Source organism: Streptomyces sp. NPDC059255, from assembly GCF_042752355.1.
GTDB lineage: Bacteria > Actinomycetota > Actinomycetes > Streptomycetales > Streptomycetaceae > Streptomyces.
The window spans coordinates 56,677-113,938 of the sequence record NZ_JBHYZP010000005.1; the positions used below are offsets into that span (position 1 = coordinate 56,677).

The 57,262-nt window shown below is 71.4% G+C and carries 50 protein-coding genes and 2 pseudogenes (2 of these 52 running past the window's edge); 31 read left to right on the plus strand and 21 right to left on the minus strand.

Annotated elements, in window-relative coordinates; translation table 11 throughout:
- On the minus strand, positions 1-1,322 hold the 5' portion of the coding sequence (locus tag ACFXKG_RS09080) for a protein kinase (RefSeq protein WP_384834680.1). Its footprint begins 676 nt before the window's first position; the window shows 1,322 of its 1,998 coding nt (coding positions 1-1,322); it begins with the start codon at positions 1,320-1,322; the stop codon falls past the left edge of the window.
- A gap of 324 nt (positions 1,323-1,646) precedes the next feature.
- On the opposite strand from ACFXKG_RS09080, the gene ACFXKG_RS09085 reads away from it, so the two are divergent.
- The 5 genes from ACFXKG_RS09085 (at position 1,647) to ACFXKG_RS09105 (ending at position 8,409) form a co-directional block, all read left to right on the plus strand.
- Positions 1,647-3,038, plus strand: a complete 1,392-nt coding sequence (locus ACFXKG_RS09085) for an aspartate aminotransferase family protein (RefSeq protein ID WP_384834682.1) — start codon at positions 1,647-1,649, stop codon at positions 3,036-3,038.
- Positions 3,039-3,204: 166 nt separating this feature from the next.
- A complete protein-coding gene (locus ACFXKG_RS09090; protein WP_384834685.1) occupies positions 3,205-3,906 on the plus strand; it encodes a GntR family transcriptional regulator in 702 nt (233 codons plus the stop codon).
- Positions 3,903-6,830, plus strand: a complete 2,928-nt coding sequence (locus tag ACFXKG_RS09095; RefSeq protein ID WP_384834688.1) for a glycosyltransferase — start codon at positions 3,903-3,905, stop codon at positions 6,828-6,830. Before ACFXKG_RS09090 ends, ACFXKG_RS09095 begins: the two co-directional genes overlap by 4 nt.
- 329 nt (positions 6,831-7,159) lie before the next feature.
- Positions 7,160-7,810 carry a hypothetical protein gene (locus tag ACFXKG_RS09100; RefSeq protein ID WP_382894268.1) on the plus strand — a complete coding sequence of 217 codons (651 nt, stop codon included), beginning with the start codon at positions 7,160-7,162 and terminating at the stop codon, positions 7,808-7,810.
- A gap of 188 nt (positions 7,811-7,998) precedes the next feature.
- On the plus strand, positions 7,999-8,409 hold the full coding sequence (locus ACFXKG_RS09105; RefSeq protein ID WP_384834690.1) for a DUF488 domain-containing protein: 411 nt from the start codon (positions 7,999-8,001) through the stop codon (positions 8,407-8,409).
- A gap of 18 nt (positions 8,410-8,427) precedes the next feature.
- Here the strand turns inward: ACFXKG_RS09105 and ACFXKG_RS09110 are convergent, their stop codons facing one another.
- Positions 8,428-9,219, minus strand: a complete 792-nt coding sequence (locus tag ACFXKG_RS09110; protein ID WP_384834693.1) for an SLATT domain-containing protein — start codon at positions 9,217-9,219, stop codon at positions 8,428-8,430.
- 360 nt (positions 9,220-9,579) lie between these two features.
- Here ACFXKG_RS09110 and ACFXKG_RS09115 point away from each other — a divergent pair, with 360 nt between their 5' ends.
- From ACFXKG_RS09115 to ACFXKG_RS09155, 9 genes are all read left to right on the plus strand, one after another.
- Positions 9,580-9,915 (plus strand): YbaB/EbfC family nucleoid-associated protein, encoded by a 336-nt coding sequence (locus ACFXKG_RS09115; protein WP_382894365.1) that lies wholly within the window; start codon positions 9,580-9,582, stop codon positions 9,913-9,915.
- A 64-nt stretch (positions 9,916-9,979) separates the two neighbouring features.
- Positions 9,980-10,579 carry a recombination mediator RecR gene (recR, locus tag ACFXKG_RS09120; RefSeq protein WP_384834696.1) on the plus strand — a complete coding sequence of 200 codons (600 nt, stop codon included), beginning with the start codon at positions 9,980-9,982 and terminating at the stop codon, positions 10,577-10,579.
- Positions 10,572-11,249, plus strand: a complete 678-nt coding sequence (locus ACFXKG_RS09125; RefSeq protein ID WP_384834698.1) for a DUF5063 domain-containing protein — start codon at positions 10,572-10,574, stop codon at positions 11,247-11,249. Before recR ends, ACFXKG_RS09125 begins: the two co-directional genes overlap by 8 nt.
- A gap of 366 nt (positions 11,250-11,615) precedes the next feature.
- The gene (locus ACFXKG_RS09130; protein ID WP_384834701.1) at positions 11,616-12,782 is read left to right on the plus strand and encodes a hypothetical protein; all 1,167 of its coding nucleotides are present in this window, start codon (positions 11,616-11,618) and stop codon (positions 12,780-12,782) included.
- A 50-nt stretch (positions 12,783-12,832) separates the two neighbouring features.
- Entirely contained in the window at positions 12,833-13,417 is a 585-nt protein-coding gene (locus ACFXKG_RS09135) for a Uma2 family endonuclease (RefSeq protein WP_384834704.1), read from the plus strand.
- A gap of 240 nt (positions 13,418-13,657) precedes the next feature.
- Positions 13,658-14,929: an aspartate kinase gene (locus tag ACFXKG_RS09140; protein WP_382894276.1), complete on the plus strand. Its 1,272-nt coding sequence runs from the start codon at positions 13,658-13,660 to the stop codon at positions 14,927-14,929.
- Entirely contained in the window at positions 14,926-15,990 is a 1,065-nt protein-coding gene (locus ACFXKG_RS09145; protein WP_384834708.1) for an aspartate-semialdehyde dehydrogenase, read from the plus strand. Before ACFXKG_RS09140 ends, ACFXKG_RS09145 begins: the two co-directional genes overlap by 4 nt.
- 488 nt (positions 15,991-16,478) lie before the next feature.
- Positions 16,479-17,054, plus strand: coding sequence for a SigE family RNA polymerase sigma factor (locus tag ACFXKG_RS09150; RefSeq protein ID WP_365806497.1), 576 nt, complete (start codon positions 16,479-16,481; stop codon positions 17,052-17,054).
- 149 nt (positions 17,055-17,203) lie between these two features.
- Positions 17,204-18,634 (plus strand): hypothetical protein, encoded by a 1,431-nt coding sequence (locus ACFXKG_RS09155; protein WP_384834710.1) that lies wholly within the window; start codon positions 17,204-17,206, stop codon positions 18,632-18,634.
- Positions 18,635-18,735: 101 nt separating this feature from the next.
- On the opposite strand, the gene ACFXKG_RS09160 is transcribed toward ACFXKG_RS09155, so the two are convergent.
- Both ACFXKG_RS09160 and ACFXKG_RS09165 read right to left on the minus strand, forming a co-directional pair.
- A complete protein-coding gene (locus ACFXKG_RS09160; protein ID WP_384834713.1) occupies positions 18,736-19,488 on the minus strand; it encodes an SURF1 family protein in 753 nt (250 codons plus the stop codon).
- Between the two features lie 71 nt (positions 19,489-19,559).
- A complete protein-coding gene (locus ACFXKG_RS09165) occupies positions 19,560-21,416 on the minus strand; it encodes a prolyl oligopeptidase family serine peptidase (RefSeq protein ID WP_384834716.1) in 1,857 nt (618 codons plus the stop codon).
- 354 nt (positions 21,417-21,770) lie between these two features.
- On the opposite strand from ACFXKG_RS09165, the gene ACFXKG_RS09170 reads away from it, so the two are divergent.
- From ACFXKG_RS09170 to mgtA, 4 genes are all read left to right on the plus strand, one after another.
- The gene (locus tag ACFXKG_RS09170) at positions 21,771-22,475 is read left to right on the plus strand and encodes a hemerythrin domain-containing protein (protein ID WP_384834719.1); all 705 of its coding nucleotides are present in this window, start codon (positions 21,771-21,773) and stop codon (positions 22,473-22,475) included.
- Between the two features lie 166 nt (positions 22,476-22,641).
- Positions 22,642-22,962, plus strand: a complete 321-nt coding sequence (locus tag ACFXKG_RS09175; protein ID WP_384834722.1) for a twin-arginine translocase TatA/TatE family subunit — start codon at positions 22,642-22,644, stop codon at positions 22,960-22,962.
- Positions 22,963-23,266: 304 nt separating this feature from the next.
- Entirely contained in the window at positions 23,267-23,626 is a 360-nt protein-coding gene (locus ACFXKG_RS09180) for a metalloregulator ArsR/SmtB family transcription factor (RefSeq protein WP_329824143.1), read from the plus strand.
- An 18-nt stretch (positions 23,627-23,644) separates the two neighbouring features.
- On the plus strand, positions 23,645-26,389 hold the full coding sequence (gene mgtA, locus ACFXKG_RS09185) for a magnesium-translocating P-type ATPase (protein ID WP_384834726.1): 2,745 nt from the start codon (positions 23,645-23,647) through the stop codon (positions 26,387-26,389).
- Here the strand turns inward: mgtA and ACFXKG_RS09190 are convergent.
- On the minus strand, positions 26,380-27,978 hold the full coding sequence (locus ACFXKG_RS09190; RefSeq protein ID WP_384834729.1) for an LCP family protein: 1,599 nt from the start codon (positions 27,976-27,978) through the stop codon (positions 26,380-26,382). The genes mgtA and ACFXKG_RS09190 overlap by 10 nt on opposite strands.
- Before the next feature lie 146 nt (positions 27,979-28,124).
- Between ACFXKG_RS09190 and tatA the strand changes: the two genes are divergently transcribed.
- Positions 28,125-28,421 (plus strand): Sec-independent protein translocase subunit TatA, encoded by a 297-nt coding sequence (tatA, locus tag ACFXKG_RS09195; protein WP_384834732.1) that lies wholly within the window; start codon positions 28,125-28,127, stop codon positions 28,419-28,421.
- Between the two features lie 42 nt (positions 28,422-28,463).
- Here the strand turns inward: tatA and ACFXKG_RS09200 are convergent, their stop codons facing one another.
- Positions 28,464-28,694 (minus strand): hypothetical protein, encoded by a 231-nt coding sequence (locus ACFXKG_RS09200; protein WP_382894294.1) that lies wholly within the window; start codon positions 28,692-28,694, stop codon positions 28,464-28,466.
- Between the two features lie 177 nt (positions 28,695-28,871).
- Entirely contained in the window at positions 28,872-30,881 is a 2,010-nt protein-coding gene (htpG, locus tag ACFXKG_RS09205) for a molecular chaperone HtpG (protein ID WP_384834735.1), read from the minus strand.
- A gap of 195 nt (positions 30,882-31,076) precedes the next feature.
- Here htpG and ACFXKG_RS09210 point away from each other — a divergent pair, with 195 nt between their 5' ends.
- The 6 genes from ACFXKG_RS09210 (at position 31,077) to ACFXKG_RS09235 (ending at position 36,204) form a co-directional block, all read left to right on the plus strand.
- Positions 31,077-31,232 (plus strand): hypothetical protein, encoded by a 156-nt coding sequence (locus tag ACFXKG_RS09210; RefSeq protein WP_384834738.1) that lies wholly within the window; start codon positions 31,077-31,079, stop codon positions 31,230-31,232.
- A complete protein-coding gene (kdpF, locus tag ACFXKG_RS09215; RefSeq protein WP_037817630.1) occupies positions 31,229-31,318 on the plus strand; it encodes a K(+)-transporting ATPase subunit F in 90 nt (29 codons plus the stop codon). Before ACFXKG_RS09210 ends, kdpF begins: the two co-directional genes overlap by 4 nt.
- Before the next feature lie 8 nt (positions 31,319-31,326).
- Positions 31,327-33,015: a potassium-transporting ATPase subunit KdpA gene (kdpA, locus tag ACFXKG_RS09220; protein ID WP_384834742.1), complete on the plus strand. Its 1,689-nt coding sequence runs from the start codon at positions 31,327-31,329 to the stop codon at positions 33,013-33,015.
- A gap of 2 nt (positions 33,016-33,017) precedes the next feature.
- Complete coding sequence (gene kdpB, locus ACFXKG_RS09225; protein ID WP_384835268.1) at positions 33,018-35,186, plus strand: potassium-transporting ATPase subunit KdpB; 2,169 nt, start codon at positions 33,018-33,020, stop codon at positions 35,184-35,186.
- A 5-nt stretch (positions 35,187-35,191) separates the two neighbouring features.
- A complete protein-coding gene (locus tag ACFXKG_RS09230; protein ID WP_384834745.1) occupies positions 35,192-35,872 on the plus strand; it encodes a potassium-transporting ATPase subunit C in 681 nt (226 codons plus the stop codon).
- 62 nt (positions 35,873-35,934) lie between these two features.
- Complete coding sequence (locus ACFXKG_RS09235) at positions 35,935-36,204, plus strand: type II toxin-antitoxin system Phd/YefM family antitoxin (protein ID WP_384834748.1); 270 nt, start codon at positions 35,935-35,937, stop codon at positions 36,202-36,204.
- A gap of 87 nt (positions 36,205-36,291) precedes the next feature.
- Here ACFXKG_RS09235 and ACFXKG_RS09240 read toward each other — a convergent pair whose 3' ends face one another.
- The 4 genes and pseudogenes from ACFXKG_RS09240 to ACFXKG_RS09255 form a co-directional block, all read right to left on the minus strand.
- On the minus strand, positions 36,292-38,220 hold the full coding sequence (locus tag ACFXKG_RS09240; RefSeq protein ID WP_384834751.1) for a LamG-like jellyroll fold domain-containing protein: 1,929 nt from the start codon (positions 38,218-38,220) through the stop codon (positions 36,292-36,294).
- Positions 38,221-38,368: 148 nt separating this feature from the next.
- Positions 38,369-38,563 (minus strand): annotated as a pseudogene (locus ACFXKG_RS09245) (LysR family transcriptional regulator); the annotation flags it as partial.
- A gap of 52 nt (positions 38,564-38,615) precedes the next feature.
- Positions 38,616-39,017, minus strand: a complete 402-nt coding sequence (locus tag ACFXKG_RS09250; protein ID WP_384834754.1) for an aminotransferase class I/II-fold pyridoxal phosphate-dependent enzyme — start codon at positions 39,015-39,017, stop codon at positions 38,616-38,618.
- A 164-nt stretch (positions 39,018-39,181) separates the two neighbouring features.
- Complete coding sequence (locus tag ACFXKG_RS09255) at positions 39,182-39,787, minus strand: TetR/AcrR family transcriptional regulator (protein WP_384835270.1); 606 nt, start codon at positions 39,785-39,787, stop codon at positions 39,182-39,184.
- Positions 39,788-40,107: 320 nt separating this feature from the next.
- Here ACFXKG_RS09255 and ACFXKG_RS09260 point away from each other — a divergent pair, with 320 nt between their 5' ends.
- Positions 40,108-40,962, plus strand: coding sequence for an alpha/beta hydrolase (locus ACFXKG_RS09260; RefSeq protein WP_384834757.1), 855 nt, complete (start codon positions 40,108-40,110; stop codon positions 40,960-40,962).
- A 357-nt stretch (positions 40,963-41,319) separates the two neighbouring features.
- On the opposite strand, the gene ACFXKG_RS09265 is transcribed toward ACFXKG_RS09260, so the two are convergent.
- Complete coding sequence (locus ACFXKG_RS09265; protein ID WP_384834760.1) at positions 41,320-42,303, minus strand: LLM class flavin-dependent oxidoreductase; 984 nt, start codon at positions 42,301-42,303, stop codon at positions 41,320-41,322.
- Between the two features lie 156 nt (positions 42,304-42,459).
- On the opposite strand from ACFXKG_RS09265, the gene ACFXKG_RS09270 reads away from it, so the two are divergent.
- Positions 42,460-43,266: an SDR family NAD(P)-dependent oxidoreductase gene (locus ACFXKG_RS09270; RefSeq protein WP_384834762.1), complete on the plus strand. Its 807-nt coding sequence runs from the start codon at positions 42,460-42,462 to the stop codon at positions 43,264-43,266.
- Between the two features lie 74 nt (positions 43,267-43,340).
- On the opposite strand, the gene ACFXKG_RS09275 is transcribed toward ACFXKG_RS09270, so the two are convergent.
- A complete protein-coding gene (locus ACFXKG_RS09275) occupies positions 43,341-44,963 on the minus strand; it encodes a CocE/NonD family hydrolase (protein ID WP_384834765.1) in 1,623 nt (540 codons plus the stop codon).
- Positions 44,964-45,061: 98 nt separating this feature from the next.
- Complete coding sequence (locus tag ACFXKG_RS09280; protein WP_384834767.1) at positions 45,062-46,489, minus strand: CitMHS family transporter; 1,428 nt, start codon at positions 46,487-46,489, stop codon at positions 45,062-45,064.
- Positions 46,490-46,670: 181 nt separating this feature from the next.
- Here ACFXKG_RS09280 and ACFXKG_RS09285 point away from each other — a divergent pair, with 181 nt between their 5' ends.
- The 4 genes from ACFXKG_RS09285 (at position 46,671) to ACFXKG_RS09300 (ending at position 51,556) form a co-directional block, all read left to right on the plus strand.
- Entirely contained in the window at positions 46,671-47,591 is a 921-nt protein-coding gene (locus ACFXKG_RS09285) for a LysR family transcriptional regulator (protein WP_384834769.1), read from the plus strand.
- A 160-nt stretch (positions 47,592-47,751) separates the two neighbouring features.
- Complete coding sequence (locus ACFXKG_RS09290; RefSeq protein ID WP_384834772.1) at positions 47,752-48,972, plus strand: CaiB/BaiF CoA transferase family protein; 1,221 nt, start codon at positions 47,752-47,754, stop codon at positions 48,970-48,972.
- The gene (locus ACFXKG_RS09295) at positions 48,962-50,062 is read left to right on the plus strand and encodes an HpcH/HpaI aldolase/citrate lyase family protein (protein ID WP_384834774.1); all 1,101 of its coding nucleotides are present in this window, start codon (positions 48,962-48,964) and stop codon (positions 50,060-50,062) included. The genes ACFXKG_RS09290 and ACFXKG_RS09295 overlap by 11 nt, the downstream gene beginning before the upstream one ends.
- 102 nt (positions 50,063-50,164) lie before the next feature.
- Positions 50,165-51,556, plus strand: a complete 1,392-nt coding sequence (locus ACFXKG_RS09300) for a methyltransferase domain-containing protein (protein WP_384834777.1) — start codon at positions 50,165-50,167, stop codon at positions 51,554-51,556.
- A 36-nt stretch (positions 51,557-51,592) separates the two neighbouring features.
- Here the strand turns inward: ACFXKG_RS09300 and ACFXKG_RS09305 are convergent, their stop codons facing one another.
- From ACFXKG_RS09305 to ACFXKG_RS09335, 7 genes and pseudogenes are all read right to left on the minus strand, one after another.
- Positions 51,593-53,248 carry an MFS transporter gene (locus ACFXKG_RS09305; RefSeq protein ID WP_384834780.1) on the minus strand — a complete coding sequence of 552 codons (1,656 nt, stop codon included), beginning with the start codon at positions 53,246-53,248 and terminating at the stop codon, positions 51,593-51,595.
- The gene (locus ACFXKG_RS09310) at positions 53,245-54,588 is read right to left on the minus strand and encodes a hypothetical protein (RefSeq protein WP_384834783.1); all 1,344 of its coding nucleotides are present in this window, start codon (positions 54,586-54,588) and stop codon (positions 53,245-53,247) included. The genes ACFXKG_RS09305 and ACFXKG_RS09310 overlap by 4 nt, the downstream gene beginning before the upstream one ends.
- 75 nt (positions 54,589-54,663) lie before the next feature.
- Positions 54,664-55,002, minus strand: coding sequence for a type II toxin-antitoxin system PemK/MazF family toxin (locus tag ACFXKG_RS09315; RefSeq protein WP_384834786.1), 339 nt, complete (start codon positions 55,000-55,002; stop codon positions 54,664-54,666).
- A complete protein-coding gene (locus ACFXKG_RS09320; RefSeq protein WP_384834789.1) occupies positions 54,996-55,346 on the minus strand; it encodes a hypothetical protein in 351 nt (116 codons plus the stop codon). Before ACFXKG_RS09320 ends, ACFXKG_RS09315 begins: the two co-directional genes overlap by 7 nt.
- 90 nt (positions 55,347-55,436) lie before the next feature.
- On the minus strand, positions 55,437-56,351 hold the full coding sequence (locus tag ACFXKG_RS09325; protein WP_384834792.1) for a hypothetical protein: 915 nt from the start codon (positions 56,349-56,351) through the stop codon (positions 55,437-55,439).
- A 283-nt stretch (positions 56,352-56,634) separates the two neighbouring features.
- Complete coding sequence (locus ACFXKG_RS09330) at positions 56,635-56,775, minus strand: DUF397 domain-containing protein (RefSeq protein WP_384834794.1); 141 nt, start codon at positions 56,773-56,775, stop codon at positions 56,635-56,637.
- Positions 56,729-57,262 (minus strand): annotated as a pseudogene (locus ACFXKG_RS09335) (helix-turn-helix domain-containing protein) (it continues 382 nt past the right edge of the window). Before ACFXKG_RS09335 ends, ACFXKG_RS09330 begins: the two are co-directional and overlap by 47 nt.

Below are 57,262 nucleotides of genomic sequence, written 5' to 3' on the forward strand. Positions count from 1 at the left end.
GCCGGCGGATAGCCGTAGCCGGCCGGTGGGTTCCGGTGCGGGTAACCGTACGAGGCGTACGGCTGAGGCTCGGGCGTGGGGGCGCCGAACCCCTGCATCGGTGAGAGCGGCGGTCGCGGTGACGTCGGGGTCGGGGGAGGTGGAGCGGTGGGTGAGGGGGCGGTGGGTGAGGGGGCGGATTCGGCGCCGGCGCCCGTCTTCGGCCCTGCGTCCGGCTCGGCACCGGCGCCCGTCTTCGGCCCTGCGCCCGGCTCGGCACCGGCGCCTGCCTTCACCCTGGTGCCCGCCTCGGCGCGGGCTCCCGCACCCGCGCCGGCCTGCGCACCCGCGTCGGCTCCCGCACCCGAGGCCGAAACCGCGCCCGCACCCGCGCCGGTCGCGTCCGGCGGGCGTACCGTTCCCGTCGGGTCCTCGTGGTCCAGCAGGCTCACCGCGTGCTGCCCCAGTTGCGCCAGCAGCCCGCCCGGCAGCCACGGCTCGCCGCCGGGGCCCGCCCCCGGGTCCGCCGTCCCGCCCACCCGGGCCAGCACCTCCCGCGTGGTCGGCCGCTCCGCCGGGTTCTTGCGCAGGCAGTCGCGTACCAGCTCCAAGAGGCCCTCGGGCAGCCCCGACAGGTCCGGTTCCTCCTGCGCGATGCGGAACATCAGGGCGTGCATCCCGGTGTCCGCGCCGCCGAACGGCAGCCGCCCCGTCATCGCGTACGCCAGGATCGAGCCGAGGCAGAAGACGTCGCACGCCGCCGTCACCCGGTCCCCGCGGACCTGCTCGGGCGCCATGAAGCCGGGCGAACCCACCAGCGAGCCCGTACGGGTCAGCCCCTCGTCCCCGGCCGTCTCCAGCGCGCGGGCTATCCCGAAGTCGATGACGCGCGGACCCTCGATCGTCACCAGCACATTGGACGGCTTGAGATCCCGGTGGATCAGCCCCGCCGCGTGGATGTCCTGGAGCGCGTGCGCGAGGCCGGACGCGAGGATACGGACGGAACGCTCCGGCAGCGGCCCGTGCCGCCCCGACACCACCGTCTGGAGCGAGGGCCCCGCGACATAGCCGGTGGCCAGCCACGGCACGTCCGCCTCCGTGTCGGCGTCGAGCACCGGCGCCGTCCACGTCCCGCCGACGCGCCGCGCCGCCGCCACCTCCTGCCGGAACCGGCCGCGGAACTGCTCCTGTTCGGCCAGCTCACGCCGGATCAGCTTGACCGCGACCGTACGGCCCCGGTCGGAGCGGGCCAGATAGACCTGACCCATCCCGCCCGCGCCGAGGCGGGCCAGCAGCCGGTAGGCGCCGATGTGCGCGGGATCTCCCGCTACCAGTCTTTCCATGGCCGCGCGGCCCTCCCCGTAACCCGTACCCGTGCCCCTGCCCGGCTGACACCCGGCGACACCATTGTCGACGGGACGCCCGGATCATCTCGCACCGAGGCGACGGAGGGGATGGAGGGGATGGAGGGGAACGGAGGGGAACGGAGGGGAACGGAGGGGACAGTACGGGCGAAGGGGGTGTAGGGGACAGTGGGGGCGCGATGACGACCCCGTGGTGGAACGGATCCGCCAGATCGATGAACCCGACACAGTGCCGATCGGCGTGGCCCAGTCCATACATCCTGGCCATACCGGTCCTTCCCCGCGCCTCCTTACGCTGTCCCCATGACCGCACACGCCGCCCCGCACAGCACACCGCGCCACCTCCCGCACGCGGACCCGGGCGCCGGCGCCGCCGTGAAGGCCGCCGACCGCGCCCACGTGTTCCACTCCTGGTCCGCGCAGGAACTGATCGACCCGCTCGCCGTCGCCGGTGCCGAGGGTTCCTACTTCTGGGACTACGACGGCAACCGCTACCTCGACTTCACCAGCGGCCTCGTCTTCACCAACATCGGCTACCAGCACCCCACCGTCGTCGCCGCCATCCAGGAGCAGGCCGGCCGCCTCGCCACCTTCGCGCCCGCCTTCGCCGTGGACGTACGCTCCGAGGCCGCGCGCCTCATCGCCGAGCGCACACCCGGCGACCTCGACAAGATCTTCTTCACGAACGGCGGCGCCGAGGCCGTCGAGAACGCAGTCCGGATGGCCCGCCTCCACACCGGCCGCCCCAAGGTGCTCTCCGCGTACCGCTCGTACCACGGCGGCACCTCCACCGCGATCAACCTGACCGGCGACCCGCGCCGCTGGGCCTCCGACACCGGGACCTCCGGCGTCGTCCACTTCCACGGCCCGTTCCTCTACCGCTCCGCCTTCTACTCCTCCGACGAGGCCGAGGAGTGCGCCCGCGCGCTGGCCCACCTGGAGGCGACCATCGCCTTCGAGGGCCCGGCGACCATCGCCGCGATCATCCTGGAGACCGTCCCGGGCACGGCCGGCATCATGACCCCGCCGCCCGGCTACCTCGCGGGCGTACGCGAACTCTGCGACCGGCACGGCATCGTGTTCGTGCTGGACGAGGTGATGGCCGGATTCGGCCGTACGGGCAAGTGGTTCGCCGCCGAGCACTACGACGTCGTCCCCGATCTGCTGACCTTCGCCAAGGGCGTCAACTCGGGGTATGTGCCGCTGGGCGGTGTCGCCATCTCCGCGGCGATCGCGGAGACCTTCGCCACCCGCCCCTACCCCGGCGGACTCACCTACTCGGGCCACCCGCTGGCCTGCGCCGCCGCGGTCGCGACGCTCCAGGTCATGGCGGAGGAGAAGGTCGTCGAGCACGCGGCGCACATCGGCGCGACGGTCCTCGGCCCCGGCCTGCGCGAGCTGGCGGACCGGCACCCGTCGGTGGGCGAGGTGCGGGGCACGGGCGTCTTCTGGGCGCTCGACCTCGTACGGAACCGGGAGACGCGCGAGCCGCTGGTGCCGTACAACGCCTCGGGCGAGGCGAACGCGCCGATGGCCGCCTTCGCCGCCGCCTGCAAGAAGGGCGGGCTGTGGCCCTTCGTGAACATGAACCGCACGCACGCGGTGCCGGCCTGCAACGTCTCCGAGGCGGAGGCGAAGGAGGGGCTCGCGATCCTGGACGCGGCCCTGACGGTCGCGGACGGGTACACGGTGTAGCGCCATAGCACGGAGTACGGGCCTGGTCAGAGGCCGAATTCGGCCTCCGACCGGCCTCCGACCAGGTCGGACGGGCGGCCCCGGCCCGCCCCGGTCCGCGGTCGGCCCGATCTTCCCCACCCCGCTGGCTTAAGGTGTCCGAAGCCGGACGAGGGGACGGAAAACCATGCCCGCCAGCGGAGCTGTGACCCGCAGCACCTTGCGGCAGCAGATCGCGGACGCGCTGCGTGACGAGGTGCTCGCGGGGCGTTTACTGCCGGGACAGGAATTCACCGTCAAGCAGATCGCCGAGCAGTACGGGGTCTCCGCGACCCCCGTGCGGGAGGCGCTGGTCGACCTCTCCGCGCAGGACCTGCTCGACTCCGACCAGCACCGGGGCTTCCGGGTCCATCAGTTCTCCGTGGCGGACTTCCGCGGCATGGTCGAGGCGCGCGCGCTCGTCGTCGACGCCGTCTTCCGCGAACTGGGCGGCGGGCAGCTGGCGGCGCGGGCGCAGGGCACGGTCCTCGTCTCCGTACGCCGCCGGGCCGAGGAGGCCGCGCGTGCCGCCAGGGCCGGGGAGCTGAACATCCTCATCGGCTACGACCTGCGGTTCTGGCGCGAGCTGTGCGCCCTGGTCGCCAACCGTTACGTCGCGGAGTTCCTGCACCGGCTGCGCGTGCAGGCCTGGGTGTTCTCCGTACCGTTCCTGCGGGCGGAGTCCGAGAACGGGGCGGGCGGCACGTGCGCCACCTGGCTCTGGAACGGCTACGAACCGCTGGTCGACGCCCTGACCCTCGGTGACGCGACGGCGGCGCGGACCGTCATCGGTGACTACGACGACCACTCACTGAGGTGGGCGGACCGGCTGGAGCGCCCGCAGATATGACGGAGAAGGAAATCCCGGACGCCGACACGGACTCGCGCGCCCCCGCCCCTGCGGACCGCGATGCCGGTACGGGCGCGGTCGCCCCCAAGGACGCCGACACGCCTACCGGTTCCGACGCGCCCGCGGGTGCCGACGCCGGTTCCGACGCGCCTGCCGGTGCCGACGCCGGTACAGGTGCCGCTGCCCCTGCGGACGCCGACACCGGTACGGATGCCGACACCGGTACGGATGCCGACACCGGTACGGATGCCGACACCGGTACGGACGCCGACACCGGTACGGACGACGGCGCTCCGGCGGACGCCGACACCGACACCGACGCCGCCGAAGCCGGTGCGGGTGCCCCGAGCCCCGGCGGTCTCGTCGACCTCACCGTCGTCGTACCCGCGTACAACGAGGAGCGCCGGCTGCGCCCCACCCTCGACGCCATCCGCGAGCACCTGCGCGCGGACCCCGGCCGCTGGGGCGAGTGGGAGCTGATCGTCGTCGACGACGGCTCGACGGACCGTACGGCCGAGGTCGCGGCCGAGGCCGCCGCCGACGAGCCGCGCATCCACGTCGTCAGGAGCGACGGCAACCACGGCAAGGGCCACGCCCTGCGGCAGGGCGTGCTCGCCTCGTACGGCCGTCGCGTGCTCGTGACCGACGCTGACCTCGCCACCCCGATCGACGAACTCGACCGGCTCGACAAGCAGCTCACCGCGGACGGTGGCGGCGGCGCGGCGATCGGCTCGCGCGCCCATCCCGACGCCCGTATAGAGGTACGGCAGCTCGCGGTGCGCGAGTGGCTGGGGAGGCTCGGCAACCGGCTGATACGGCTCGTCGCGGTCGACGGCATCAGCGACACCCAGTGCGGCTTCAAGCTCTTCGACGGCGAGCGGGCGCGGGCCGCCTTCGCCGATTCGCGGCTGGACGGCTGGGGCATCGACGTCGAGATACTGCGCTTCTTCCGCCGTTCCGGCTGGCCGGTGACGGAGGTGCCGGTGCGCTGGTCGCACCAGCCGGGCTCGAAGGTACGGCCGCTGGACTACGGCCGGGTGCTGCTGGAGCTGGCGCGGCTGCGGGGCGCACGCGGCCCCGCGGACCGTGTGCGCGACTGGACCCGCCGGCACCGTACGGACCTGGCGGTCGCCGGACTCTACGTCCTCGCCTCCTTCTTCCTCTACAAGGGGCTGTGGGCGGATCTCGACCGCGCCTACCTCGCCGACGCGGGCTCGGACCAGAACCAGTGGGAGTGGTTCTTCGCGGTCACCGCCGACAACGTCACGCATCTGCGCAATCCGCTCTTCACGACGGTCCAGAACTTCCCCGACGGCGTGAACCTGATGGCGAACACCGTCATGCTCGGGCTCTCGGTCCCCCTCGCCCCCGTCACCCTCGCCCTCGGCCCCGCCGTCACCTGGGCGCTCGTGCTGACGCTCGGGCTGGCCGCCACCGCGGGCGCCTGGTACTGGCTGTTCGTACGCCGGCTGACCGCGCACCGCTGGGCGGCGGCGCTCGGCGCGGCGCTGGCGGCCTTCGCGCCGCCGATGATCTCGCACGCCAACGCGCATCCGAACTTCCTCGTCCTGTTCATGCTCCCGGTGATCATCGACCGGGCGCTGAAGCTGTGCGCACCCGCAACCGCAACCGCAACCGCACCCGCGCCGGACGCCGGGGCAGGACGGCGCGGGACCGTACGGGACGGTGTCCTGCTGGGCCTGTTCGCGACGTACCAGATCTTCCTCGGCGAGGAGGCGCTGCTGCTCGCCGTGATGGGCATGCTGCTCTTCGCGCTCTCGTACGCCGTGCTGCGCCGCGATGTCGCACGGGCGGCGCTCGGCCCCCTGCTCCGCGGGACCGGGGTGGCGCTGCTGGTCTGTCTGCCGCTGCTGGCGTTCCCGCTGTACTGGCAGTTCCTCGGCCCGCAGAGCTACCACAGCGTGCTGCACGGTGACAACGCCGGCAACAGCCCGCTGGCCTTCCTGGAGTTCTCCGGGCGGGCGCTCTTCGGCGACGAGGCGACGGCCGACGCCCTGGCGATGAACCGCACCGAGCAGAACGCCTTCTACGGCTGGCCGCTGATCTCCCTCACGCTGGGGATCGTGGTGTGGCTGTGGCGGCTCGCGGTCGTCAGGGCGCTGGCGGTCACGGCGGTGGGGGCGGCGCTGCTGTCGCTGGGCCCGAGGATCCCCGTCCCCTACACCGACATCGTGGTGCCGGGCCCGTGGTGGCTGCTGCGGGACCAGCCGCTCTTCGAGTCGGTCATCGAGTCACGGGTGGCGATGGTCTGCGCGCCGGCGCTGGGCGCGCTGGTGGCGCTCGCGGTGACGCACCTGGCGGACGCGCGGGACGCGCGGGACGCCCGAGCCGCCTGGGAGGTGGCGGGCGCCCCGGACGGGCGGGCCGCCCGGCAGGAGCGCGTCCAGCGGGCCGTCGGCCTCGCGGTGGTGGCCGCCGCGCTGATCCCGATCGTGCCGACGCCGCTGCCGGTACGGGAGCGGCCCGACGTACCGCGGTTCTTCACGGAGAAGATGTACCGCCCGTACGTGGCCGAGGGCGAGTCCGTGGTCCCCGTACCGCTGCCGGACCCGGGCAACGCCGAGGCGCTGCACTGGCTCTCCGCGACCGGGCTCGGCTTCTCCGTGCCGGGCGGCTACTTCAACGGGCCGTGGGGCGAGAACCGGATGGGCATCTACGGGGCGCCCGCCCGCTACACCTCCGACATGCTGCGTGAGGTGCGTTACAGCGGCCGGGCCGCGGTGATCGACGACAAGTGGCGCGCGCAGGCCCGCTTCGACCTGGACTTCTGGAAGGGGGGCGTGGTGGTGCTCGCCCCGCAGCCCAACGACGCGGCGCTCTACGAGACGCTTGAGCAGTTGTTCGAGCGGCCGGGGAAGCGGATCGGCGGGGTCTGGATCTGGGACCTCCCGCCCAGAGGCTGACCTTCCACCCAGAAGCTGACCTCCCACCCGGAGGCCGACGGACCGCGGTTGCCCGGCCGACGGACCGCCCGAAGGCCCGTCGGCCGGATCACGGCCGTCGGCCGGAGCCATGCCCCGTCGGCCGGAGCATGAGGGCCCCCGGTTCCTGGGTAGCGATCGATACCGGATGATGGGGACGCGATGATGCGGGGCCGACGGGCCCCGGGGCCGCGGGAGGGGCCTCCGGGCCGATGGGGGCCGCCGGGCCCCTACGCCCGACGTGTCCGCCGCATTACGCTGTCCCGACCATCGCGCGCACGCGTACGAACCCGTTGGAGAGCGAGCCTCCCTTGGCCTGTGACCTGTGGTTGGTCCCCCTCGTCGATGTGCTGTGCCACAGCCCCGACAATCCCTTCGCCGAAGAGATCGCCGCGTACGACAAGGCGCTCGGCGAAGCCGGGCTGCCGTCCGTTCCCGTCTTCGCCTACATGCCGGGCCTCGCGGGCGATGTCGCCCCGGTCGCCGGCTTCGACTACGACGCGCTGCACTTCCTGCGGCGCGCGTACCTGCTCCAGCTCTGCGGCCTCGCGGTGACGCCGGTCGGTGAACTGGGCGGCGACTACGAGCAGTTGCTGGAGATGTTCGAGTCGACCGCGAAGCAGTCGCATCTCGTCTGGCATTACGACCACGCGGGCGCGTACGTCCCCGTGGACTTCGACACGCCCCTCTCGAACGAGGAACTCCTGGCGGGCGGCGGCCCGTTGGGCTCGTCGCAGGGGCTGCTGCGCGAACTGGAGATCGTCGCCCCGGCGATCGGCATCGACCCGGCCAACCCCCCGTCGGCCCCGACCCCGCCGGACCGCCCCACGTCCCTGGAGGAACCGGCGGCCTCGATCCCCTACGACGACAGCCCGTTCGCCCGGGAGCGCCATGTGTGGCTGGGGCTGCACGCGGCGGCCACCAGGAGCCTGGCCCAAGGCTCCATGATCATCTTCAGCTGACCCGTACGTCAGCGGCATTCCAGCTGACCGGTACTTCAGTTGACCGGTACCTCGGCGGACAGGCGCTCCGGTCCACGGGTTCAGGGGCCGATGAAACCATTCGGCCCCTGAATTCTCCCTTCTGTCGAGTTCTCGACAGCCGGCCGCGAGAAGTCGCCGGGGCCCCCGGCCCCGGGCATGCTCGGAGCATGGAGCACAAGCGGAAAGACGCGTCGCCCGGGGCCCCCGCAGCGCCCGAAGTGGCGGTCAGGGTCAAACGGGTGTACGAGGACTGGGCCCCCGAGGACGGCACCCGGGTGCTGGTCGACCGGCTCTGGCCGCGCGGCCTCAGCAAGGAGGACGCACGGCTCGACGAATGGGCCAAGTCGGCCACCCCCTCGGCCGAGCTCCGCGCCTGGTACCACGAGCGGCTGGAGGAGCGGTACGACGAGTTCTGCGCCCGTTACGAGGCCGAACTGGCCGAACCCGAGCCCTCGGCGGCCCTGCGGCGGCTCCGGGAGCTGGCCCGCTCCGACCGCCCGCTCACCCTGCTCACGGCGGCGAAACGCCTGGGCCGCACGCACGCGGACCTGCTGGCCCGCCTGGTGGCGGCTCCGTAGGTCCTGCCGGCCGCTCGCCTACCGCGTCTCGGGCGGCCGCTGCCTGGGCATGTTCGGCCGGGCGCCCGGCGGCAGCGGGAAGCGGCCCAGGTGCGGCACCGGGCCCTCGCCGCGGACCCCGCCCATCGGCATCGACTGCATCACCAGCGGCGCCGGTCCCGAGCGGAACTCGACCATCCAGTCGGCCGTTTCCGCCCGTACCAGCTCCGTCACGTCCTCCGTGAACCGCCGCAGCACCCCGAGACACCGTTCCGCCGCCTCGCTCGCCGTGCCGTCCGTCGGGCCCAGCATCTCCCGTACGCACTCCGAGGCCCAGTCGAACTGGAGCGTCTGCAGCCGGCGCTGCACCGCCTGCGCCGTGGCCACCGCCCGCATCCACCCGGACGTCAGCCCGAAGTACCGGTCGCACCCCACGCACGCCGCGCCCAGCAGCAGCGAGATGTACCCCCATCCCGCCGCCCCCGGCAGCACTCCCGTCAGATCCATCAGCGGCAGCGTCGCGCCCGCCGTCACCCCGAGCGCGGTGGCGGCGCGCAGGACGCGGGCGAAGCGGCGTTTGCGCACCCGGTCGGCGAGATACCAGTCGACCGTGCGGAGCGCGCCCGTCTCGACCCAGCGGTACAGCTCGTCGAGGCGTTCGGCCGGCTCGCCCCAGTCGCCGAGGGGGAAGGGCCCGCTGATCAGGTCGCCGTACGGCGGGCCGCCCCCGGTGTCGCCGTCGCCGAAGCCGTCCCCGGGGGCCGCGTCCGCGCCGGAGGAGGCGTCCTCCTCCCGGGCGGGGCCTCCGCTCTGCATATCCGGCTGGCTCACCGAGGCACTCCTCTACGGTCTGCTGGGCTTTACGGTCTGCTGGGCACTGGATGACACCGAGTGACGCGCATCACCCGCGGTGACGCACCCGCGTGCGTACATACGTACGGGTGTGCGTGCATGTGTACGAGGCGAACGGGACGATCCGCGCATGATGATGTGCTCGCAATTCCTACCGCCGAATGGTGGGCCGCGTGGCCGGAATCCCGGCGATTCCACCCATCTCAGGGGTGTGATCAGGTAGGGGAGCCGTAAGGGACTCACCCGAAAGAGTTGGTCCCGGTGGGGTGGGGCGCGGTGCGCGAGGACCACGTAGGCTCGGCTTACAGGTACATCGTCGTCGAAATGCCAGGAGTGCCCGTGATTCCCGGTGGTGGTCAGCCCAACATGCAGGAGCTGCTCCAGCAGGCCCAGAAGATGCAGCAGGACCTCGCGCGTGCGCAGGAGGAGCTGGCGGCGACCCTGGTCGACGGCCAGGCGGGCGGCGGGCTGGTGAAGGCGACCGTCAACGGCTCCGGTGAGCTGCGCGGCCTCGTCATCGACCCGAAGGCCGTGGACCCGGAGGACACCGAGACGCTGGCGGACCTCGTCGTCGCGGCCGTCCACGCGGCGAACGAGAACGCGCAGCAGCTCCAGCAGGAGAAGCTGGGCCCGCTGGCGCAGGGCCTCGGCGGTATGCCGGGTCTGCCCTTCTAAGACTCGCCGGTACCAACTAGCGTACGTACTCACGTTTCTCGGCCGTGGCAGGAAAGGCAATCCGTTGTACGAAGGCGTGGTTCAGGACCTCATCGACGAACTGGGCAGGCTGCCCGGCGTCGGTCCCAAGAGCGCGCAGCGGATCGCCTTCCATGTCCTCCAGGCCGAGCCGGCCGACGTCCGCCGCCTCGCGCACGCGCTCCTGGAGGTCAAGGACAAGGTGCGCTTCTGCGCGGTGTGCGGCAACGTCGCCCAGGAGGAGCACTGCGGGATCTGCCGCGACGTCCGCAGGGACGTGACGGTGATCTGCGTGGTGGAGGAGCCGAAGGACGTCGTCGCGGTCGAGCGCACCCGCGAGTTCCGCGGGAAGTACCACGTGCTCGGCGGCGCGATCAGCCCCATCGAGGGCGTCGGCCCCGACGACCTGCGGATCCGCGAACTGCTGGCCCGCCTCGCCGACGGTACGGTCACCGAGCTGATCCTCGCGACCGACCCCAATCTGGAAGGCGAGGCCACGGCGACGTACCTCGCCCGCATGATCAAGCCGATGGGCCTCAGGGTCACACGTCTGGCCAGTGGTCTCCCCGTCGGGGGCGACCTGGAATATGCCGACGAGGTCACGCTCGGGCGTGCCTTCGAGGGGAGACGACTTCTCGATGTCTGACGCAACGCTGCACGCCGTCGACCAGGATCCGGACGACTTCGCCGTCCAGATCGCCGACCAGATCGAGAGCTTCATCGTCGCCGTCACGGAAGTGGCGAAGGGCGACGAGCCGGACAGCGCCGTCCCGTTCCTGCTGCTGGAGTTCTCGCAGCTCATGCTGGCCGGCGGCCGGCTGGGCGCGCACGAGGACATCCTCCCCGACGAGCGGTACGAACCGGACCTGGGCCCCGAGCCGGACGTCGACGAGCTGCGCGAGCGTTTCGCGGTGATCCTGGAGCCGATCGACGTCTACTCCGAGGTCTTCGACCCGTACGAGCCGCGCAAGGCGCCGGTGCCGCATCGTATCTCCGACGACATCGCCGATGTGGTCACGGACCTCCGCCACGGCCTGGCCCACTACCGCGCGGGCCGCACGACCGAGGCGCTGTGGTGGTGGCAGTTCTCGTACTTCTCCAACTGGGGCTCCACCGCCTCCGCCACCCTCCGCGCCCTCCAGTCCCTGGTCGCCCACGTCCGCCTGGACCAGCCCCTCCCGGCCCTGGACGGCCTTGACACGGACCAGGACCTCACCGAGGCGGCGGAAGACGTCCTCGCGGAGGAGGCGGGCCGCGTCATGGCGGAGGAGATCGCGGGCCCCCTGGGCCTCCGTACGGTACGCACGGTCAGCTGACGGGCACCGCCCGGCCGGACCCTTCCACAGCACACGCCCCCTCCGCGCGGAGGGGGCGTTCTGCGTATCGGTGCCGGCGGTGCCCATCGGTGGATTCACCCGGTCCGTACCGGCGTCGCCGCAGGTCGTCCCGGGGCTTGAGCCCCGGGTTCCGGGCCCCGGGCTTCGAGCCCTTTCCCAAGGATTGGGCGGTTGAGGGAAACCCGACCTCCCTCCCCAACCCTCCGCTGACGAGCGAATATGACTATCTGTGTTCGGGTTGCGCCAGAGCGTGTCGAGCGTTTAGGTTCGCCACGTAAAACGGCTCCGGCGGTGCGCCAACACCATTCCGGAGCCTGACCAGCGAGTCGAATACGAGGTTCGATCGTGGCTTACGCCAACTTTAGTGCTGCCCTGCCCGCGCCCGCACACCCCTTGGCCAACCCCGGTTACGGCAAGCGTTCAGCGCCCGACCAACGCCCGCGCGGCGAAGCCGACTTCGCACATCTGCGCACGAGGGAAGCGGCGATTGCCGCATACATCGATCGTCTGCCCGACGGTTCATCCATCGGCTACAAGGCGCTCGCCGCGAACGTCGCGGACTACGGCCAGCAGGCGTGCGGCAAGGCCCTGCGCTTCCTCTCGGACGCGGGTCATCTGCGCCGGGTCAAGGAGCACTTGGCGCTGGAGGACAACAGCTTCCGCTGGGTGACGCACACGTACTTCTCCCGCACGGCCAGGGACGACGAGTGGTGGAAGGCGTACGTCGCCGGTCTTCACGGGATCGACCTGACCGAGCTGGAGCGGCGGCTGCGGGAGGTGGCGGGGGCGGATCCGGCGCCGGGAGCGCGCCAGGATTCCCGCGCGGCGGAGCAGCCGGTATCCGACCCGGAACCGGCGCCCCCGGCACCCGCCCCCGCGCCCGAGCCCTCTCCCGAGCCTGCTCCCGTTGTCGCGCCCGCGCCCGCGTCCCCGCCCGCCTCCGTCGCGTACCGGACCCTCGCGCGCCTCGGCCGTACCGAACCCCGTATGACCCTGTCCGCCGCCGAGTGCGCCGCGCTCGAAGCGCTGGCCGCCGAGTGGCTGGCGCGCGGCGCCACGCCGGACCACATCACCCGATCCCTGACTGCCGGGCTGCCGCATCCCCTGCACAGCCCCGGCGCGATCGCCCGTACCCGACTGGAGAGCAAAATGCCCCCTGAGCCGAGCAGCACCGGCGCACCGGCCCACATCACCCGTGCGCTGATGGCCTGCATCAGCTGCGAGAACGACGAGACGACCACGCTGATGATCCGGGGCGTCTGCGTCGACTGCCAGGAGGAGATGAGGGCGTACGACGCGGCCGAGGAGACCGGCCTGGTCATCGACGCGATCCCGGACACCTTCCGCGCGGTCCCCGCCCAGGTCGACGTGGCCCGCCGCGCCGACGAACTGCGCGCCGCCGCCGGCCTGAAGGCCCGCCCGGTTCCCGAGCCGGTGCACAGCGAATACGTACGCGCCCAGGCCACGGCGCTCGGCAGCGGCGGCGGTACGTCGGCTCGGGCGGGCGAATGAGCCGGCGGGAGGCCCTGGTCAGGGCACCATGGAGGGAAGGAGGCGACACCATGACCCCCAGGACCGCTGACCGGCCCGAGCCGCAGATGTCGATCGAGGAGTTCGAAGAGCTTGCCCGCCGTGCGCCGGAAATGGTGCGGCTGGAGTTCGTCAACGGAAGGGTGCAGGTCAAGGCGGTGCCGGACGGTAATCATGGCCAGATCGTCATGTGGCTGCTCAAACAATGCATGCAGCAGCGTCCGGAACTGTCGCTCTTTCCGGAGCAGGGGCTGCGAGTCGAGTCCTACCGGCAGGGGAGGGCTCGTCCCGATGGGGCACTCGCGCCCGAGGAGTACTTCGTCGGCGCGGGCGAGTGGTCGGATCCCCAGGGCGTCCTGATGACCGTGGAGGTCACGTCGAGGGACGCGGACACCACCCGGCGGGACCGGATCGAGAAGCCGGACGGCTATGCGGCCGCCCGCATCCCCGTCTACCTCCTGGTGGACCGCGACGCCTGCTCCGTGACCGTCCACGCCGAGCCTGAGAACGGCGTCTACCGCGCCGTCACCACACGCCCCTTCGGAGCCGTCGTCGAGCTTCCCGATCCGGTCGGCATCACGCTCGAAACGGAGAAGCTCAAGGATTACGTGGAGTGAGGGGAGAGGGAGCGCCGCGCGCATGCGCGTGACGTGGGCCACGTTGCCGCGTGTCACCGGCGAACGGGGGCATGCTTCCTCACCGAGCGGCCGTGCATGCCTCGGTGATCACGGAGTGAGCGGGACATCTCACGATGCGATATATCCGGGCCGTCCTGCGGCCGCTCGTTAAACTGAGCCGACAGCTGTGCTGTGCCGCGACGCGCGGCGCAGCAGCGATGGACTGAGCGAGGAGCGCACGTGGGCCTTGTCGTGCAGAAGTACGGAGGCTCCTCCGTAGCCGATGCCGAAGGCATCAAGCGGGTCGCCAAGAGGATCGTCGACGCCAAGAAGAACGGCCACCAGGTGGTCGTCGTGGTGTCGGCGATGGGTGACACGACGGACGAGTTGATCGATCTCGCCGGGCAGGTATCCCCGATCCCTGCCGGGCGTGAGTTCGACATGCTGCTGACCGCCGGAGAGCGGATCTCCATGGCCCTGCTGGCGATGGCGATCAAAAACCTGGGCCACGAGGCCCAGTCGTTCACCGGCAGCCAGGCAGGCGTCATCACCGACTCGGTCCACAACAAAGCGCGCATCATCGATGTCACGCCGGGCCGGATCCGGACCGCCGTCGACGAGGGCAACATCGCCATCGTCGCCGGGTTCCAGGGGGTGTCCCAGGACAAGAAGGACATCACCACCCTGGGACGGGGCGGCTCGGACACCACCGCCGTCGCGCTCGCCGCGGCGCTGGACGCCGAGGTGTGTGAGATCTACACCGATGTGGACGGTGTCTTCACCGCCGACCCCCGGGTCGTCGCGAAGGCCCGGAAGATCGACTGGATCTCCTTCGGGGACATGCTGGAGCTGGCCAGTTCCGGCTCCAAGGTGCTGCTGCACCGCTGCGTCGAGTACGCGCGCCGATACAACATCCCGATCCATGTCCGCTCCTCCTTCTCGGGGCTTCAGGGCACATGGGTCAGCAACGAACCGCAAGGGGACCGCAAGGTGGAGCAGGCCATCATCTCCGGTGTCGCTCATGACACCTCCGAGGCGAAGATCACGGTCGTGGGCGTCCCCGACAGGCCCGGCGAGGCGGCGACGATCTTCCGCGTCATCGCGGACAACGAGATCAACCTCGACATGGTGGTGCAGAACGTCTCCGCCGCGTCGACCGGACTGACCGACATCTCGTTCACGCTGCCGAAGACCGAGGGCCGCAAGGCCATCGACGCGCTGGAGAAGACGAAGGAGAAGATCGGCTTCGACTCGCTGCGCTACGACGACCAGATCGGCAAGGTCTCGCTCGTCGGCGCCGGGATGAAGACCAACCCGGGCGTCACCGCCGGGTTCTTCGAAGCGCTCTCCAACGTGGGCGTCAACATCGAGCTGATCTCGACATCCGAGATCCGGATCTCGGTCGTCATGCGGGAGGAGTCGGTCGTGGACGCCGTACGCGCGGTGCACACCGCCTTCGGCCTCGACAGCGACTCCGACGAGGCCGTGGTCTACGGCGGCACCGGGCGATGAACGGGCGGCCGACGCTCGCGGTCGTGGGAGCGACCGGGGCCGTCGGCGCCGTCATGCTCCAGATCCTGTCGCAGCACGCCGACGTCTGGGGCGACATCCGGCTGCTCGCCTCACCCCGTACGGGCGGCCGCGAGCTGTCCGTACGGGGCTGCGCCGTCGAGGTCGTCCCGCTCTCCGAGGAGGCCCTGGACGGCGTCGACGTCGCGGTGTTCCTCGTACCTGACGACGTGTCCGCGAAGTGGGCGCCCGTCGCCGCCGCCAAGGGCGCCGTCGTGGTGGACCAGTCGGCCGCCTTCCGGATGGACCCGGACGTACCGCTGGTCGTTCCCGAGGTGAACCCGCACGGCGTCCGGGCCCGGCCGCGCTCCATCATCGCGGGGCCCGGCTGCGCCACGCTCACGATGATCGTCGCGGTGGGCGCGCTGCACGCCGAGTTCGGCCTGCGCGAACTGGTCGTCTCCTCGTACCAGGCGGTCAGCGCCGAAGGGCGGGCCGGCGTCGACGCCCTGCGCGACCAGCTCTCCCTGGTCGCCGGTACGGAACTGGGCACCCACCCCGGCGACGTGCGGCGCGCCGTCGGCGATGCCACCGGGCCGTTCCCCGCGCCGCTGGCCCTCAACGTCGTGCCGTGGGCCGGCTCCCCGGACCCGGCGGGCGACGGCTGGTCCTCGGAGGAGACGGCGATCCGGGACGAGACCCGGAAGATCCTGGACCTGCCCGCGCTGCGGGTCGCGGCGACCTGCGTCCGCGTCCCCGTCATCACCGGGCACTCCCTCTCCGTACACGCGCGCTTCGAGCAGGAGATCACGGTCGGCCGGGCGCACGAGATCCTCGCGACCTCGCCCGGCGTGGTGCTCTTCGACAACCCGGGGACGGGTGATTTCCCCACGCCCGCCGATGTCGTGGGGACGGACCCGACCTGGGTGGGGCGCGTACGGCGCTCGCTGGACGACCCCAGGGCGCTGGAGCTGTTCGTCTGCGGCGACAACCTGCGCAAGGGCGCCGCGCTCAACACCGCCCAGATCGCCGAGACCGTCGCCGCCGAGCTGACGAAGCGGTAGGCGGGTAGGCGGCGGCCGGTCGGCCGGGCCGAAGAGGCTGAAGCGGCGGCAGTGGTGGCTGATCGGTCGTAGTCGGCGTAAATCAGTGGGTCGAGATGCGTCAAACCTTTGTAGGATCTGTGAACGCCCCATGGGCAGGCTGGCCGACTATGCCTCTTGAACTGGGGTGTTGTCATGTCCGACGATACTCGTCCCACCTTTCCGCGAGTCTCCGCGCGAACACCGCGCGAGCACTGCAACCGCCGGATGGCTGGGAAGCGTCTCTGCGGTCGCCCCTGTGAGGTGCTGCGGAATCGGGGCATAGGGGGAGATCGGGTACGCATGAGGGTATTCAGTGCAGCGTCAAATGGGGTGGCGTGCGCGTACAACCCTGACGGGGGGAAGCGTGTCCAACAGGCGTGGCAGCAGAGGTTCTCGACATCACGGCGGTTGTCCCGGTGCGCGGCACGGCAGTGCGTCCGCACCGGCGGGCCCGCACGCCCGGCGGCATGCCGGTGATCGCCCCCATGCCGGCCGCCCGGCCCACCCGTATCCCGTCCCAGCGCGAGGGCGCTGAGGAGGCGATGGCGGCGGGTACCACCGTCGACCATCTCACCGAGACCTACCGCGCCCACTACCGGTCGCTGCTCGGTCTCGCCGCCCTGCTGCTCGACGACACGGCCTCCTGCGAGGACGTCGTCCAGGAGGCGTTCATCCGCGTGCACTCCGCGCGCAACCGGGTGCGGGAGCCGGAGAAGACGCTGGCGTACCTGCGCCAGACGGTGGTGAACCTCTCCCGCTCCGCGCTGCGCCGCCGCATACTCGGGCTGAAGCTGCTCTCGAAGCCGATGCCCGACATGGCGAGCGCGGAGGAGGGGGCGTACGACCTGCTGGAGCGGGACGCGCTGATCAAGGCGATGCGCGGACTGCAGCGCAGGCAGCGTGAAGTGCTCTCCCTGCGCTACTTCGCCGACATGACCGAGGCGCAGGTCGCCGAGACGCTCGGGATATCGCTGGGCTCGGTCAAGGCGTACGGCTCGCGCGGGATCGCGGCGCTGCGCGTCGCCATGGAGGCGTCGGGATGAGCGCGTGGCGCAAGGACCGGGGCGCCGCCGGGCGTGAGCACGGACCGGCGGGCGAACCGGACCATGGACAGGAGCGTGTACGGGGGCGGGAGAAGGATGGGCGGGGAACCCCCGACGTGCCGTTGAACGACCTGACTGGAAACGGAACTGTGAGCAACGGGCCGGAGAACGAGCTGAGCGGCCGCGCTGACGGAGCTGACGGAGAGCGCGCCGAGGCCACCGCGGAGCAGGCGAAGGCCGACGCGTCGGGCGCCGCAGAGGAGCCCGGGACGGCCGAGAAGGCCGAAGAGGCCGAGGAGCCCGACGACGCGGGCCGCGGCACGGGTGACGCCCGGGACGCCGGTGCGTCGCGTGACGCCCGGGATGCACGGGACGCGGGTGACATGCGCGCCTTGCATGAGGCGAGGGGGGGCCGTGATCTGCGTGATGCCCGTGACCTGCGTGACGCCGCGGACCGGCGCTCCGACGGCGACCTGACGACAAAACTGAACGCGGATCTGAACGCGGGTCCGGGTGCGGATCCGAGCGGGGATCTGAGCGGCGACCCGGCCGGGGCCCTGGACGGCGACGAGTTGGCGCTGCGCCGGCTCCTGCACGGGGCCGTGGGGGACCTGCGGCCGTCCGACGGCGCGCTGGACCACCTGCGCAAGGCGGTCCCCGTCCGGCGGGCCAGGAAGCGGCAGGCCGTCGTGGGCATGGCCGCCGCCGCGCTGCTCCTCGGCACGGCGGTGCCCGCCTTCGTGCACGTCACGAACACCAGGACGGTCGCGGACGACCAGGCGATCTCCGCCGGTCACGGCGAGGAGTCGCGGAGCGGCGCGGACACCGACAAGACCGACAAGGACCAGAAGCAGAACCCGGACGGTCCCTCGGACAAGGTGTCCGCCGACGAGGACGAGCCCGACAAGAAGGAGCGGCCCGACGCGGAGGCGTCCGGCGCGACCGACGGCGGCAAGAGCGGTACGGCCGAGACCACCGGTGGCTCCGGTGAGGTCACTTCCTCGCAGGTCTGCAGCGCCGGCCAGCTCGGCGGGGCCAGCGCCGAGGTGGGCACGGCCGACGCCACGGGCAAGGTGTACGGCACGTTCCGCGTCGCCAACGTCTCGTTCTCGCCGTGTACGGTCACCGGCCGCGGCACGATCGGCCTCGGGACCGTCGGCGCGGCCGACCTCGCCAAGGTCAGCCAGTCGGTGCACTTCTCGGGCGACGCGGCGACCGGGCTGCCGGACCCCTCCCAGGAGCTGCCGACGCTGACCCTGCCGCCGAGCGGCGCGTACCTGGTGAAGTTCGCCTGGGTGCCCTCGGAGACCTGCCCGACGGTGAACCCCTCGCCCGATCCCTCACCGACCGGCGACACCTCGGCGGGCGCGACCACCGGCGCCACGACCGGCACCGGAGAGACCGGCACGGACAACGGCGGAACCGGCACGGAGACCCAGCTCCTCACCGACGGCACCACCGAGGACGGCAGCGTCTCCGTCTCCTACACCGCACCGGCGGGCGCCCCGAACGTACAGGCCACGATCCCCAACGCCTGCGCGGGAACCGTCTACTGGACGGGCGTGCTCAGCGGCTCGTAGGGCGATGCACCACCACCTGACCGCCCGGTGGCGGCGGTCGGGCGAGGCGGCAGGGCAGGCGGCCAGGTGAGACGGCCAAGCGGGGCGGTCGGGCCGGACGGTCAGGCCGCGGTGCCCAGGCCCAGCGCCTCGTCCTTGGCGGTCTCCACCTCGCGCCGGGCCAGCCGGAACCACATGAAGACCACGAACCCGGCGAACACGAACCACTCGCCGGTGTACCCCAGGTTCTGGAACGCCTTCAGGTCGAGCCCGGTGTTCTGCGGCGCGGAGGCGGGCACGGGCAGCAGCCCGTCCGACGCCTGGCCCACGGTGACCCACGCGTCGTACACCTCGTACGGCACGAGGTTGACCAGCGAGGCCGCGCTGATCATGCCGAGCTGCCCCTGCGGCAGTCCGCCGCCCGCCCGCACCCCGTCGGAGCCGACCGCCTCGGAGGCCTGGAGCGATCCGGTCACCGTGACCTCGCCGGCCGGCGGCGCGGGGGCCTTCTCGCCGCCCGCCAGCCAGCCGCGGACGACGGGCAGCGCCTGGCCCTCGTCGGTACGGAGCATGGTCAGGACGTACGAACCGGCCCTGCCGTCCAGCTCCCGGTCCGGCACCACGAACTGATCCGCGTACCGCCCCGTCGCCGTGACATGGCGCCCCGAGGTCTCCTGGTCGACCGGCAGCAGCGACGCCACCGCCACCGCGGGGCGCTTCCCCGGATCGGGCTTCTCCTCGGCCGCCCGGTGCGTCTCCACCCGGTCCTCGAAGCGCCCGAGCTGCCACATTCCCATGAAGATACAAAAGGGGATCGCCAGAACGACGAAGACGTTGATCCCCCACCACCGCGGAGTCACCAGGAACCGGTACACCCCTCCACGGTACGGAACGCCGCCCCGCCCGCGGCTCCCGGGGCCCGCTTTACCCCCGATCCACGTGTCGGCTACGCCATGCCCAGGTGCCTCCTCGCGAAGTCCAGTTCCAGCCGCACCTGCTTGATCCGCTCCTCCACCACCAGCGACCCGTGCCCCGCGTCGTACCGGTACACCTCATGGACCGCGTCGCGCGCCGCCAGCCGGTCCACGTAGTTCTCCACCTGGCGGATCGGACAGCGCGGATCGTTCACCCCCGCCGAGATGTAGACCGGGGCCCGCACCGCGTCGACGTACGTCAGCGGGGACGACGCCTCGAAGCGCTCCGGCACCTCCTCCGGCGTACCGCCCAGCAGGGTGCGGTCCATCGCCTTCAGGGCCTCCATCTCGTCGTGATACGCCGTCACGTAATCCGCGACCGGCACGGCGGCGAGCCCCACCGCCCAGGCGTCCGGCTGGGTGCCGAGGCCGAGCAGGGTCAGATAGCCGCCCCACGAGCCGCCCGCCAGGACCAGCCGCTCCGGGTCGGCCAGCCCGGAGGCCACCGCCCACGCGCGCACCGCCGCGATGTCCTCCAGCTCGATCAGCCCGACCCGGTGCTTGAGCGCGTCCGTCCACTCCCGCCCGTACCCCGTCGACCCGCGGTAGTTGACCCGGACCACCGCGAAGCCGTGGTCGACCCAGGCGGCCGGGCCCGCGGCGAACGCGTCGCTGTCGTGCCAGGTCGGGCCGCCGTGGATCTCGAAGACCGTCGGGAAGGGGCCCTCGCCCGCCGGGCGCTGCACCAGCGCGTGGACCCGGCCGCCGGGGCCCTCCGCCCACACGTCCTCCACCGGCACCGAGGCGGGCGCCGTCCTGCCCGGCGGGTCCAGCACCACCCCGCCCGCCGTGGACCGCACCTCCGGCGGTCTGGCCGCCGACGACCACAGATACTCCACACTGCCGTCGGGCCGCGCCGTCGCCCCCGAGACCGTCCCGGCCGGCGTCTCCACCTGGATCAGCGCACTTTTGACGAAGTCATAACGCCACAGCTCGTCGCGGGCCTCGAAGCTGTGCGCGATCAGCAGCCCCGAGCCGTCCGGATACCACTCGGCGTGCACGTCACCCGGCAGCTCGATCGCGAGATCCGTCTCCTCACCCGTCAGCGGATCCCACACGATCGGCTCCCAGCGGCCCCGCCGCTGATGGCCGACGAGCAGCCGGCTGTCCCCGGCCACCGGGGCGAAGCCCAGCACGTCGAGGCCCAGCTCCCGCGTGCCTCCCTCGGTGTCGTCCAGCTCGGCCACCACCGAGCCGTCCAGCCGCAGCACCCGCACCGCCGAGTGCATCGCGTCCCCGTGCTCGGTGTGCTCGATCGCGAGCAGCGTCCCGTCGTGCGACAGATCACCGACCCCGGCCGACTCCCGGTGACGGTAGATCTCGACCGGCGCCTCGCCCGACCGTACGACATGGAGCGTCGAGCCGTCCTCGTCGGTCGAGCGCCCCACGACCGCCGTCCCGTCCCGCCCCAGCGCCAGACCGGCGGGATAGGAGGGAGCGAGCCCCGGCGCCGCGGGCTCGTCGGGCCCCGCCGCCGGCTCCGCGCCGGCCGCCGCCCCGGCCTCCCGCGCGCCGGAGAACGGCTGGCGCATCCAGACCCCGAACTCGTCCCCGTCCGTGTCCGAGAACCACCAGATCCACTCGCCGTCGAGCGAGAGCACCCCGTCCGTCGTCCCGTTCGGCCGGTCCGTCACCTGGCGCTGCGCGCCGGTCGCGCGGTCCCACGCGTACAACTCGTACGTCCCCGTCGCGTTCGACACGAACAGCGCCCGCTCCGGTGCGTCCTCCGCCCAGTCGGGCAGGGAGACCCGGGGCGCGCGGAAGCGCTTCTCCCACTCCGGCATGGAGTCCAGCGTCGAGTCCGGCTGCGAGCCGTTGATCTCAGTCATGACCCCATTCTGCGCTCGGCCGCTGACATCCCGTCGAGATCCCCCTCAGCCTGTGGAAAACCGACCTGTAAACAACTCGGTAACTCGACAACTCGGCAACTCGACAACTCCCGGATTCCGGCTGAGGCGGAGCGGCGGAGCGGCGGAGCGGCGGGGCGTACGAGGTGCGTATGAGAGGCGTATGAGGCGCGTATGAGGGGGCGTATGAGGTGTGAGGGGCATGTGTGACGGGAATCTCCCCAGGGAGAGGTGCTCTCGTCCCGGAGTGCCTCAGCGGGCATGCACGCGGACCGGAATGTTCCGCGGAACGGTGTGAGACCGGGCGCCCGCAGATCGAAGGGGGACAGACAGGCGATGGCTGTTTCACCAGCGCTCCGAGCCGAGCGCTCGCGTATCCATGACGAACTCCTCGCCGAGCACACCCTCATGCGCCGGGGCGCCGCCCTGGTCACCGCGTCGTTCTCGGCGCTCGCGGACGGCAGGCCCGTCGACGTACGGACGCTGGTCGCCACCACCCGGTGGCTGATCGAGTTCGTCCACGGCCAGCGCGCGAGCGAGGCCGAACTGCTCTGGCCGGTGCTGCGCGGACTCTTCCCCGGGCCCGTCGCCGAGCTGGCCGGCATGGTCGCCGAGCGCGAGGCGCTCGACGTCGAACTGCACACCCTGGCCCGCGCGGTCGACACGATCGCGGCCCGCGAGGTGACCGGCGGGCGTGGCGAGGTCCTGGTGGTCGTCGGCGAGGCGGCGATGACGGGGCTGCCCTCCGCCCTCCGCGTCCAGTCGATCCTGAACCGGAACCTCGACGAGGAGGAGCCGCTCCTGCTGGACCTCTTCCCCCGGGTGCCGGACCGCGATGTCGCCCGGCTGCGGGGCGCGATCGTCCACGGAGCCCCGCGCACGGGGCCGCATCTCGTGTTCGGCCTGCTGGAGGACCCCGACCGGGTCCCCGGGCACACGGCGCTGCTGGGGAATTTCCCGGCGTCGGTGCGCTGGCTGCGCCGGGTGTTCCTGACGCGGTACCGCTCCACCAAGCGGGCCCTCGGAGTTCCTGCTCTGTGACCACCCGCACAGAGGCGCGCACTCACCTCTTCCCAGGTGTCCGTGCGAGGGTGATCCTGGCCTTGTTGCCCGTGCGGTTGATACGGGATACTTCTACAGCGCTGTAGATGTTGCGGCGACACGGCGGCAGGACGGCCGCGGACGTTCCCGGGAGAGAGCAGACCTGATGTTCGGCTTGAGCGAACTGGCCGTGATCCTCATCATCATCGCCGTGGTGGTCGGGGTGAAGAAACTCCCCGAGCTGGCCCGCTCCGCGGGCAAGGCCGCCCGCATCCTCAAGAGCGAGACGAAAGCGCTCAAGGAGGAGGGAAAGGCAGCTGACGCCGCCGGCGCCGCGGCGGGCGCCACACAACAGGACGAGTCCCCGGGCGGGCCCCGGAACGACGGCCAGGACGGCTCGCAGGGCGGTCGCCGTATCGTCACCGGCACCATCGTCGAGCCGAACGAACCTCCGAAGCACCCCGAGGAGCCCTCGAAGCGCCTCTGAAGCGGCCTCCGCCCCTCGCGGGAGCCGTCAAGAGCCCGTCAAAAGGCGTTAAGCATCGTCAAGAGCCCCGGAAGGGCCCGGCCCGGCGGCCGGGGGAGCCCCCTGCCCGGCATGCTCCTGTGCGCGGCGGCCCCGTTCCGCCTGAGACCTCTCCCTGGAGGGAGCCCCTAGACTGAGCCGTTGGGCTCGGACGAGGGGGGATCGGGCACGGGACGAAGACGCGGATCGGGCACGGGACGAAGACACGGACCGGGCGCGCGACGGAGACGCGGGTGGACGGCCCGCGTGGGACAGGAGAGCGATCGTGACGGCAGGTGTCGGCGGCTTCGGTGATCCTTCCGCCGAGGTGCTGGCGGACGCCGCCGCCGCGTTCGGGCTGCTGGCCTCGTCGGCGCGGCTGCACATCGTATGGGTGCTGGCGCAGGGCGAGAGCGATGTCACCGGGCTCGCCGAGCGGGTCGGCGGCGCGCTGCCCGCCGTCAGCCAGCACCTCACCAAGCTGAAGCTCGCCGGTCTCGTACGGTCGCGCAGGGAGGGCCGGCGGCAGGTCTACTTCGTCGACGACCCCGATGTCGTCACCGTCGTGCGGCTGATGGTCGGGCAGCTCACCGACCGGGCGGCGCTCGCGCCGGGGCCGCGGCGCATCAGCGACGTCGGCGCCTGAGAGCGCCTGAGAACTCCCATGTCCGAGTCCGTGGTGCCGGGGCCCGCCGCCTGGGGCGCCCCGGCGGTCACGGACCCGGCCGGGCACCGGGACCCGGAGGGCCGGACGGCCCCGCCCACCTCGCTCCAGGTGCTGCGCGGGCTCGGCAGCGGGCCGCGCGGACTGACCGAGGCCGAGGCCGAGGAGCGGCTGATCCGGTACGGCGAGAACGCCGTGCCCGAGTGGAGCACGCCGTCCTGGCCGCGCCTCTTCGTACGGAGCCTGCGGGACCCGTTCACGGCCGTGCTGCTCTGCCTCGGTCTGGTCTCCGCGACGGTCGCCGCCTGGGGCACCGCCCTCGTGATCCTCTTGCTCGTCGCCGTGAGCTGTCTGCTGCGCTCCTCCGGCGAGCACCGCGCCGACCGCTCCATGGCCGCGCTGCGGGACCTGGTGGCCACGACGGCCACCGTACTGCGACGCACCGACAACGCGACCAACGCGACCGGCGCGGACAGCCCGCGGCCGGTGCCCCGGGAGATCCCCGTCGACCAGCTCGTACCCGGCGATGTCATCCGCCTCGGTCCCGGTGACCTGGTGCCCGCCGATGTACGGCTGCTGCGGGCCAGCGGCCTGACCGTCCATCAGGCGCCGCTGACGGGGGAGTCCGCCCCGGTCGCCAAGTACGCGGTGGACGCGCCCGGGAAGCACCCGGGGATGTTCGGGGGGCACCTGGGGGTGTTCGGGGAGCCGCAACTCTGCTTCCAGGGCAGCAGCGTGGCCTCCGGGAGCGGTACGGCCGTCGTCGTCGCGACCGGTGGCCGTACCCGGTGGGGCGCGGCGCGCAGCCGCCCGGGACGGCGCCCCGCCAGCGCCTTCGACCGCTCGGTGCACGGGATCTCCTGGGTGCTGATCCGGTTCATGCTGCTGACCCCGCCGCTGGTCCTGATGGCCAACGCCGCGCTGCGTGGCCGGGGTCTGGAGACGCTGCCGTTCGCCGTCGCGGTGGCGGTCGGGCTGACACCGGAGATGCTGCCGGTCATCGTCACCACGGCGCTCGCCCGGGGTGCGTCGCTCCTCGCGCGCGACCACAGCGTCATCGTCAAGCGGCTGCCCGCGCTGCACGACCTGGGCGCCGTCGACGTCCTGTTCCTCGACAAGACGGGCACCCTCACCCAGGACCGCCCGGTTCTCGACCGGGCGACGGACCCCCGGGGCGCCCCTGACCCGGAGGTACTGCACTGGGCCGCCGTCAACGCCTGGTGGACGCTGCAACTGGCCGATCTGCCCGCCCCCGACGCGCTCGACGAGGCGATCCTGGACGCCGCGGAGATGCCGGGGGAGGACAGCGGCGAGGGCGGTCCCGCGGGGTACGGCGAGGGCGGTCCCGCGGGGTACGAGGGGGTCGCGGCCCTGCCGTTCGATCCCGTACGCCGGCTCTCCACCGCGGTCGTCAGGCGGCCGGGGCGCCTGGGCACCCACACCCTCGTCGTCAAGGGCGCCGTCGCCGACGTACTCCAGCGGTGTGTGCTCGACGACGACGAGCGCGCGCGGCTCACCGCCCTCGCCGCCCGCGAGGCGGACCGCGGGCTGCGGCTGCTGGCGGTCGCCACCGCCGACCGGCCGGCCCGGCGCCGTGACTACACGCCGGCCGACGAACGCGGCCTCGACTTCCGCGGGTTCGTGGCGCTCCGCGACGCGCTCGCCCCGACGGCCGCCGACGCGCTGGAGGTCTTCGCGGCCCGCGGCGTCACGGTCAAGATCCTCACGGGCGACCACCCGGGAACGGCGGTACGCGCCTGTCAGGACCTCGGGGTCCCGCTGGGGCCGCCCGGCGAGGTGGTCACCGCCGACCACGTCGACGCCCTCACCGACGCCGAACTCGCCGAGGTCGCCCGGCGCACCACCGTCTTCGCGCGCTGCACGCCCGAGCACAAGGCCCGTATCGTCGCCGCCGTACGCGCCGACGGCCACACCACCGGCTTCCTCGGCGACGGCGTCAACGACCTGCCCGCCCTGCACGCCGCCGACGTGGGGATATGCCCGCGCGACGCCGTCGACGTCGTGCGCGAGTGCAGCGATGTCGTCCTGGCGAAGAAGGACCTCACCGCGATCGACCACGCGATCAGCGCCGGGCGCCACTCCAGCGGCAACATCGCGACCTATCTGCGGATCACGCTCTCCTCGAACCTCGGCAACGTCATCGCGATGCTCGTCGCGGGCCTGCTGCTGCCCTTCCTGCCGATGCTCCCGGCGCAGGTCCTCGTGCAGAACCTCTGCTTCGACGCGGCGCAGCTCGCCTTCGCGTACGACCGGCCGGGGCCCGAGGCGCTGCGCAGGCCGACGGAGCTGCGGTCCCGCGCGTTCCTCCGGTTCATCACCGGCTTCGGGCTGATCAACGCCACCGCCGACCTGGCGACGTTCGCGGTGCTCGCGCTCGCCCTGCGCACGGCGGTGGACGAGAGCAGCCAGGCGTCCTTCCACGCGGGGTGGTTCACGGAGAACCTGCTCACCCAGGCGCTGGTGATGCTTCTGCTGCGGACGAGCGTGCGGAGCGGGGGAGGGGGCCGGGGCGCGCCGGGTCCCGTCCGCTGGGCCGCCGCCGGGCTCGCCGCGACCGGGCTGCTGCTGCCGCTCTCGCCGCTCGGCCCGGCCCTCGGGATGCCGCCGCTGCCCGCGCTGTACTACCTCCTGCTCGCCGCGGTCCTCGCGCTGTACGCGGTGGGGCTGACGGTGGCGAGGGGACGCCACGAGCGGCGTCATGAGGGTCGTCCCGGTCAGCCGTAGGAGAGGTTCGAGCAGGGGTCGTCGTCGGCGGAACGGGCGTCGTCGGCCACGGCGGACGGTACGGAGCTTGAACCCGGTGCGGACGCGGAGGTTCCGGTCCCGTCGCCGCTCCCGTCGCCGGTCCCGTCGGCCGGGGCGTCCGCGTACGACGTGCCGAGGACGACATCGATGCCCGAGGTGGTGGACACGGGCGTGACCGCCGCCCCCGGGAAGAGCCGCGCGACGGTCCTGGCCCGGTCCTCCAGGCCGGCGCCGTACTCGATCACCGTGGTGGTGTGGTCCTGGCTGCTCGCGGTCGCGGTGCCGGTGACGGTGAAGTCGTGGTCCGTGAGCGTACGGGAGGCCTGCGCGGCCAGCCCGGTGACGGTGGTGCCGTTGTAGACGGCGACGCTGATGCCGCCGCCGGAGACCTCACCGGTGGCGCTCGGCGAGGGGGAGGCCGAGGGGGAGGCGGTGACCTCCTTGGTCCCTCCGCCCTTCGTGCCGCCGGCGTCCTTGCCGCTGGCGTCCTTGCCGTCGACCGTACGGTCGGCCTTGAGCGCCGCCCACAGTTCGGAGGCGTCCGGCTCGACGATCGCGACGCGCGCGCCCTCGTACCGCCAGGGGATGGTGACGAACTTGGTGTTGTGCAGGTCGATGTCCTTGAGCGACATCATGAAGCTGATCAGTTTGTCGGCCGAGCCGAGGCCCGGGTCGACGGTCATGGACCGGGTCGCGGCGTTCGCGAGCGGCAGCAGCTTGGTGGGGGTGAGGCCGTCGCTCTTCACCTTCTTGAGCAGGGCGGCGACGAAGGCCTGTTGGCGCTTGATGCGGCCGATGTCGGAGCCGTCGCCTATGCCGTGCCGGATCCGCACGTAGTCCAGCGCCTGCTGTCCGGAGACGGTCTGGGCGCCCCGGGTGAAGAGGCGCTTGCCACGGGTGGTGCGGTCGGGGCTGAGATCCTGCTGGTAGATGTCCTGCGGCAGACACACCTGGACCCCGCCGACGACCTCGGTCAGCTTCGCGAACCCCTTGAAGTCGACGGCGACGGTGTGATCGACCCGCAGCCCGGTGAGGTGCTCGACGGTGTTCTGGGTGCAGGCGGGGTTGCCCTTGGCGCTCTGCCCCACGGAGAACGCCGCGTTGAACATGGTGTTGACCTGGTTCTTCGTCCATGTGCCGTCGGGCAGTTGGCAGGGCGGGATGTCGAGGAGCGTGTCGCGCGGTACGGAGACGGCGACCGCGTGCTTCTGGTCGGCGTAGATGTGCAGCAGGAACGCGGTGTCGGAGCGGCCGATGTCGTCCTTGTCGCCGCCGCCCAGCGAGCGGTTCCCCTCCGTGCGCGCGTCCGAGCCGATGACCAGGACGTTCTGGCCCTTGGAGGTGGACGCGGGCCGGTTGTCGGAGAGGCCGCCCGCGCTGAAGGTCCTGATGTTCCCGCCGAGTTCGAGGTAGACCCAGCCGGCTCCGGCGGAGGCGAGTACCAGCAGGGACAGGGCTATGACGAACGAGGTGCGCAGTCTTCCGCCCGGCTTGCGCCGCCGGGCGCGGGTGGGGGCGGCACGGCTGCTGCCGTGCGGGGATGCCGTGTGCCGGCGGCTGCCTGCCATATGTGCGCCCTCATCATCCTCTGGCCGGCCTCTTGGTTGTACAGTTGCGCAATGTAGCAACTTTAGTGAGAGGTGCGGGCCCCGGGTGTGCGAGTGACGCGGGGTGCCGACCGGTACGGGATCGGACGAGAGGAAGGCGGGGCGGAATGTTGCGCAACGGTCTGGAGCCTTGGCACCTGCTCATCGTGGCCATCGTGATCATCGTCGTGTTCGGCTCGAAGAAGCTGCCGGACACCGCGCGGGCCGTGGGCAAGTCCCTGCGCATCCTCAAGAGCGAGACGAAGGCGATGAAGGAGGAGGGCGGCACGGGAGTGGACGGTGCTGTCGCCTCGCCCGTCACGCCTTCCGCCCCCTCCTCCCCGTCCCCCTCTTCTTCCTCTTCCTCCCCTGCCTCTCCTTCTTCCTCCGTCTCCCCTTCCTCCCCTGCCTCTTCGGGTCGCTGAGGGGCCGACCGGCCCCGTCAGGCCTTCAGCCCCGTCGGGTCTTCAGGGGCTGGCCAGGTCGAAGCCGTACCGCAGGGGCTCGCCCTGTACGCGCGGATCGCGCCGGTAGACGAAGAGCGCGTCCACCTGTGCGCCGCCCGAGGGGCCGTCGAGTTCGCAGGGGTACGTCACCTGCACCACGGACGGCCGGTCGGCGACCCGCATCCGTACCCCGTTCGCGGGTCCTCCGTCGAGGACCGCGATCTCCCATTCCGTTCTGCCGCGATCATTCATGCCAACACTTTAAAGGTTGCGCAATCTTTGAACCATGGGGCACGGGGTGCGCTCCGGAGCACGCGGAGGAGCGTACGTACGCCGGACGGCACGCGCGCCGAAGCGCGCGTATGCCGGAGGGCGGCCGCCGGTGCCGGTGGCCGCCCTCCGAAGTGTTCCGCATCCTGTCGCCGGGAGCTACAGGGTCCGCTCCAGCCGCTCCGCCATCAGCTTGATGAAGCGTGACGGATCGGCGAGTTCGCCGCCGTCCGCGAGGAGCGCCATCCCGTGGACCAGTTCGGCCGCCTCGGCGAGACCGGAGTCCGAAGGCGAATCGGCGTGGGCCTTGCGCAGGCCGGCGACCAGCGGGTGCGTCGGGTTGAGTTCGAGGATCCGCTTGATGCGCGGCACGTCCTGGCCCATGGCGCGGTACATGTTCTCCAGCGCCGGGGTCACGTCGAAGGTGTCCCCGACGATGCAGGCGGGCGACACCGTGAGCCGCGAGGAGAGCCGTACCTCCTTCACCTGCTCGCTCAGCTGCGAGGACATCCAGGTCAGCAGCGCGGCGAAGTCCTGCTGCCGCTTCTCGCGCTCGGCCTCGACCTCCTTCTTCTCCTCCTCGGTGTCGAGGTCGACCTCGCCCTTGGCGATCGACTGCAGCGGCTTGCCGTCGAACTCGGGGACGGACTGGACCCACACCTCGTCGACGGGGTCGGTGAGGAGCAGCACTTCGAATCCCTTGGCGCGCAGCGCCTCCATGTGCGGCGAGTTCTCGATCGCCGTACGGGACTCGCCCGTCATGTAGAAGATGTGCTGCTGCCCCTCCTTCATGCGCTCCACGTACTGCTTGAGGGTGGTCACCCCGTCCTCATCGTCGGTGGAGTGGGTCGAGGCGAACGACGAGACACCGAGAATGGCGTCGCGGTTCTCGAAGTCGCTGAGCAGCCCCTCCTTGAGGACCCGGCCGAATTCCTTCCAGAACGTCGCGTAGGACTCCGGACGGTCGGCCATCATCTCCTTCACCGTCGACAGCACCTTCTTGACCAGGCGCCGGTGCATCAGCTGGATCTGCCGGTCCTGCTGGAGGATCTCGCGCGACACATTGAGCGAGAGGTCCTGGGCGTCGACCACACCCTTGACGAAACGCAGATAATCGGGCATCAGCGCTTCACAGTTGTCCATGATGAAGACGCGCTTCACATAGAGCTGAACTCCGCGCTTGCTCCCCTGGGTGAACAGGTCCTGCGGTGCGTGCGAAGGGAGGAAGAGCAGCGCCTGGTATTCGAACGTGCCTTCCGCCTGCATGCGGATGGTTTCGAGCGGGTCGGTCCAGTCGTGGCTGACGTGCTTGTACAGCTCGCTGTACTCCTCGTCGGTCACCTCGCTCCTGGAGCGGGCCCACAGCGCCTTCATCGAGTTGATCGTCTCGGGCTCGGGCGTCGCGTCGGAGGCGTCGGAGGCGGCAGAGGTGTCAGCGGCGTCCGAGGCGGCAGCGGCGTCGGCGCCTTCGGAGCCGGTCGTGTCGGCCGCGTCGGCGGTGGCCGGCTTCGCCTCGGCGGCCATGCGGATCGGCCAGGTGATGAAGTCCGAGTACCGCTTGACGATCTCCTTGATCTTCCACGCGGACGTGTAGTCGAAGAGCTGGTCCTCGGAGTCCTCCGGCTTCAGCCGCAGCGTGACCGCCGTGCCGCGCGGCGCCTCGTCGACCGTGTCGACCGTGTACGTGCCCTCACCCGTGGACTGCCAGCGCGTCCCCTTGCTCTCGCCCGCGCGCCGGGTCAGCAGGGTGACCTCGTCGGCCACCATGAAGCTGGAGTAGAAGCCGACGCCGAACTGGCCGATGAGTTCCTCGGAGGCCGCCGCGTCCTGCGCCTCCTTCGCTTCCTTCAGCTCCTTCAGGAACTTCGCCGTACCGGAATTCGCGATGGTGCCGATGAGCTCCACGACGTCGTCATGCGACATTCCGATGCCGTTGTCACGTACAGTCAGCGTGCGCTGTTCCTTGTCGACCTCGATGTCGATATGAAGGTCGGACACGTCTTCTTGGAGTTCGTTACGGAGGACTTCCAGTCGCAATTTGTCCAGCGCGTCGGAGGCGTTGGAGACCAGCTCGCGAAGAAATACATCCTTGTTCGAGTAGATCGAATGGATCATCATCTGGAGGAGCTGGCGTGCTTCCACCTGAAACTCGAACGTCTCGGTCGTCATATCCAAGGATTCCTTTCCTCGCTCAATTCGGCAGCGTCAATACCGTCGATACGCGGAGCCGTATTACGTGGAGCCGCCCTCCATCGTATCCAGGCCGTGCCCGCGCCGACCGGCGATCCGCGCAGCGCGTAAGAGAGCCGTCAAGTCCGTGGCCGACGCCGTATGGACACCGTCAACGGATGACAGAAGCCCCGAATGAGGAGGTTTCCTCAGGACGTCCGTTCCCCTCGTACCTCACCCGTACCGAACCTCATTCAGGAGCTCACGATGGCCGATCTGGCCTTCGTCGTCACCACGGTCGCGGTCTTCGCGCTGGTGGCCCTCGTCGCCAAGGGGGTGACGAAGCTGTGACCGCCGAGAACGTCGTCGGCCTGGTCGTGGCCGTCGCCCTGCTGGGATATCTCGTCCTCGCCCTGCTGTTCCCGGAGAGGTTCTGAGCCCCGTCATGAGTTCTGTCCTCGCCGGTGCGCTCCAGCTGCTCGCGCTGATCGTGGCGCTGGGGCTGGCGTACCGCCCGCTCGGCGACCACATGGCCCGCGTCTACTCCCCGGACCCCTCCGCCGGCCGGGGGACCGTACGGCATCTGCGGGTCGAGAAGTGGATCTACCGGGCCATCGGTGCCAACCCCGACACCGAGATGCGCTGGACCGCCTATCTGCGCGGTGTCCTCGCCTTCTCGGCGGTGAGCGTCCTCTTCCTCTACCTGCTCCAGCGCGTCCAGGGTGGACTGCCCGGCTCGCTCGGCTTCTCCTCGATCGACCCGGACCAGGCGTTCAACACGGCCGCGTCGTTCGTCTCGAACACCAACTGGCAGTCGTACTACGGCGAGCAGTCCGTGGGCCCGGTCGTCCAGACCGGCGGGCTCGCCGTGCAGAACTTCCTCTCCGCCGCTGTCGGCATGGCCGTGGCGGTGGCGCTCGTACGGGGCTTCGCCCGCTCCCGTACCGGCGAACTGGGCAACTTCTGGGCCGACCTGGTGCGGGGCACCGTACGGATCCTGCTGCCGATCTCCGTCGTCGGCGCCGTCGTCCTCGTCGCCTGCGGCGCGATCCAGAACTTCGCCGGCATCCACGAGGTCGGCCAGTTCCTCGGCGGACCGCAGCAGTGGAACGGCGGTGCGGTCGCCTCCCAGGAGGCCATCAAGGAACTGGGGACCAATGGCGGCGGCTACTTCAACGCCAACTCCGCGCACCCCTTCGAGAACCCCAACGGGATCTCCAACCTCTTCGAGATCTTCCTCATCCTGCTCATCCCGTTCGCGATGACCCGGACCTTCGGCAGGATGGCCGGTTCCGTCAAGCAGGGGTACGCGATCCTCGCCACGATGGTGGTGATCTGGATCGGCTTCACCACACTGATGATGTGGACCGAGTTCCACCACGGCGCGCCCGCGTTCGACATCGCGGGTGGTGCGCTGGAGGGCAAGGAGACCCGGTTCGGGGTCGGCGGCTCGTCGATCTTCGCGGTCGCCACCACCCTCACCTCGACCGGCGCGGTCAACGCCTTCCTCTCCTCCTTCACCGGATTCGGCGGCGGGATCGCACTGCTGGGCATGCAGCTCGGCGAGGTCGCGCCCGGCGGGGTCGGTTCCGGTCTGTACGGGATCCTGATCATGGCCGTCATCGCGGTGTTCCTCGCCGGTCTGATGGTCGGACGTACGCCCGAGTACCTGGGCAAGAAGATCGGCACCCGCGAGATCAAGTTCGCCGCCTGCTACATCCTCGTCACCCCGGCGCTGGTGCTCTGCTTCACGGCCGTCGCGATGGCGCTGCCCACCCCGGTCCACTCGCTGACCAACTCGGGGCCGCACGGCTTCTCCGAGATCCTGTACGCGTACACCTCGGCCGGAAACAACAACGGCTCGGCCTTCGCCGGGCTCAACGCGGACACCCAGTGGTTCAACACGAGCCTCGGCATCGTGATGCTGCTCGGCCGCTTCGTCCCGATGGTCTTCGTCCTCGCGCTGGCGGGATCGCTGGCCGAGCAGCGGCCGATCCCCTCGACGGCGGGCACCCTGCGTACGGACAAACCCCTGTTCACGGGCCTGCTCGCGGGCACGATCCTGATCGTCACCGGGCTGACCTACTTCCCCGCGCTGGCGCTGGGGCCGCTGGCCGAGGGGCTGGCGTCATGACCATGCGTACGCGTACGAAGAAGCAAGAGGACACGATGTCCACTCCCACCCCCACCTCCACTCCGGCCCGCGCGCCGCACAGCGACCTCTCCACCGGACGGGTCGGCGTCGGGTTCTTCGACCCCGGGCAACTGCTCAGGTCTCTCCCGGACGCGCTCAGGAAGCTCGATCCACGGGTGATGATCAAATCCCCGGTGATGTTCGTGGTCGAGGCCGGCTCGGTCCTGACGACGGCGCTGGCGATCCTGGACCCGGGCGACTGGTTCGGCTGGGCGATCACGGTGTGGCTCTGGCTGACCGTGGTCTTCGCCAATCTGGCGGAGGCGGTCGCCGAGGGCCGTGGCAAGGCGCAGGCCGACACATTGCGCCGGGCCAAGACGGACACGGTCGCGCGCCGGCTCACCGGCAGCGGTCCCGGCGCGGGCGAGAGGCCGGGCGCGGCCGAGGAACGGGTCCCCGGCACGGAACTGCGCATCGGCGACCGGGTCGTCTGCGAGGCGGGCGACATCATCCCCGGCGACGGCGATGTGACCGAGGGCGTCGCCTCCGTGGACGAGTCCGCGATCACCGGCGAGTCGGCCCCCGTCATCCGCGAGTCGGGCGGCGACCGCTCGGCCGTCACCGGCGGTACGAAGGTGCTCTCCGACCGGATCGTCGTCCGGATCACGACCAGGCCCGGCGAGACGTTCATCGACCGGATGATCGCCCTGGTCGAAGGCGCGGCCCGGCAGAAGACCCCCAACGAGATCGCGCTGAACATCCTCCTCGCGTCCCTCACGATCGTCTTCCTGCTGGCAGTGGTCACCCTCCAGCCGTTCGCCACGTACGCCCACGCCGAGCAGTCGATGATCGTACTGACGGCGCTGCTGGTCTGCCTGATCCCGACGACCATCGGCGCCCTGCTCTCCGCGATCGGCATCGCCGGGATGGACCGCCTCGTCCAGCGCAATGTGCTGGCCATGTCGGGGCGGGCGGTGGAGGCGGCGGGTGACGTGTCGACGCTGCTGCTCGACAAGACCGGCACGATCACGCTCGGCAACCGGCAGGCCGCCGAGCTGGTCCCCGTACGCGGCACGGACCCGGCGGAGCTGGCCGACGCGGCCCAGCTCTCCTCCCTGGCCGACGAGACGCCCGAGGGCCGCTCCGTCGTCGTCCTCGCCAAGGAGCGGTACGGGCTGCGCGAGCGCCACCAGGGCGAACTGGCCGGCGCCACCTGGATCGCCTTCACGGCAGGGACCCGGATGTCGGGCGTCGACATCACGGAGGACGGCGCCGCGCGCAAGGTACGCAAGGGCGCGGCCGGTTCGGTGACCGCCTGGGTCACCGAGCGCGGCGGCCAGGTCTCCGGGGACACCCGCGAACTGACCGACGCGATCTCCCAGGCGGGCGGCACGCCGCTGCTCGTGGCCGTCGAGGACGGCGCGGGCGCGCGGGTGCTGGGCGTCATCCACCTCAAGGACGTCGTCAAGGACGGCATGCGCGAGCGCTTCGACGAACTGCGCCGCATGGGCATCAGGACCGTCATGATCACCGGGGACAACCCGCTGACCGCGAAGGCGATCGCGGACGAGGCGGGCGTGGACGACTTCCTCGCGGAGGCCACCCCCGAGGACAAGATGGCCCTGATCAAGCGGGAACAGGCGGGCGGCAAGCTCGTCGCGATGACGGGCGACGGCACGAACGACGCGCCCGCGCTCGCCCAGGCGGACGTCGGCGTGGCCATGAACACCGGCACCTCGGCCGCCAAGGAGGCCGGGAACATGGTGGACCTGGACTCGAACCCGACCAAGCTGATCGAGATCGTGGAGATCGGCAAGCAGCTCCTGATCACGCGGGGCGCGCTGACGACGTTCTCCATCGCCAACGACGTCGCGAAGTACTTCGCGATCATCCCGGCGATGTTCGCGGTCGTCTACCCGGGCCTGGACAAGCTCAACATCATGCGCTTGTCGTCCCCCGAGTCGGCGATCCTCTCGGCGGTCGTCTTCAACGCGCTGATCATCATCGCGCTCGTACCGCTGGCGCTGCGGGGCGTACGGTACCGGCCGACCAGCGCGGACCGGATGCTCCGGCGCAACCTCGGGATCTACGGCCTCGGCGGCCTCGTCGCGCCCTTCATCGGCATCAAGATCATCGACCTGCTCATCTCCCTCGTCCCCGGGATCGGCTGACCGTCATGAACATCTCCGTACGCAACACCGCGCGCCTGCTGTGGGCCGGGCTGCGCGCCCTGCTCGTCCTGACCGTGGTCTGCGGGGTGCTCTACCCACTGGCCGTCACCGGCGTCGCCCAGGGCCTCTTCCCCCACCGGGCCAACGGCTCGGAGATCACCTCCGGCGGCAAGGTGGTCGGCTCGGAACTGATCGGCCAGAGCTACCTCCTGCCGAAGAAGAACCCCTCCGACGCCTCGGAACAGCCCCGCCCGGACCTGCGATGGTTCCAGCCGCGCCCGTCCCGGGGCCTGGGTACCAACACCGTCAACACCCAGTACGAGTTGCTGCTCTCGGGCGCGACGAACCGTTCCGGTGACAACAAGGAACTGATCGACTGGGTCACGGCCGCCAAGGCCGCCGTCATCAAGGACGACTCCACCCCGGGCCACCCGGTCACCCCCGACGCCGTCCCCCCGGACGCGGTCACCTCCTCGGGCTCGGGCCTCGACCCCGACATCTCCCCGGAGTACGCCCGCCTCCAGATCAACCGCGTCGCGGAACGCAACCACCTTCCCGCCGACCGGGTACGCGCCCTGGTGGACGCCCACACGACGGGGCGGACGCTGGGCTTCATCGGGGAGCCGCGCGTCAACGTCCTGCGACTCAATATCGCCCTGAAGTCGTTGACCGAGGGGAGCGGGTGACGCCGCTTGCCACCGTACGGGAGGGTACGTACGGGTCCGTGTACGTGAGGGAAGGGCGACCCGTGAAGACCGTGACGTACCCCGAGTTTTGCGCGCGCCATGACGAGCTGCTCGACTCCGTCAATGACGACGGCGAAGAAGTGGTCGTCACCCGGGTCGGACATGACGCCGTCGTCATCGTCTCTCTCGCAGAGTACGAGTCCCTGAAAGAGACCGTGTACCTGTTGCGAAGTCCCGCCAACGCCGGGCGCCTGCTCGCCTCCATCGACGAGCTGGAGAGCGGCGGCGGTACGGTGCGTGAAGTGACGCCGGACGAGCAGAGCCGCGCGTGAAGATCTACCGCTCAAGCACGGGTTCCCTGAGGCCGCCCGAGCGCGGGGCGCGGGGCCGCTACCGTGCCCCGGCCCCGCGCCAGTCGGCTAAGAGTGCCGGTTCCGATCGGAAGCCGTCATGAACTCCCTCGGAGTCAACACGCGGGTGACGATGCGTGTGTCCCCGATCCAGCCGTAGAAGCCCTGGCCGAAGCGCTCGTCGAACTGGGTGGCGCCGATGACGAAGGGCTTGCCGAGCGTGGCGATGCCGGTCGACGGCTGGGTGGGGTTACGGGCGATCTTGGAGCCGTCCACGTACATCACGGTGCGCCGGCCGTCGTTGACGACGGCGATGTGCATCCAGCGGCCCACGGGGACGGCATGGCTCCAGGATGTCGGGTCGGCGTTCTGCCGGTGCGGGTAGACCACGAACTGGAGGAAGCGCTCGGGGGAGAGGTTGAGGCTGCAGGTGGGCTCGTCGGGGGACCAGCCGGTGGTCTTGCCCGCGTCGCTGTTACGGCCCTCCCAGCTCAGGATGCCCATCCAGGCGTGGTCGCCCTCGAAGGGCTCCGGAAGCCTGATGAAGGTCTCCAGGGTGTAGCCGGAGGTGAACTTCTCGGAGTTCAGCGGGGCCCGCGCGGATGTGGTCAGAACGGCGCCCCGGTCCGGGTTCTTGCCCCCGTCGAAGCGGAGGCTGGCGTGGCCCGGCTGACCCCGGTGGTGGTCGTCCGACCAGGTGAGCGCCCCGGGGCCGCTGTCGTGCAGACGAGCGGCGGTGAGGTCGTTGCCGTGGCCCGACAGATCCCGGATGACCGTGCCCGTACCGACGGGGCTGCCCGCGCTGCCCGCCCCGCCTGACCCGCCCGCCGCGGCGACGCCGGACGCGTCGAAGCGCCAGTACGCCACGGTGCCGCGCGGCATGACGGCCTCGGCGGGGCGCGGTCGGGGCGGCACGATCGGGGAGAAGCCCGCGAAGCGGCGTTCGAAGTCGATGTCCAGGGTGAACCGGTCGACCGGGCCGGTCAGTTCGACGGTCTCGGCCTCCAGTGGCGTCCGTTCGGCAGGGTCCCGGGCGAGAAGCCACGGGGAGAACGTCTCCACGTCGATCACATTGCGCGCGAGATCGAAGCCGTAGTGGCGGATCATCCCGGCGCCGCCGTAGTAGCGGTCCTGGTAGTTGGTGATCTGGATGTGGACATCGTTGTCGGAGTCGTTGGTCAGGACCGTACGGCCGGGCGGCCAGTAGTGGCCGCCGAGGGCCAGGAAGATCTGGTCGTTGCCGCGGACGAGGCCGTCCCACAGGCGCCTGCCGTTGTCCGAGAGCTGCGCGGCGCCCTCGTCGTCGGCCCACGCCAGGTCATGGGTGGTGAGCACGGTCGGCAGCGTGGGGTGCGCGTCCAGTACGCCCTGGGCCCAGCGCATTCCGTTCTGCGAGACCCGCCAGTCCAGGGCGAGGATCAGCCACCGGCGCCCGGCCGCCCGGATCACATGGCAGCTATTGTACCCGTCGGGCGAGGCCCCGCCGAACGTCGGCATGCCCGCGAAGCGTCGCGGCCCGAAGCTCTTCAGATAGGCACTGTCGCCCCGCTGGTCGTCGGTACCGGAGTTGATGTCGTGATTCCCGGCGAGCACGGAGTAGGGGACCTTGCCGTGAAGGGTCCGGAACGTGTCGGCGGCCAGCCTGATCTCGTCCTCGGTGCCGTGCTCGGTGACGTCACCGAGATGCGTCATGAACGCGATGTTCCCCCTCCCGCGCTCCGAGACCAGATGGCGGAAGCTCGCCCGGAGCGGCTCCGGGTCCGCACTGTCGGCGTCGAAGAGGTACTGCGTGTCCGGCAGTACGGCGATACCGAAGCGCGGGCTCGCCTCGTCGAACCGGCTGCCTCCGGTCGACCCGGCAGCCGTGGCCGCCGCGGGGGCGGCGGCCTGCGCGGACCCGGCGCCCAGCACCGGGACGGCCGCACCGGCGGCCGGAATCGCGACGGCCGCCTGCAACACGGCACGTCTGCCGGGGCTGTTGCGCTCTGGTGCACTCATGCGTACTCCTGTGAAGGAACGGGAGGGACCAGACCGAACTGTGGTGAACCACCGTGGCCGTGCGGCGGCGCGGAGCTGAACAGTTGCCGATACGTGGCACGCGGGCGGGAGTTGGGGCCAGGGCGTGTCTGTTGATTCGGTCGTCCGGTCAGCGTTCCACCCAGTCCGGTGTCCACACGTCGTGCGGGGTTCGCGGGCCTGCGGTGCGCAGATGGTCGCGTAGCGCGGTCAGCACGGGGTGCTGGTCTCCGCTGCGGAACAGCAGCATGTGCGAGTAGACCGGGGTCGGGTCGTGCAACGGGATGCGCCGTAGGTCGTGGGTCTGCGGCCACAGGTACCGGTCACGTGCAGACGGCGGGCGGCGGCGATGTGCGCGGTGACCTCCGGCGGGTCGCTCAGGGCGTGGGCGGCCACGGCTTGCATGGGCGCGGCCGGGCCCCGTTCGCAGCGGCTTGCCGCAGGGCCTGTTCCAGCAGTTCGGGGTCGGGAATGCCGCCGGCCTCGGCCGGGATGGGTACGGAGATGACGCGACGGCCCAGCAGGGCGGCCTGGGCCGCGTAGGAGACCCACGAGGGGCAGGGCAGCACCACGTCACCGCCGATCGCGGCCAGCAGGGCGAAGAGCAGAGGCTTGCTGCCCGGGGCGAAGAGGATCTGGCCCGGTTCGGTGGACAGGCCGCGTCCGGTGAACCAGCCCGCAGCGGCGGCCCGGGCCTGTGGTGAGCCGGCAACCGGGCCGTACCCGTTGCGCAGGTGGGCGTCGGCGAGGACCTCGGCCAGGCCCGGGGCTATGGGCAACCCGTCCGATGGAAACGGCCTCTTGCCCCTGCCTCCACGTGCCGATGTCATGGCTGTCGAACGTGACCCCGGGGGGCGATGTGGAGGCAGGTGGCTATCGGCGGCGGCAAGGGCCGCCGAGTCTTCGAAGTGATCTTCGCGCTGTTCCGGATCGGCGCGCCTGCTTAACGCTCCGGATGTGATCGCGGATCGGACCGGCCCTCTTTCATGCGCAGGATCAAGGTGACCGCGTCCTCCGGGCGGGTTCCGGGAGTCAGGACCTCCTGCAGCAGGAGGCCGCGTATCGCGGCAACGGTGATGGCGGCCACATTCCGCGCCTCCTCCGTGCCGAGCCCTTCGCGTTCCGCGAGTGAGGACAGCATCACGGTGAGGTCGCCGATCGACTCCACGAACTCACGGAATCTCTCAGGTTCGTACGCGGCCAGTCCGACGACGTGGAAGAAGCCCCGGACACGCGACAGCTGTTCCGGCCGGGTGTACGTACGCCAGATCGCCGCGACGAAATCGTCGAAGGTGCCCTGCTGGGCTGCTCGCAGAAGCGTCTCGTTGTCACGGGACCGCTGCGCCGTGAGCATGGCGGCGAGGGTGCCCGAGAGCGACCCGAAGTGGTAGCGCAGCAGGGCGTGGCTGGTCTCGGTCCGGGCGGCGATCTCACGGAGCGACATCTCCGGCGGGGGAAGGGCCTCTCCGAAGGCGTCGAGAAGCCGTGCCAGGAGCCGCTCGACCGGCGCGCTGCCCTTGTGGTCTGAAGTTGACAGAATCACTCCTATGGTTTTTCCATTGGAAAAAAATGATAGGCGATCCCGTGCTGCTTCGCACACGGTCGCAGTCAGCTCGCAACGGCGGAGGGCCAACCTTGGGACCTGCTCAGGCAGTCGCGCGGCATCCGTCGATGGATCGGGGCGCGATCCCGGCAACCTCGACATCACTGTCGAGAACGGCCGCATACCCCAGCCCGGTTGCCTCCAGCGCGGCGCGCAGGCAAACCCCGTTCTGCGGAACGGCAACCTCCCCGAAGACGCGGAACCGCTCTCGACCCCGCCTACGCCGTCCTCGTCATCCAGGCCGGCCCAACCGTGAAGGACTTCAGATGAGCACCATGTGGCAGGGCTGCCTCGCCCACACCGACTACTTCGAGATGCGCTCCAGCGGTGGGCACGACTACGGCATCTGGGTCACCACCCCACCGAACTACGACCCTGCCGCGGCGCAAGCACCTGTCGTGTACGTCCTCGACGGCAACTGGACCGTGGGCCTGACCGCCCCGCTCATCGTCACTCAACTGGACCCCTTGCAGCCGATCCAGCCCTATGTCCAAGTCAGCGTGGGCTACGCGGGTGAGGAAGCGGAGCACTGGGAGCGGCTGCGCAACCGTGACCTGGTGCCCCCCGGCGAACCCATCGCGAAGGAGTTCATCGACGCAGTGGAGTCGACGGTCGAAGCAGGCACGATGACGCGCGAACAAGCCGACGCCTACATCGCTGAACTGAACGACAGTCGCGCGGACATGTTCCTGAACTTCCTCACCGACGACCTGCACCCGCGGATCGAACGCGACTACGGCACCGCCCCGAGCGGGCACGGCCTCTTCGGCTACTCCTACGGCGGACTCTTCAGCCTCTACGCCTGGCTCACCAACAGTACCTTCTTCGAGAGCATCGGCGCGGGCAGCCCCGGCATCGTCAACGGTGAGAGCCAAGTCTTCGCTCGTCTTCGAGAGATGGGCGACACCCTGCCCGCCACCAAGCTCCACCTGACACTCAACGACAAAGAAGTCCTCGGAGACCTGGCGGTCTATCAGAGTCTCTCGAAGAACGCGGCCTCGTTCCTCCACCACCTCACCGCGCGCAACGGCTCCGTCACCAGCGCACTCATGCGCGAAACGCACGTGACCGGGCTGCAGGCATCGTTCCTCAGCTACCTCAGGACCTGCCGCGGCCAATAGCTGCCTGCTCGCAGCCGTCGTCAAGAGCCAGGAGGCGCGCCGCCTCCACAGAGCCGGGAGCCAGTGGTGTCAGCTCCAGGCCGGCGACCGCTAAACGATGACCAGGTGCTCCAGCGCGACGTTCGACCACGATCGCCAGAGCCGTCGCAGCCGCCTGGAGCCGCTTGTCGTCCGACAGCGCGTCGCAGGCAGTCCACAGTCCGGCCGAGCCGAGCCCTGCGTGCCCGTACTCGGCGGCGATGCTGCGGAACGCTGACGACGGCTGGAGCGGGGCATCACCGTGCTCGGATCCCCCAACAGCACCCACATCGCCGCCATCTTCATCTGGTCAGCGAGATGATCCGAAGGAAATGCCCCCTAGGGCTGCGCGGCGGCGGCCTGTCGCCCGACCAGTTCGTAGGAACGTACGCGGTCGGCGAGCGCGTACACGGGCGTGACCAGCATCAGTTCGTCCGCGCCGGTCGCCTCGGCCAGCTCCGTCAGGCGGCCCGCGACCGTCTCGGGTGTGCCGACGGCCTGTTGCGCCCGGAACGCCCGCAAGGCGTGGCGCTCCTGCGGCGTGAACGCGTGCGCCGCCGCGTCGGCGGGGGTGGGGAAGGGAACGTCGCTCACCCCTTGCATCAGTCCCGCCTTCACCACGTTCATCGGCCCGCCCAGCCGTTCGGCCTCCTCCCGCGTCTCCGCGCACACCGTCTCCACACAGACCAGCACCCGGGGCTCCGCACACCAGCGGGAGGGGGTGAAGTCCGCGCGGTAGCGCTCCAGCGCGGACAGCGTGTGGCCGGGACGGATGTGGTGGGCGACCGCGATCGGCAGGCCCAGTTCGGCGGCGAGCGCGCCGCCGGCGGTGCTGGAGGCGAGCAGCCATGGTTCGGGGAGCGGGCCGAGCGCCATCTCCTCCACCAGCAGACGCAGCGTCGAAGCCACCTCGGCCCGGTACTCGGCGTCGGTGATCGGGCCGGCCCCCCGGCGCAGCGCCCGCGCCACCGTCTCGTCCAGCACCCCGGGGCCCCGGCCGATCCCCAGGTCGATGCGGTCGGGATGGAGCGCGGCCAGCGTGCCGAACTGCTCCGCCAGCATGAGCGGCGTGTGGTTGGGCGCCATGACCCCTCCCGAGCCGAGGCGGATCGACGAGGTCGACGCGGCCGTGTGCGCGGTGAGCACGACCGGCGGGAAGGCGCCGATCGCGGGGGAGTGGTGGTGTTCGGCGTACCAGAGTCTGCGGTAACCGAGGCGATCGAGGTGTCCGGCGAAGGCGGCGGTGTCGCGCAGGGTGGCCGCGGGGTCGGCGCCGGCCTGGACCATCGCGACTTCCAGTGCGGAGAGAGGCACATTGATCACGCGGTCAGCATAGGAAGCAAAGCCCCACCGTCATCGGTACGTTGACGGATTGCCGCGAGGGTCTCGATGTGTCGCGAGGGTCTCGACGTGTCGCGAGGGGCCCCGACTGTGCCGCGATGACCCCATCGCAGGGCGATCGGCTCATATGCTCGGGCGATGACCGAACGGGAGAGCACACAGGAGTACGGCCAGGGCCTGTTGACGGGCCGGGTCGCGATGATCACGGGAGCGTCCAGCGGGATCGGCGCGGCCGCCGCCGCGCTCTTCGCGCGGGAGGGCGCGGCGGTCGTCATGACGGCCCGCCGCGCCGACCGGCTGGAGGTACTGGCGGAGGAGATCACCGCCGCGGGCGGCCGCGCACTGGCCGTTCCCGGCGACGTCACCGACCCGGGCGACGTGCGGCGGGTGGTCGAGGCGGCCGTGGAACGGTTCGGCGGCCTCGACTGCGCCTTCAACAACGCCGGCTACGCCACCATCGAAACGTCCCTGCACGAGACGGACGACGAGGTGTTCGACCGCACGATGGACGTCAACGTGCGCGGCGTCTGGAACTGCATGAAGCATCAACTGCCGGTGATGCTGGCCTCGGGCAGGGGCGGCTCCATCGTCAACACCAGCAGTACGGCGGGCCGTTACGCCACCGGCGCCTCCGTGCCGTACGTCGCCTCCAAGCACGCGATCCTCGGCATCACCCGGGCCGCCGCGGCCGAGTACGGGGAACTGGGCGTACGGGTCAACGCGCTGGTCGTCGGCACCACGCGCAGCGAGATGATCGACGCGGCGGTACACCAGGTCCCGGCGCTGGAGCAGGCGTTCATCGCCCCGCAGATCCAGAAGCGCATGGCGGAGCCGCGCGAGATCGCGGAGGCCGCGGTCTGGCTGTGCAGCGACCGCTCCTCGTTCGTCACGGGTACGGCGATGCCGGTCGACGGCGGGATCTCGGCGCAGGCGAAGGCGGGCTGACCCGGACCGATCCGGGCTGACCCGGGCTGACCCGGGCTGACGGCAGTCAGGGCGCCCCCGCCGGTCCGCGGCGGTCAGGGTGAGGTGGCCGCCCGGGGGCTCCGTACCGTGAGGCGCAGCGCCGAGCCGGCAGCGCCGACCCGCAGTCGCACGCGGCCCGCCGGGGCGTCGGAGTCGATCTCCGGGTGGTCGTCGCTGGAGACGCGCAGCACCAGCCGGTGGCCCGCCGAGAGCCGGTAGTGCGTGGGCCAGAGGTGTACGTCCAGGTCGTAGTACGTACCCGGGTGCACGCGCGAGAGCTTCGTATGGCCGTGCCGGTGGCTCGCCCTGAGCCATCCCGAGGTGATCCTCGTGGCGGTCCCGTCCGGCGCCTGGTCGAAGAGCACCGTCGCGATGTTGCCGTCGGCGGCGGTGAAGGAGGCGCGGACGCGGGCCGTGGCGTCGCCCGCGAGGACATGGTCGCGGCGCAGTACCGGTGTGGCGAAGCGGAGTTGCTGGTGCTCCGCCGGAGGGGCGGTCCCCGTGTTGACGTCGAAGGTGGACACCGCGGCGCGGCCGGGCGCCGAGCGCAGCGAGCCGTCGGGACGCAGCCGGAGCGTCAGGTCTCCGGCGTCCGGCGGTGGCCACCGGGCGAACCGCTGCCAGCCGGCGCCCGCTCCAGGGCCGGGCACCTCGTACGAGGTGACGCGCGCGGCGGGCAGGGGGGCGCGCCGGTCCTGTGCCAGCCAGTGGTCCCACCAGGCGAGGTAGGCGCCGGGGCCGATGCCGGCGTACTGGCCCTCGGGGTAGCCGTGCTCCCACGGCCCCGACACCAGCCAGACGTGCTCGGGCCGGGCGAGGTGGTTGTTCACCATGCCGTCCCGGTACCGGTCGTACCAGCCGTTGATCTCCAGGGTGGGCACGGTGAGCGCGTCCCAGCGGGACATCACGCTGCGGTCGCGCCAGAAGTCGTCGTACAGCGGGTGGGCGGCGTAGGTGCGGAGCGTGTCGGGCGCGGTCGCCTGCTGCCAGTCGCGGATACGGGCCGAGTAGATGCCGCCGCGGTAGATGGTGTTCTCGTACCAGTCGCTGATGCCGTTCATCGGGATGACGGCCTTGAGGTGCGGCGGCCGGTTCACCGCGGCGAGCAGGGTGGTGTGCCCGCCGTAGCTGACGCCCATCTGCCCGATGCGGCCGGTGGAGGCGGGGTGCCGGGCGAGCCATTCGACGACGTCGTAGTTGTCCCGCTGCTCCTGCGGGCCGAACGGGTCGACCGTGCCGGGGGACGCCCCCGCCCCGCGGACCTGGCAGACCAGCGCGTTGTAGCCGCGGCGGACGAAGAAGGAGGCGCCGTCCCCGAACGCCTCCAGGTTCGCGGCGTAGGCGGTGTACTCGTACACGATGCCCGGGAAGGCGCCGGGCACCGGGCGGCGCGAGGCGTCGCCGGGCCGGTAGAGCTGGCCCGCCAGGTATCCGCCGTCGCGCAGCGGCACGCGTACGTCCTGGCGCACCACGCCGTGGACGGCGGGGCGGGTGTACGAGAAGAAGGGGTCGGCAGGGACGGACGGGGCAGCTGTGGCGGCGGCGTCGGCGGGGGCGAAGGCGGAGGCGGCGGAGGGGGTGAGGGCCGCGGTGAGTGCCGTGGCCGTACCGAGGGCGCAGACGGTCCGGCGCCGTACGGGCCGAGGGGACTGCGGGCCGCTCGTGGAGGGGTGCATGCGCGGGTCTCCTTCCGGGGACGGGGACGGGGACGGAAACGGGGAGGGGGATGGGGACGGGGAGGGCGAGCGGGGTCCAGGGGCGGCCCTGGCCCGTATCAGAGCGAGATGGCCCCGGTGAGCAGGGCCGCGACGGTCATCACGAGGGTGGTGCCGAAGGCCCAGCGGAAGATGAAGCGCTGGTGCTCCCCGAGCTGCACACCGCTCATGCCGACGAGAATGAAGGTGGAGGCGGTGAGCGGGCTGAGCGGGAAGCCGGTCGTCATCTGGCCGAGAATGGCGGCCCGGGCGATCTCGGCCTGGTCGGTGCCGAAGCCGGCGGCGGTGTGCGACAGCACGGGCAGGACACCGAAGTAGTAGGCGTCCGGCGTGAAGGCCAGGCTCAGCGGCATCCCGGTGACGGCGACCAGGGGCGGCAGATGGCCGCCGAGGGAGTCGGGGACGACGGAGACGAGCGCCTCGGCCATCTCGGAGATCATCTTGGTCCCCGTCAGCACTCCGGTGAAGACACCGGCGGCGAAGATCATCGTGGTGACGAGCACCACGCTCTTGGCATGCTTCTCCAGCAGCGCCTGCTGCCCCTCCCACGTGGGACGGTTGACGAAGAGGGCGAGGGCGAAGGCGAGCGCGAACAGCACCGGCAGGGGCATGACCTCCATGACGAGAGCGACCAGCAGCACCAGCGTCAGCAGGGCGTTGAAGGCGGTGAGCCAGACCGGCGCCGCCGCGCGCGCAGTCTCCACCTGCGGGGTCTCCACGTGCGCAGTCCCCTGCGCAGTCCCCTGCGCGGTCTCCACCTGCGGGGTCTCCACCTGCGGGGTCTCCGCTTCCTGGCCGGCTTGCCGCTCCGTCCCCTGCCTCGTGTTCTGCCCCGCGTTCTGCCCCGCGTTCCGCTCGCCCGGCGGCGTCAGCGCGCCGAGCCGGCGGCGTTCGCGGCGGCCGATCCAGTACGACGCGGCCAGGACCCAGGCGATCCCGCACCCCATCGCGGGCAGGACCGGGGTGAACACCTCCGAACTGTCCAGCTTCAGCGCCGTCATGGCCCGGACCGTCGGCCCGCCCCAGGGGAGCATGTTCATCACGCCCGCGCCGAGACAGACCGTGCCGGACAGCACCAGCGGGCTCATCCCCAGGCGCTTGTAGACGGGCAGCAGCGCGGAGACGGTGATGAGGAAGGTGGAAGCGCCGTCCCCGTCCAGGGCCACGCACATCGTGAGCACGGCCGTACCGACGGCCACCCGCGCCGGATCGTTGCGGGTGGCGCGCAGTATCTGGCGTATCAGAGGGTCGAAGAGACCGGCGTCGACCATCAGGGAGAAGTAGAGGACCGCGAAGGCGATCATGATGCCGGTCGGTGCCACCGTGGTGAGACCGGCGAGGATCATCTCGCCCATGCCGCCCGCGAAGCCGCCGACGAGCGCGGCCAGCACCGGCAGCAGCACCAGCGCCACCAGGACGGAGACGCGCTTCGTCATGGTGAGCAGCAGGAACAGACCGATCGTGGAAAACCCCAGAGCTGCCAGCACGGGTGTCGCTCGCTTTCTCGTATACGGCGCACGGCGGGGAACCGCCGGGCGTCCGGTGAGCGGCGCCCCGCGTTGCGGACGAGTTTCGGAGCGGCGACAGATCGGCGTCCAGCATCAAACCGAGATCTGTCCATGCGATCTGCGCATCAATGCGCCGAACCTGTGCCTACACTCGCTCGCCATGGAGAGCACCCTGCGTCAACTGGCGGCCTACGCGGCCGTGGCCCGGGCGGCGAGCTTCACGGCCGCCGCCGCTCAGCTCCACGTATCGCAGTCGTCGCTCAGCCGCGCGGTCGCGGACCTGGAGCGGCAGCTCGGCGCACAGCTCCTCGAACGCGACACGCGGAACGTCCGGTTGACCGCCGCGGGGGTGGAGACCCTGCGGATAGCCGAGCAGATCGTGAACGCGCACCGCTCCGGGATGAAGGAGCTGGAACGGTTCCTGCTCGGCGAGTCGGGCACGGTCGCGGTGGCGACGCTCCCCTCGGTGGCCGCGGTGCTGCTGCCCCGGGTGATCTCCGCGTTCCGCAGGCAGCGGCCCCAGGTGACGCTGCAGATCATGGACGGGCTGGAGCGGTCCGTGCTGGGCCGGGTCCTGTCGGGGGACGCCGACTTCGCGATCACTACGGGCGAGCCGTCGGGGCAGCTGGAGCACCGCCCGCTGGTCCGCGACCGGTTCGTCGCGGTGCTGCCGCAGGACCATCCCCTGACCGGCCGGCCGGTGGTCTCCTGGGAGGACCTGGCCCGCGAGCCGTTCCTCGCGGTGGGGCGGGATTCGAGCGTACGGAGGCTCACCGACGCGGCCTTCGCCCAGGTCGACGCGCGGTCGGCACCGGCCACCGAGGCGGGGAACGTGGCGACGGTGGGCGGGCTCGTGGCGGCCGGCCTCGGGGTGTCCGCGATGCCCGCCCTCGTGCTGCCGCTCCTGGGCACCGGGCCGGTGGTCCACCGGCCGCTCGTCGACCCCGTGGTCGACCGCCGCCTGGACATCGCCCTGCGGACGCGCCGCCCCCTGCCGCTGGCGGCACAGCGGTTCCTGGAGACGCTGGAGGAGTTGCGCGCCCAGCGGCGCGACCTGCCGCCCGGGGTCTCCTGGGCCTGAGGCGCCGCCCCCTCGGTCCGCGTCCCGCCAACTCATGCGGAAAGCGCATGGATTGATGGATGTTTCTTGCTGGACAGGCATTTCCTCGCGTCGGCACGCTGAAGACACCGGTGTCGCGCCACGGCGCGGCGAACGACGGAATCGGCGAGGGAGCACGGTGGTGTCGAGCACAGATCCGGAAACCGGCGGCGGTCGTGGGCAGTTGCGCGGACTGAAGGTGGTCGAGTTCGCCCATGTGGTGGCCGGACCGCTGGCGGGCTCCATGCTCGCCGACCAGGGGGCCGACGTGGTGCACGTGGAACCGCCGGGCACGGGCGACGCGGCGCGCGGGATGGGCCCGAAGAAGGACGGCCACCCGCTGTGGTTCAAGGTCGCCGGGCGCAACAAGCGTTCGGTCACCCTCGATCTGCACCACGAGGCCGGCCGGGAGCTCGCCCACCGGCTCGTGGCCTGGGCGGACGTCGTCATCGTCACCCTGCGGGCCGGCCGGCTGCGCGCGTGGGGCCTCGACTGGGAGGCCGTGCACCGGATCAACCCGAAAGCCGTGCTGCTCCAGATATCCGGCTTCGGCGCGACCTCCTCCCGGGCCGACGCGCCCGGCTTCGGCAAGGTCGGCGAGGCGCGCAGTGGGGTGGTGCATCTGACCGGGTTCCCGGACAGCCCGCCCGTGCACACCGGCTTCTCGCACGGCGACGCGGTGACCGGACTGATGGGCGCGTACGCCGTCCTCGCCGCCCTGCACCGCCGCGACCACGACCCCGACTTCGACGGCGAGTGGATCGACCTCGCCCTCTTCGAGCCGCTGTTCCGGCTGGTCGAGTGGCAGGTCATCGTCCACGACCAGTTGGGCTCCGTACCGGAGCGCTCCGGCAACCAACTGGCCGTCGCCCCCGCGGCGGTGATCAACACCTACGCGTCCCGCGACGGCGAATGGATCACGGTCACCTCCGCGACGCTGCGCTCCGTACGCAACATCGCCCGGCTGCTCGGGCTGGACGAGGACGAGTTCGCCACGGTGGAGCAGCAGCACGCCGGGCGTGAACGGCTCGACGACGCCCTGCGGGCCTGGGTGGCGGAGCGCACCACCGCCGAGTGCCTGGACGCCTTCGCCCGTACGGACGTGGTGGCCTCCCCGGTGCTCAGTGCGGCGGACATCGCCGCCGACCCGGTCTACGCCGAGCGCGAGGACATCGTCACCGTCGAGGACGCGGACCTCGGCGCCGTACGGATGCAGGCGGTGATCCCGCACTTCCGGCAGCGGCCGGGACACGTCTGGCGGACCGGGCCCGCGCTCGGGCAGGACAACCACCTCGTCTACCGCGAGTGGCTCGGCCTCGGCGAGGACGAACTCGCGGCGCTGGAGAACAGCGATGTCGTCTGAGCCCCTCGCGTCCGGCCCCGGCGCGTCCCACGCGTCGGCCGGCCCGCCGCCTGTGTCGGCTCTGCCGCCCATGCCGGCCCGGCCACCCGCGCCGGCCCTGTCGCCGGAGACCGGCCTGTCGCCTGAGACCGGCCTGTCACCCGTGCCGGCCCGGCCGCCGGCGCCGACCTGGCCGCCCGCGCCCACCCCCCGGCCCCCGCTGCGCTCCCTGCTCTTCGTACCCGGCACCCGGACGGACTGGCTGCGGAAGGCGCGGGTGGCGGGCGCCGACGCCGTGATCCTCGACCTGGAGGACGCGGTGCCGCGTGACGGCAAGGCCTCCGCCCGCGACCAGGTGGCCGAGGCCGTCGCGGGCGCCGCCGCCGATCCCGGCGGGCCGGCGCTCCTCGTCCGGGTCAACCCGCTCGACGGCTGGGCGGCGGCCGAGGAACTGCGCGCGGTCGCCCGCCCCGGGCTCAGCGGGATCGTGCTGCCCAAGGTGGCCGGTGTCCACGACGTACGGTTCGCGGACCGGCTGCTCGACTGGTGCGAGCGCGAGCAGGGCCTGCCGCCGGGTGCCATCGCCCTCGTACCCCTCCTGGAAACGGCCCGCGGGCTGCGTGACGCCCACGACTGCGCGGCGGCGGCCGCCCGCGTCGCGTACCCGGGGGCGATCACCGGCGCGGGCGGCGACGTCGAGCGCGCCGTCGGCTACCGGTGGAGCCCGCAGGGGGCCGAGACCCACGCGCTGCGCTCCCGCGTCCTGTTGGATGTACGGGCCGCGGGCGCCCCGCATCCCGTCGCCGGGCTGTGGACACGTATCGGCGACCTCGAAGGGCTCCGCTCCTTCGCCGAACAGAACCGTTCCCTCGGCTACACCGGGATGATGGCGATCCACCCCTCCCACGTCCCCGTGATCAACGAGGTGTTCTCACCGCACCCCGACGAACTCACCCGCGCGGCCCGCCTGATAGCGGCCGTGGAGGAGGCCCAGGCGCGCGGGGCGGGGGCCGCGACCTTCGAGGGGGAAATGGTGGACGAGGCCATGGCGGCGACGGCACGGGTGCTGCTGGAGCGTCACTCCGTACCGGATCCCGGCGAGCCGGCCTGATCCCGCGTATGCGACCTGCGATGCGGTCATTGACTGGCACGTGCTGCGTGTCCACCCTGGTCTGGTTGGTATCTGCGGATTCCGCTGACTGGGGTGAGGGCTGTGGCCGTACTGGTGGTGCAGCACGGGCGAGAGGAAGGCCCGTACGCGATCGGTGAGGCGCTGGCGGCGGCCGGGCTACGGGTGCGGCTGTGCCGCGTGGCGGCCGGGGACCCGCTGCCGGGGAGCCTGGCCGGCGTCGAGGCACTGGTGATCACCGGCGGCCCGGCAGCCGCGCACCACGACGCCGGATCCGCCACGCACCACGCCGAACTGGCCCTGCTGCGCGCGGCACTGGCCGCCGAGGTCCCGGTGCTCGGAGCCGGCTCCGGGGCGCGGCTGCTGGCGGTGGCGGCGGGCGGCGTGGCCGGTACGGAGCCAGGTACGAAGCCCGGCGGGCGAGCGCGATGCGGCGACGTCCGCACGAGCCCGGCGGCGGCCGGGGACCCGCTCTTCACGGACGCGCCCGAACGACTGCGGGCACCGCACCGCCACGGCGAGGCGCTGGAACTGCCCGCGGGCGCGGTGCCGCTGACCTCCTGCGAGCGGTGCCCGGCGCGGGCGTTCCGGGTGGGCGGGGCCGCGTGGGGGCTGCCGTTCCACCTGGATTCGGATTCGGATACGTATACGGAAGTGACCGGCGAGGCCGACGAGACCGACAAGCGTGGTGAGGCCGACGAGACCGGCATGCTCGGTGAGGCCAACGAGACCGACAAGCTCAGCGAGGCCAGCGAGACCGACAAGCTCGGCGGTAAGGTCCCCCTCGGCGAGTTCAGCGCCCCCGCACCCCGTGCCCCGGCCGGGCCGGCTCCGTACCCGGACCTGCTGCTCGGGCGGTTCGCGGTGCTGGTGGCCGCGCGGGCGGCGCTCACCGCGACCCGTGCGTTCTTCGCGCCGAAGGCCGACACCTGGGAGGCACGGTTCGCCGCCGACGGGCCCAGGTACGAACAGGCCGTCGCCCGCCTGGGCCTGCGCCCCGGTCAGACGGCGCTCGACCTGGGCTGCGGCACCGGACGCGCGCTGCCTGCCCTCCGCGCCGGGGTGGGGGAGAAGGGGGCGGTCCTCGGCGTGGACGTCACCGCGGCCATGCTCCTGGCGGCGGCCCGCGAAGGGCGCTGCGGCCCGGCCGGCCTGCTGCTCGCCGACTGCTACCGGCTGCCGTTGCCGCCGGGCACGGTCGACGGGATCTTCACCGCGGGCCTGCTCGACCACCTCCCCGACCCGGTCACCGCCCTGCGCGAATGGGCCCGCGTCACCGCCCCGGGCGGTGCCCTCCTCCTCTTCCACCCCTCCGGCCGCGTCGAACGCGCCGCCCGCCACGGCCGCCCGCTGAGTCCCGACGACCCTCTGGGTGAACCGAACCTGCGGCCCATGCTGGACGGCAGCGGCTGGCAACTGGACTGCTACGAGGACGCCCACGCCTACTTCCTGGCCCGAGCGGTCCGCCTCCCCTGAACCGCGCTGCCCGCCTCACCGGCCCCGCGCGCGCCGCTACGACTCGGTCGAACCGGGCGTGGCCGACACGGGCGTGGCCGAACCGGGCTGGACCGTAGGGATCCGGTGCGTGAAGAACAGCGCGACGAGGGCGCTGAGCGCGAGGACGGCGAGTGCGGCGCGCAGCCCGTCGAGTCTTGCTGCCGCGTTCGCGTCGAGCGCGGCGGAGGTCACCTCCGGGCTCGCTCCGGCGTCCTTGAGCGCGGTCTTGAGCTGCGCGTCCGACAGGAACGGCACACCGCTCCGGAGCTGGGCGTTCGCCTCGCTCTTGACCGTGGACGGGACCGCCGGATTCTCTTCGACGCTGGTCAGGAACGACGTGGTCAGTGTGGCGATCAGGATCGACCCGGCGAGGGCCGTACCGATCGAGGCCCCGAGGTTGGTGACGGAGTTCTGGACGCCGCCGACCTCCGCGCTCTGCGCGTCCGGCACCGCGGACACGGTGACCGAGCCGAGCTGGGAGGCCAGCGCGCCCATGCCGAGACCGATGAGCAGCAGCGGAATCGTGACGATCTCCGCGCCCGCGTCCGCGTCGAGCGCGGCCATCAGCGCCACCGCCCCCGCGAGCATGGAGAGGACCCCGAGCCGCACCACCCGCCGCGGCGAGACGTCCGGGAGAAGCCGCGGGATCAGGGTCGCGGCCGCCAGCAGCGTCACCGAGAGCGGCAGAATGCGCGCGCCGGTGTCGAGCGCGGAGAGGCCGAGCGCCACCGACAGATAGAGCGGTACGACGAAGAACACGCCCATCTGCACGAGGTACTGGAAGAAGAACATGGTCAGGCCGCCGGTGAGCTGCTTGTTCTCCAGCAGCGCCGGGTCCACGAGCGGCTCCCTGCCCCGTACGACGAGCCGCGCCTCCCAGCGGAGGAAGGCCCAGAGCAGGAACAGCCCCGCCAGCATCAGCCACACGACCGGCGAGATCCCCAGCCACGACGGGCCGTCGGGCTTCGGCCGGAACCAGCCCCATTGGTCCGAGCGCAGCACGCCGAACACGAAGATCCCGAGCCCGAGGGAGGAGAGCGCGACCCCGACGAGATCGATGCGCGGACGTCTGCCGGGCGCCGCGTCGGCGACCCGCCGCGCGAGGACCAGGATGCCGAGCACGAGCACCACTTCACCGGCGAACACCCAGCGCCAGGAGAAGTACGTCGTCGCCACACCCCCGATGAGCGGCCCCACCGCGATCGCGACCGCCCCGGCGGCGGCGACGAGCCCGTACGCGCCGGGGCGGCGTTCCACGGCGAAGTTCCCGGCGACGAGCGCCACGATCGCGGGCAGGATCAGCGACGCCCCGACCCCCTCCAGGAGCGCCCAGCCGACCAGCAGCACCGGGAGGTTCGGGGCGAGCGCCGTCGTCAGCGACCCGCACCCGTAGACGGCACAGCCGATCATGAAGGCCCGCTTGCGGCCGATCAGCGCGCCCACCTTGCCGCCGGGGATCATGAGCATCGCCATCACCAGGGTGTACGCGGTGATCGCGCCCTGGATCCCGGTCACGGTGGTGCCCACGTCGTCGGCCACCGTCGCGATCGACACGTTCATGACGGAGCTGTCGAGCGCCATCAGGAACTGGCCCGCCGCGAGCGTCAGCAGGACGATCCGCGCCGATGCCGCCCTCCCGCGCGTGCCCTGTCTGTCCGCCTTGGGGGTCAACGCCGTACCGTCGACGAACCGGCGGGCGGGGCGGCGCCGGCGCCGGTGCCGGCGTCCAGGAATTCACGGATCGCGAAGGCGACCAGCGTGAGTACCGCGGTCCACACCACGACCGCCATGGTCGGGTAGGTCCAGGTGAACAGAACGATGGCCGCGACCACCAGGATGACGACCCCGATCCAGCGCTTGAAGCGGTGCACGAACCGCCCGACCGCACCCAGGCGAAGCCCCGCCGATCCCGCCGTGTCACGCAGCGCGGAGATGCTTCTGCGGCAGCCCGTGCGGGTGAGAACGGCGATACGGGACGGACCGGCGAGGAACGCGCCGATCGCGGTGAAGAGAGCGACCGCGGCGAGCGCCCGTACACCGGCGCGCAGGAACTTGATCAGCGCGTCGTACACGGCTCCGGCAGCGGGCTGGGACGTACCGGGAGGCAGATGGTTGAGGTAGACGTCGCGCGCGACGGTGAGGGCGATACCGAGGACCAGCATGGCGACGAACACCGCCAGCGCGGTCCCGATCAGCGCGTGCCGGCGGTTGAACGCCACGTAGACCCCGGCGGCGGCGATCAGCAGGGCGATGACGGGCAGCCAGCCGCCGAGGATCTGCAGCACACGCAGCCAGGTCTTGATCTTGCCGACATCCTCCGACGCGAACACGACGAAGCTCGTGTGGACGGTGGGGATCTTCGCGGCGGGCCCGAAGCCCGCGCTGACCAGCTCGTCCTTGACCTTGGCGACGATCGGGGCCACGTCGATGGTGACCTGGTTGTTCTTCAGCGAGACCGCGCTGTTGGCCTGCCCGGTCAGTGCCTTGTCGAGAGCGGTGTGCGCCCGGCGGTTGGCCTTCACCCAGACGGTCTGGAAGGTACTGCTGGTGACCACCCGCTCCACCGTGCTGCTGACCAGCTGCCCGAGCCCCTTGGTGATCGGCCCGTCCAGGCTCTTCAGCAACTGCGCAGCCCGGGGCGGGACGCCCTTCTGCGCAGCCGCGGTCGCCAGTTCCTTGACCAGGGCGTCCACGTTGATCTGCGCCAGCACCACGCTGGTGACCCGGTTGGTGACCGCCTTCTGCACATCGGGGTTCTTGGCCAGCGGCCCGACGGTGGCGACGTAACGGTCGGTGTCCCGCACGATGCTGTTCGCCCACACCGCCACGACGGACAGCAGCGACAGCAGCGCGGCGAGGAGGATCAACAGAACCGAGCCGACCGAGCGCCACGGATGCCGCCCCGCGGTCCGCGACGCCCCGCCCTTCTCCAGGGCATGGAGCCGACGCCGCAGTTCGTCCAGTTCGCCGCGCTCCGGGTCCGGGAGGCGACCGTCGCCGTTGTCGCTCATGACCACAAGAAGATCGCCATGGCGGCAAACGCGCGACCGGGGCGAAGCACCCGTGTGAACGCACCAGCTGCGTAACTACGCCAGCCCCAGGATCACGCGGACACACTCCTCCACGCGGCGCATCTCGCTCGGAGCCAACAGGCCGAGGCGCCGCCGAAGCCTGGGTTTGTCGACAGTGTGCAGGTCGGCGCAGTTCACGTACGACTCGTCGTACTTGGTCGTCCCGCAGTCCGGACCGATCGGAACGTGGGTGGAGCCGGGGCCAGGGGTCCCGGTGATCACGGCGACGGTGACCGCTGACAGAGGTTCCGCGACGCGGTTCACCGTGAGGACGAGAACCGGATGCGGGCCGAGGGGGCTGGGGAGAGCGCAACCCCATACCTCGCCCCGCAGGGCGGAGCCGATATTCACCATTCGGTCTCGTCCGCCGCCGCCAGCTCGTCCGCGGTCGCGGGCAGAACGCCCGCGGGAGTCGGAGCCTGGGCGCCCTGGTAGAACTCGCGGATGTCTCGGGAAGCGGCGACCTCGGCTGCCTCACGGGAGAGCAGCCGAAGCCCCTCGCGCAGGGCATCGGACAGCGAGTGCAGCTTGAGGGTCTGCATCACCTGCTGCAGGTCCTCAAGCTCGTCCGGGCGCAGCCGCACCTGGGCCACGCTCGTCGCGCCGCCCCCGCCCTGCTTCGGACGGGCCGCGGACGTGGTGGGCCTCCTGGCCGTGGTACCTGAGGCACTGCTCTTCGAGTCGGGCTTCGAAGCCATTCCTGCCTCCCTTCCCCTCGTGTATGACAAATGTCGTACACCCAGTCTCATTCTCGTGTCTCCTTTGGTCAAGCGCTCTGAACCGACGGCTCAGGCGGTAGCCGGCAGGCGTTCCTCGGACGGCCGGCAGTCCCGGCAGTGGCGTACGGGTTCCGGTGCGCGAAAGGCGCGCTCGCAACCGTCGCAGGTCTGGAAGGGCAGCATGACGGGGCGCCCGGTGTCCTCCGGGAGGGGAGGTGGGGGAGGTGCGGGCAGCGGCTGCTCCCGCAGGCGGAAGGCCAGGACGCGGGCCGGGCGGGTCCGAAAGCGGTCGGGGAGTCCCGTGGTGAGCAGTTCGGTGATCTCGGGTGCTCCGACCCCGGCGGCCAGCCACTCGGAGACGCCGGGCGCCAACTGGGCGGCCTCGCGGGCGGACAGTACGAGGCGGGGATCGACGCGGCGCAGCGTCGACAGTACGGCGACTGCCAGCGGGTCGGCGTCGGCGAGCGGCGCCGGTTCCTCGGCCCGCTCGCGGACGTCCGGAGCGGGCGCGGCCTCGGGCGCGGGCGCCGCCTCCGTGGCGGGCACCGAGGCTAACGGGGCTTCCCCGGCGCCGCGCCGCTTGCGCGGCCGGGGCGGCTTCGACGGCCCGTCGGGGCCATCGGTTCCGTCGCCGCCGCCGGGGACGTCGTAGAAGTACGTCCGCGTACGAATCTGCCCGGTGGGCAGGCGCTCGCGGCGGCGCTCCAGGTATCCGGCCGCTTCCAGCTCCCTGAGGGCCCGCGAGATCAGGATCTCGCCCTCGCTGAAGTGCTCGCACAGGGCGGTGATGCTCACGGGGGCGCCGTCGGGCAGGGAGAGGATGTACGCCGCGACACCGACCGTGACCGCGCTGCCGCGCCGTTGCGCGAGGGCGTTGGAGATCACGGTGAAGTCGGCGGTGAGCCGGCTGCGGACATGAATCACGCCGGAGGTCGGAGCTCCGGCGGCAGCGCGCTGAGGCGCGTTAGACTGCGAATCAGCCATCGGGAAGGTCTTTTCTTCCTGAGAGGTCAGGCCCTCGATCGGGATTGCCGTCCCGGCCGGGGGCCGAAGTCTGTGTGCGGTTGTCGCGGCGAACGTAACCGCTCGTATCCCGCCCCTGCAAGCCGGTCACTCGGACGAGTGACGCGGGCCGTTCGGCCGGGGAGGGTGGGAGGGTGGGTAGTTCTTTTCCCAGGTTCTTTGGGGAGGTCAGTGGCGTGCCGGGCCCTCGCGGACAGGGGTCCGGTGAGCCCGGGACGTGGACGGCGACCGGAGCCCGGCCGCCTCAGGGACGGTGGTGTCCGGCCCTCAACTCACCTATGAAGGCGGCCCAGGCGCCGGCTTGGAAGCACAGCGCCGGACCGTGCGGGACCTTGCTGTCACGGACGGGGACGACGGCCTCCTGGAATCCGTCGGCCACCTCCACGCAGTTGCCGCCCTCCTGATTGCTGTAGCTGCTCCTGTGCCAGGCGGCGCCGTTCAGTTCGGGACGGGACCTTCGCGCCACGGTATTTTTCCTCCCACACGGATCGGATCATGTCCAGAGACATGGGCGGGGGCAGGGCTGCCGCCCGAAGCCGATCGTAGGACAGTGAGAAGCTCCTGACCTCGTCCGGATCCTCGATGAGTTGGCCGTAGTGCGCGCCCTCCGTATAGGCGATCTCCGTGCCGTCCGGCATGGTGAGAATGGTGAGCGAGCCGCCCATCGCATCGTGCTCGCCTTGGTCGAACGGCATTACCTGCAAAGTGATGTGAGGGGCCGTCTTGCTCGCGAGCAGTTGTTCCACCTGCTCGCGCATGACCGCTCGGCCGCCGACCGGACGCCTGAGCACCGCCTCGTCGAGGACCACCCAAAGCTCCGGCCGGTCGGGTGAGCGAAGCCGCTCCTGCCGCCCCACGCGAACGAGGACCCG

What these genes read in the sequence shown, in the direction of transcription:
- ACFXKG_RS09085 (WP_384834682.1), top strand. Translation starts at nt 1,647, where the DNA reads ATGACCGCACACGCCGCCCCGCACAGCACACCGCGCCACCTCCCGCAC.
- ACFXKG_RS09090 (WP_384834685.1), top strand. Translation starts at nt 3,205, where the DNA reads ATGCCCGCCAGCGGAGCTGTGACCCGCAGCACCTTGCGGCAGCAGATC.
- ACFXKG_RS09095 (WP_384834688.1), top strand. Translation starts at nt 3,903, where the DNA reads ATGACGGAGAAGGAAATCCCGGACGCCGACACGGACTCGCGCGCCCCC.
- ACFXKG_RS09105 (WP_384834690.1), top strand. Translation starts at nt 7,999, where the DNA reads ATGGAGCACAAGCGGAAAGACGCGTCGCCCGGGGCCCCCGCAGCGCCC.
- ACFXKG_RS09125 (WP_384834698.1), top strand. Translation starts at nt 10,572, where the DNA reads ATGTCTGACGCAACGCTGCACGCCGTCGACCAGGATCCGGACGACTTC.
- ACFXKG_RS09135 (WP_384834704.1), top strand. Translation starts at nt 12,833, where the DNA reads ATGACCCCCAGGACCGCTGACCGGCCCGAGCCGCAGATGTCGATCGAG.
- ACFXKG_RS09145 (WP_384834708.1), top strand. Translation starts at nt 14,926, where the DNA reads ATGAACGGGCGGCCGACGCTCGCGGTCGTGGGAGCGACCGGGGCCGTC.
- ACFXKG_RS09150 (WP_365806497.1), top strand. Translation starts at nt 16,479, where the DNA reads ATGCCGGTGATCGCCCCCATGCCGGCCGCCCGGCCCACCCGTATCCCG.
- ACFXKG_RS09165 (WP_384834716.1), bottom strand. Translation starts at nt 21,416, where the DNA reads ATGACTGAGATCAACGGCTCGCAGCCGGACTCGACGCTGGACTCCATG.
- ACFXKG_RS09170 (WP_384834719.1), top strand. Translation starts at nt 21,771, where the DNA reads ATGGCTGTTTCACCAGCGCTCCGAGCCGAGCGCTCGCGTATCCATGAC.
- ACFXKG_RS09175 (WP_384834722.1), top strand. Translation starts at nt 22,642, where the DNA reads ATGTTCGGCTTGAGCGAACTGGCCGTGATCCTCATCATCATCGCCGTG.
- mgtA (WP_384834726.1), top strand. Translation starts at nt 23,645, where the DNA reads ATGTCCGAGTCCGTGGTGCCGGGGCCCGCCGCCTGGGGCGCCCCGGCG.
- ACFXKG_RS09190 (WP_384834729.1), bottom strand. Translation starts at nt 27,978, where the DNA reads ATGGCAGGCAGCCGCCGGCACACGGCATCCCCGCACGGCAGCAGCCGT.
- tatA (WP_384834732.1), top strand. Translation starts at nt 28,125, where the DNA reads ATGTTGCGCAACGGTCTGGAGCCTTGGCACCTGCTCATCGTGGCCATC.
- ACFXKG_RS09200 (WP_382894294.1), bottom strand. Translation starts at nt 28,694, where the DNA reads ATGAATGATCGCGGCAGAACGGAATGGGAGATCGCGGTCCTCGACGGA.
- htpG (WP_384834735.1), bottom strand. Translation starts at nt 30,881, where the DNA reads ATGACGACCGAGACGTTCGAGTTTCAGGTGGAAGCACGCCAGCTCCTC.
- ACFXKG_RS09210 (WP_384834738.1), top strand. Translation starts at nt 31,077, where the DNA reads ATGAGGAGGTTTCCTCAGGACGTCCGTTCCCCTCGTACCTCACCCGTA.
- kdpA (WP_384834742.1), top strand. Translation starts at nt 31,327, where the DNA reads ATGAGTTCTGTCCTCGCCGGTGCGCTCCAGCTGCTCGCGCTGATCGTG.
- kdpB (WP_384835268.1), top strand. Translation starts at nt 33,018, where the DNA reads ATGCGTACGCGTACGAAGAAGCAAGAGGACACGATGTCCACTCCCACC.
- ACFXKG_RS09230 (WP_384834745.1), top strand. Translation starts at nt 35,192, where the DNA reads ATGAACATCTCCGTACGCAACACCGCGCGCCTGCTGTGGGCCGGGCTG.
- ACFXKG_RS09240 (WP_384834751.1), bottom strand. Translation starts at nt 38,220, where the DNA reads ATGAGTGCACCAGAGCGCAACAGCCCCGGCAGACGTGCCGTGTTGCAG.
- ACFXKG_RS09260 (WP_384834757.1), top strand. Translation starts at nt 40,108, where the DNA reads ATGAGCACCATGTGGCAGGGCTGCCTCGCCCACACCGACTACTTCGAG.
- ACFXKG_RS09270 (WP_384834762.1), top strand. Translation starts at nt 42,460, where the DNA reads ATGACCGAACGGGAGAGCACACAGGAGTACGGCCAGGGCCTGTTGACG.
- ACFXKG_RS09275 (WP_384834765.1), bottom strand. Translation starts at nt 44,963, where the DNA reads ATGCACCCCTCCACGAGCGGCCCGCAGTCCCCTCGGCCCGTACGGCGC.
- ACFXKG_RS09285 (WP_384834769.1), top strand. Translation starts at nt 46,671, where the DNA reads ATGGAGAGCACCCTGCGTCAACTGGCGGCCTACGCGGCCGTGGCCCGG.
- ACFXKG_RS09295 (WP_384834774.1), top strand. Translation starts at nt 48,962, where the DNA reads ATGTCGTCTGAGCCCCTCGCGTCCGGCCCCGGCGCGTCCCACGCGTCG.
- ACFXKG_RS09310 (WP_384834783.1), bottom strand. Translation starts at nt 54,588, where the DNA reads ATGAGCGACAACGGCGACGGTCGCCTCCCGGACCCGGAGCGCGGCGAA.
- ACFXKG_RS09315 (WP_384834786.1), bottom strand. Translation starts at nt 55,002, where the DNA reads ATGGTGAATATCGGCTCCGCCCTGCGGGGCGAGGTATGGGGTTGCGCT.
- ACFXKG_RS09320 (WP_384834789.1), bottom strand. Translation starts at nt 55,346, where the DNA reads ATGGCTTCGAAGCCCGACTCGAAGAGCAGTGCCTCAGGTACCACGGCC.
- ACFXKG_RS09325 (WP_384834792.1), bottom strand. Translation starts at nt 56,351, where the DNA reads ATGGCTGATTCGCAGTCTAACGCGCCTCAGCGCGCTGCCGCCGGAGCT.